This window comes from Corynebacterium sp. KPL2734 (genome assembly GCF_040225595.1).
GTDB lineage: Bacteria > Actinomycetota > Actinomycetes > Mycobacteriales > Mycobacteriaceae > Corynebacterium > Corynebacterium rhinophilum.
The window spans coordinates 114424-170963 of the sequence record NZ_JBEHFO010000004.1; the positions used below are offsets into that span (position 1 = coordinate 114424).

The following is a 56540-nucleotide window of genomic DNA, read 5'->3' on the forward strand; positions in this document are numbered from 1 at the left end:
GTGAAGCGGTAGCGGCTGCCAATCAGGTGGACCTGTTCGTTGATAACGAGCCCGCCCTTGGCCAGCTCGTCATTGACCAGCATGGTGACGTTGGACAACCCGCGCCTTAAGAGGGTGCCCATGAGGTAGGCAACAACCGCCATGCCAGTCAACGCGGCGATATCGCGGATGTAATGGGTGCCGTAGAATCCGCCCACCGTCTCGCGCATGGCATCGATGCCGTAAGTAAAGGGCAAGAAGGGATGGACGGCGCGGAAGAAGTCCGGCGTCATCTCGATGGGATACAGGCCCGATGCGCCGGGAATTTGGATGAAGGCGAGGACCACCGCGATACCACGGCCCACGTGGCCAAATGTCGAGACCAAGCCATAGGTAATGCTGAGGTAGCACAGGCTGATGAATACGGAGGTAAGGACGTAAGCGGTGGCGCTGACATGCTCCACGCCGATGACCAAGTTACCGATGGACACGATTAGCGCCTGCGCAATGGCGAAAAAGCCGAGGAGCAAGAAGCGCGCGAAATAGGCCTTATTGATGGTCAGATCCCGGCGGCCCTGCGGGTCAACCTCGGCGCGGAAAATGATCAGGAGCATAAAGGCACCGATCCACAGCGTGAGGTTGATAAACAGCGAGGACATGCCGGAGCCGTAGTGCGTGACAGGGAAGACTGCATGGCTTTCCATCTCTGCGGGCGAGGAGAGGAAGGAAGACACGTGGTCTGTATCAAGACCGTTGACGGACTTCAGCACGGTGTTGTTATTAGCTGTGTTGCTCAAGGCAATAACATCGGTGCGTGCGGAACGAAGACCTTCCTCAACGCGATCCAGATCAACCGAGAAGCGCTTTACCACTTCTTGGGCGTGGGTCAACTGCTCGTCGACGCCCCCGAGAAGCCCGTCCGTTTGCCCAACCAGAGCCTTTTGGCTGTTGAGCGAGGCAGATAGGCGCCCGGCGGTAGCGGAAACATTAGAAAGTGCGGAATTCAGCTTAGGCAGGCCGTTGGACACGTCATCGCGCAGCCCGTGGGAATCATCGCGGGCCTGGGAGGCCATGGAATTGAGCAATTCCGAGGTCTTATTCAGCGAATCAAGGGTGGCGTTGGTATCGCTATTAAGGGAATCCAGCTCTCCTAATACCGCGCGGTTTTGATTGTTGCGGTCACGCAGATCAGAAACCGACTGGTTGATCTGCTGCGATATCTCTGGGGGAAGGGCTGGCAGGGCAGCGACACCGGCTAATTGGTCGATGGCTTTATCAGCCTGACCGAGGATGCCTTGGGCGCCGTCGGTGGCGGCATCGACGCGGTTGAGTGCGCCGTTTAACCGGCCGGTGACAGAGCCGATATTGGCATTGGCGTTTGCGGTGCCATCGGCAAGCGCAGTCGTGCCTTGGATATAGGCGGCGGTGGCATCGTCGGCGAAGGAAGTAACTTCCTTTTGCACCTCGTCGGTCAAGGAGGTGACCTGATTTAATGCCTGCTGCGCGTCATCAATCGTGGTCTGCACGGAGCCTAGCGCCGTGCGCGCCTGTGCGATGGTGGGACGAGCATCATCGATAGTGGCGTTGACATCCGCCAAGGAATTGCGCGAATTAGCCACGGTACCGGCGGTCTCTGAGAAGGAATTCGCGGTATTGCCGGCGGCACTATTGATCCTATCGCTGAGGTCGCCGCCAGAGTTTCTCAACTCGGTGGAAACCGATTTCGCGACGTTTTCATTAAAGGTCGCGCTAATCGTGGTTTCGAGGGTAGAAGAACCAGTGTCAGTGACCTTGGGGGCGATGGCATTGATTTTTTCATTGACCTGATACTCCAAGGTGGGCTGAGAGTACGTGCCTTGGAACAGGCTGACAAAGTCGGAAGAAAAATCCTCCGGCACGATGATGGATGCAAAAACATCGCCGGATTTCACGGCGTGCTCGGCTTCGCCGCGGTCCATAAACTGCCAGCCGAGCTTGTCGTTGTTGTGCAGCTTTTCCATCATCTGCCCGCCGACGTCAATATCGCCGGTGAGATCTGACGAGGCACCCTTGTCCTCGTTCACCACGGCTACCTTGAGGTGTTCGGTATTGCCGTAAGGATCCCAAAAACCGGAGACGTTGACCCAAGAATATAAGGCAGGGGTAACCATCAATCCGATAAGAATTACCCAGACTTGCGGCGTCCGCCACAGGCGGACGAAGTCTTGGAGAAAAAGCTTCCAACTAGTAATCACTCGAAAGACCGTAGCACCGAAACGGTGTTAACTAATAGTCAAGCAGGCAGTTTCCGCGAAATTGACAGCTTCGTCACCCCTGGGCCATCGCGCACCACACAGGAACGTGGCTAGGGTTAATAAAAGGTTAACTCACGCCGGTCCATTGCATAGAAAAGCGCCGCGATAATCCATGCATCTTAGCGGTGGATTATCGCGGCGTTAGGGCGCTGCAGGGCGCTTACTGGCGAGGCTTAGTGCTCGTCGTAGTGGTCACCGTGAGCGGCGTGGCGGTGACCGTCGTGGATGTAGTCAACGTGGTCGCCGTGCGGGACAGCAACGTGGCCGCAACCCTCGCCGTGGGTGTGGTCGCTGTGCGTTTCGGCCTCAATGTGCTCGTTTGTCTCGCACTCGTCCCAGTGGCCTTCGTGCTCGCGGTGGATGTGGCCATCGTGCACGAAGTCGGTGTGATCCTCGTGCGGGAAAGCGACGTGGCCGCAGCCTTCGCCGTGGGTGTGCTCGTGTTCAGTGTGGGTAGCGTGAGTCATAATCATGAATCCTTTCTGTGCCTTAGGCCAAAGAGTGACCTTCTCGTTTTCACTCTGTTTTCATTAAATCATGTTTTCAGTTCGGTTTCAATAGCGCGCCGGAAATTTTCGATATTTTTTCAATAGGCCATGACGGGGTCGGGTATGCAGGGGTAAGACGCGATAAAAGCCCTGGGCCGGTCGGGGGTCCAGGGCATTGGTGGGGTGTTGGGGAAGCTAGAGCAGCTCTGAAAGGTCTTGGGCGGCGGAGGTGAGCAGGTGGGCGTATTTCTTGGCGGGCGAGGGGCGAAAGCGCTCAGCAGAACCGGAGATAGATAGCGCTGCGCGAAAAACGCCGGAAGAATCGAAGACGGGGGCGGAAATGGAGGCTAGGCCCGCTTCGCGTTCTTCGATGGATTCTGCATAGCCTTGGCGGCGCGCGGCTTCTATATCGGCGGCGCTGAATTGCGCGGCGTCGAGGGGGAAGTCTACGAAGCCGGCGATGATGCGTGCTGCAGAGCCGGAGGTTAGTGGCAGTTGTCGCCCCACCGGAACCACGTTGTGTAGGCCGGACTTGGGTTCGCGGGTGGCAATGCAGGTGCGAGTGGTTCCCGTGAATTCATAGAGCTGAATGGACTCACCGGTACGGTTGAGGAGTTGGTCCATGATGGGGCCTGCGACTTCTAAGATGTGATCGCGATTGCCGGGAAGCGCTGGACCGGCCTTCCACTTTCCTTCAGGGGTACGCACGAGGATGCGGTGTGCCTCTAACGCGGTGGCTAGCCTGTGTGTCGTTGCTCGAGGTAGTCCCGTGGTTTCACATAACTCATTAAGGGTCGATGGATGGTTTGCGGCGGCCATCATGATGGCCATTGCACGATCTAGTACCTTAATGCCGGAAACTGCGCTATACTCTCCCATATAATGAAATCTACGTCCCAAATTATGAGATTTCAAGTGTGGAGTGATGTTTATGAACCAGAAGCTGACCTTGGCAGAAAAAGTATGGCGTGACCACGTTGTCCAGCAGGGCGACGCGGGCGCACCAGACCTTATCTATATTGACTTTCAACTTTTGCACGAAGTTACGAGCCCGCAGGCCTTCGATGGGCTGCGCTTGCAAGGTCGCACAATGCGACACCCAGAATTGCACCTGGCCACCGAGGACCACAACGTGCCGACGGAGGGTATTAAATCCGGCAACCTCTTAGAGATTAAAGATGAGGTATCGCGCACCCAGGTTTCTACCCTGCGCAAGAACTGCGAAGAATTTGGCGTGCGGTTGCACTCAATGGGTGATGAGCAGCAAGGCATCGTGCACACCGTTGGCCCACAGCTGGGCATTACCCAGCCCGGCATGACTATTGTGTGCGGTGATTCGCATACCTCGACCCACGGTGCATTCGGCTCCATTGCCATGGGCATTGGTACCTCAGAAGTAGAGCACGTCATGGCCACCCAGACGCTTTCTTTGAAGCCATTTAAGACGATGGCCATCGAAGTCACCGGCGAATTGCAGGAAGGCGTCTCCGCAAAGGACCTTATTCTGGCCATCATCGCCAAGATTGGCACCGGCGGCGGCCAGGGCTACATCATCGAATATCGCGGTGAAGCTATCCGCAAGATGTCCATGGAAGCCCGCATGACCATCTGCAATATGTCCATCGAGGCCGGCGCGCGTGCCGGTATGGTCGCACCCGATGAAACGACGTTTGAGTACGTCAAGGGTCGCGAGTTCGCCCCAAAGGGCGCCGACTGGGATAAAGCGGTGGATTACTGGAAGACGCTGCCTACTGACGATGGCGCCGAATTCGATCGCTTCGTAGAAATCGACGGATCAGCCCTGACGCCATTTGTCACGTGGGGAACGAACCCGGGCCAAGGCTTGCCGCTGGGCGAAACCGTACCGGATCCGGAAGACTGCGGCGATGATAATTCCAAGGCCACGGTGAAAAAAGCCTTGGAGTACATGGACTTGCAACCAGGCACCCCACTGCGCGATATCAAGATAGATACCGTCTTCGTGGGGTCGTGCACCAATGCTCGCATCGAGGATCTGCGCGCTGCCGCTGAGGTGGTCAAGGGTCGCACCATTGACGCCAATACGCGCATGATCGTGGTTCCTTCCTCCGCGGTGGTTAAGGCCGATGCGGAAAAGGAGGGCCTTGACCAGATTTTCCAGGAATTCGGTGCAGAGTGGCGCACTGCGGGTTGTTCCATGTGCTTGGGCATGAACCCTGACCAACTGAAGCCAGGGGAGCGGTCCGCATCCACATCCAACCGTAACTTTGAAGGCCGACAGGGCCCTGGCGGGCGAACCCACCTCGTTTCCCCACAGGTTGCCGCCGCTACCGCCGTCACCGGATACCTGTCCAGCCCGGCTGACCTGAAATAAGCACGCGAGAAAGGTTGAAATAATGGAGAAATTTATCACCCATACCGGCACGGGAGTCCCGCTGCGGGCGTCCAACGTGGATACTGACCAAATCATTCCCGCGCGCTACCTCAAATCGGTCAAGCGCACAGGCTTTGCGGAAGGCCTGTTTTCCAACTGGCGCTCTGATTCCACCTTCGTACTTAACCAAGAGCAGTTCAAAGACGGCTCCGTCCTCTTTGCCGGCCGCGACTTCGGTACCGGTTCCTCCCGAGAGCACGCAGTATGGGCCTTGCGCGAATACGGCTTCAAGGCTGTCTTCTCCTCGCGTTTTGCGGATATCTTCCGCGGTAACTCGGGAAAGTCTGGTCTGCTTACTGGGCTGATGGAACAAGAAGACATCGAGCTTATTTGGAAGCAGTTGGAAGCCGGGGAAACCAAAGTCACGGTCGATCTGGAGGCACGCACCGTTCAGGTTGGTGAAAACACCTACTCATTCGACATTGATGAATACACGCGCTGGCGCCTGATGGAAGGCCTCGATGACATCGGCATCACCCTGCGCAATGAAGAGGCCATCACGAGTTTCGAGCACTCTCGCGCCAGCTTCAAGCCCGCGGTGCACGCGGAATAATCCAGCAGGTGCGCCCCACACTTTGGCGGGGGCGCACACCACCGCACCCGTGAACTGGGGTAGCGGTGGGGCAATGGACGAGTGACAAATATCAGCGGCGAAAGCGTAAAGCCGGGTTTATCCATTATGCTCTGCGGTATGACTTCGCCTTATTCTGGGTCACGCGACCATGATGGATACAATCACTACTCCCAACAGCCCTACTCAGGTGGGAAACCAGGGAATTTTAGTGAGCCATCCGCTACAGGCGGCATCGATGCCGTCAGCATTTTTGGCGATAGTTTCCGCTATTTCGGCCGCAATTGGGCGCAGTGGCTTTTTGCCCCACTCGTGCAGATGGTCGTCCTTTTTGTTGCATACCTCATCATCGCCGTAGGCTTTGCCGCCGGTGGCGGCTCCATTTCCCTCGGCGTACTGGGCCTGTTATTACTCGCCCTCGCGGTAGTAGCTTTGTTAATCGTCTGTCTGTGGGCAACTGCAATCTGGTGCCAAGCCGCTAATAAGCAGGTCAATGGCCAGGATTTGATATTCGGGGATTTCTTCACGTTCAAAGGTATGGGCGGCATCATGCTGGCTTACCTCGTCACCAGCGTGGTCATCGGTATCGGCTTCGTTCTGCTGGTAATTCCCGGACTTTTCGCCCTGTTCTTCTGGTGGTGGGTCCCAGCCGTCAAGGCAGCACGCCCTGACCTAGGCCTAGGGGCCTGCTTTAAGCTTTCCACGGAGATCGCAAAGAGGAACATCGGTACCACCTTGCTGGTCGGTATCGCGCTCATCATTCTCCAAATGGCGCTAGGCTCAACCGTGGTGGGCTTCGTCGTGCTGCCGGGGCTCATGGCCTTAGCCCCTATCCTTTTCGTGCGCCGCAATCTCGGCATGCGCGGCTAAGGGCTAAGGGCTAGGGGCTCGCGCGGCTCAAGCTATCTAGCGCACCGGCAGGGGGCTGGGAAGATAATCGGCGCCGGTTAATTCACCGTTATTGAAGGACAAGACCCACACCGAGGCCTTTTTAAACTTCAATTCGTCCTGCGGCTTCTTGAGGAATTGCGGCGCTAAATCCTCGATGATGCCGGGGATGGTTTGTCCTTGGCTGATAATGACCGGCACCCCGCCGTCTTCTACAACGCGGCGGAAAGCCTTCTTGGCGGCCGCCGGGTTCTTTTCCCACGCCTCGTCGCCAAAGTCTTTATTAATGGCAATGTCTTTACCCAGTTCATCGGCAAGCGGCGCGGCGGTTTGCTGGCACCGATGTGGGCGAGCGGAATAGATCGCGGTGGGATGGAAGGCGGCCAGCATGGGCACGAGCATTTCTGCTTGGCGGCGGCCCTTCTTATCCAAAGGCCGCAGGTTGTCATCGCCCTCCCACTTCTTTCGGTCATGGGCGTGGGCGTGGCGCACATACAATACCCGCGTTGTGGGGGCCAACTGCAAACGCTTTTGTGCCTTGGCGACGACGTCGGCGTCAACGTCATAAGACAAAAGTTGTTGTGCCTGGTCAATGGGAACCCAGCGCAGCTCATCGGTCTCATCATTGGGCGTGTACGTACCGCTGAGGTAAAACGCCGCCCAATAATAGACTACCTTGGTGCGCCCCTGCACGGGGTAGGTGACCTTGCCAATCAACTTGCCCAGGCGCACGTGAAAGCCAGTTTCTTCCTCGATCTCCCGCGCCGCGGTAGTAGGCAGCGATTCGCCCGGGTCCACCTTTCCCTTGGGCAGGGACCAATCGTCATAATGCGGGCGGTGGATGAGTGCGATTTCAGGGTTCGCGGCGTCGCCCCGCCAAACTACCGCGCCGGCGGCAAGGGTAGTGCGGGGAAATTCTTTGGCGGGATCCACCGGAATTTCTTGGTGCCGGCCGGAAATGAATTTTTCGGACTTTTTATCTTTATCGGTCTCGTGCATCTTCTTCGCGCTCGGCATAGCTTTTCGTGCCTTTCTTCGGTGAGTTAAAAATCGGCATTAACCTCATGATCATTGTTCCACGCGGGAGATCCCTGCCGCATCCTTGCCACGCCCAGAGTGATAAATGCCTTAAGGTGGAAATAATAGGAAAAACGTTTGGAGGAAGCCATGGTAAATGTAGCGGTGATGGGTGCCGGTTCCTGGGGCACCACCCTGGCCAAGGTATTCGCGGACGCAGGAAATGATGTCACCCTGTGGGCGCGACGGACCGAGCTGGCGGACGCGATCAATAAAACGCACACCAACCCGGATTATTTGCCGGATATTCACCTTCCCGCGGCGCTGCGCGCCACACACGACGAAGCAGAGGCGCTTTCCGGCGCGGATATCGTGGTCTTCGGCGTGCCATCGCAGTCTCTGCGCGCCAACGTGGAACGGTGGGCGCCCGCATTGCCTGAGGATTCCACGCTGGTTTCCATTTCCAAGGGCGTAGAGACCAGCACGCTAAAGCGCATGAGTGAAGTTATCGTGGACGCGGCAGGCGTGGATCCGCAGCGCGTGGCGGTGCTATCTGGACCCAACCTGGCTAAAGAAGTAGCGCAGGGGCAGGTTGCGGCTACGGTCATCGCCTGCACTGACGAAGAGCGCGCCAAGGCAGTACAGGCGGCCATCGCCGCACCCTACTTGCGGCCCTACACAAATACCGATGTCATCGGCGCTGAAATCGGTGGTGCTTGCAAAAACGTCATCGCCTTGGCCTGCGGCATGGCCTCAGGCAAGGGGCTGGGCAATAACACCATGGCCACGATGATCACCCGCGGCCTAGCGGAAATTACCCGCCTTGGCACGGCATTGGGCGCGGAGCCTTTCACTTTTTCCGGCTTGGCGGGTTTGGGCGATTTGGTGGCCACGTGTAACTCCACGCTCTCGCGCAATAGAGCCTTCGGTTATCGCCTCGGTCAAGGTGGTAGCCTTGAAGAAGCGAAGGCGGCCACCAATGGCCAAGTAGCAGAGGGTGTGTTTTCTTCGGATTCCATCTTCCGCCTGGCCCAGCAGGCTGGGGTAGAGATGCCCATTACGGAAGCCGTCTACGGTGTGTGCCATCAGGGTATGGCGGTAGACGATATGATTATCGCCCTTATGGGTCGCTCCAAGAAGTCGGAGTAGCAGAAAGGTAAAATCATCGCCCATGACTGAAAAGACCCGCGTGGCCGTCCTTTACGGTGGCCGCAGTACCGAGCACTCCGTGTCCTGCGTATCTGCAGGCGCAATTATGAAGCACCTCGATCCGGAAAAATTCGAGGTGGTGCCCATTGGCATTACCCGCGAGGGCACGTGGACGCCGGGCGATACCGAGGGGCTAGAAATCGTCGACGGCGTCATGCCTGAGGTCAAGCGCGGCACGGAATTGGCGCTTTCTGCGGATCCTTGGCGCAAGGGCGAAATCCGCACGATTAGTGATGGATCGCTGTATGCACACGTTGACATTATTTTTCCTATTCTCCATGGACCTTATGGCGAAGACGGCACCATGCAGGGGCTTTTTGAGCTCTCCGGCATCCCTTATGTGGGCCCTGGTGTATTGGCGTCCTCGGTGGGAATGGACAAGGAATTTACTAAGAAGATTCTATCCGCAGCGGGCCTGCCAGTGGCACCAGAGGTTATTGTCCAAGGGCGAACGGAATTAACCGCAGAGGAAAAAGACAGCCTCGGCCTGCCGGTCTTCGTCAAACCCGCCCGCGGGGGCTCTTCAATTGGAGTATCCAAGGTGAGCGACTGGGTAGATTTCCCAGAAGCTGTACGCATTGCCCTGGAAGACGATGACAAGATTTTGGTCGAGCCAGAGATCGTCGGCCGCGAGGTGGAAGTCGGCGTCCTGCAATACCCGGATGGCGAGCTGATTGCCTCAGTGCCGGCCCTGCTCAAGGGCATAGATGACTCCGATGAGGGCTTCTATGGTTTTGAGACCAAGTACCTAGATAACGTGGTCACGGCCCAGATTCCCGCGCCTTTCCCAGAAGAACTCACGGCGCAATTGCGCGAAATGGCGATTCGGGCCTTTAGGGCGCTCAACTGCGCAGGCCTGTCCCGCGTGGATTTCTTCGTCACCGAAGATGGCCTGTACATCAATGAGGTAAACACCCTGCCGGGATTTACGCCGATTTCCATGTACCCGCAGGTGTTGGCGGCCTCTGGCGTGGATTATCCCACGCTGCTTGAGGTCCTCATTGCCCGCGCCCAAGTCCGTACCGCGTAAGCCCGTACCGCGTAAGCCCGTACCGCGTAAGCCCGTACCGCGTAACGTCGCGGTACGGCAGTCACGCTGGTTTTACCTTTCTGGAATGTGCTCCGCGGTGATATCGCTGAGGGCCACCAATGCTGCCTGCGCGGAATCCTGCGGGGCGTGCAGCGCCAGGTAATTCTCGCGGCCTAGCGCAAACCAGGTTCCTGCGGTCGTGCCTTGGGCTAGGGTCGTATCTTCAAACCAGGCAATATCGTTGACCTGCTGGAGTTGCACGCCTGCCTCGTAATTTTCCGGCTGGGCGATGCCACAGCGCGCGACGATGTCCTCGTGCCCCTCAGAGCTCCACACGTAGGTGTCCTTATCGTCCACATCGCGGCGGTGGTAGCCATCCGCAATCTCATCCGGTAATGCCTTTTCTACCGCGGTACAGCGGTCATTTTTTGCCGCCTTAAGATCGCGCAAGGGCGCCGGGTGGGTCTCGGCCGTCTTGTTCTTCAGGGTGGCAACCGCCTCGTTGAGGTCCTGCGGTTTTTCATCATTAAAGGTCGTTACCGCCACGATGGGAAAGCGCTGGGTCGAATACCAGGTAGAGAGGTTAGAACCAGAGGTCGCATCCTTGACCTTGAACCACTGTTCACCGTCGACATCTTGCGTCGTGGAGTAATCGGTGTACTGGAAGGGCATGGCAACACCGCAGCGCGCCGTCACCTTTTCCTGGGAATTAGCGGCCCAGGCGGCAACGCCAGCGGGGACGGGCTCTGCAATATCGGCGCGCGGTTGGCCCATGGCTTCATCGGGAAGCGCATGCACAAAGTCCGTGCACGCCTGCGAATCGGCCTCCGGGGAATCGACCGGGGAGACCGCCACGGGGGCCTTGGCTGTGTTTGTGAATACGTATTTCGCGCCGAAAAGGACCGCTAAAACCATCACTATGGACAACCCAAGTGAAATGAAGATCGCGGTGCGGTTAAATTGGGATGTCATAGGGGCTCATTTTATCGAAAGGATGCCGGTGAACTTAAGTCAGACTCTCGCAGACGTGGGGGAGCAGGCGGTGATTCGAGAAATCACAGCGGCTGCCCCCAGCAGCTTGAATGGCGATGATGCTGCTGTGCTTTTCGCGGCACCGCCCAATTCACGCACGGTGGCTTCTACCGACCTGATGGTAGATGGCCGGCACTTCCTGCGGGAATGGTCCACCCCGCGCGAAATAGGCAAAAAGGCCATCCTGCGCAACTTCGCCGATATCGAAGCCATGGGAGCGCGCCCAGTGGCGGCCCTTCTAGCCATCGCCGCACCGGGTGATACGCCGGTGAGTTTTGTCAGGGGCGTGGCTAAGGGCATCGCCGAGCATTGCTCTTTTTACAACGCCGAGCTGGTGGGCGGAGATATTACGAAATCGGACCTGCTAGTTATCAACATCACCGCCATCGGCTTTTTGGGTGGCAGCCGGGCCGCGTTGACCCTTGATGCGGCGCGCGCGGGCCAGAAGGTCGTAGCCCACGGCGAGATTGGCCATGCGGCGGCGGGGCTGTCCCTGCTGCAGCGGTTTGGCCGCGATCTTCCCGCAGAGCATGCGGATTTGTACCCGCTTATTGATGCCCACTGCGCCCCGTGGCTCAGCCCCGGCCGCGGAGTTATCGCCCGCGCCGCCGAGGTTACGGCCATGACCGATAATTCCGATGGCCTCATCCACGACTGTGGGACCATGGCGGAGCGCTCCGGGGTGCACATCGATTTGGATGCCGATGCCATCCAGCCCGATCCGCTCTTGCACGCCGCGGCCGCCGCCCTCGATTGCGATCCGTGGCAGTGGGTCCTGGCTGGCGGCGAAGACCATACCCTGATTGGAACCACCGCAAAGCAGGCGCCTTCGGGGTTCCGGGAAATCGGCACCGTCTCGCGCGGCAGCGGCGTTACGGTGGATGGTAAACAACCCCGTTATGTAGAAGGGTGGGCAGGATTTTAGAAATGCATCCGACCTATCATCCCTCGTGGGAACCGGTTCTCGCGCCGGTGCTGGAGCGCCAGTGGCCACGGATTTCTCAGGCGCTAGACGGCCAGGATTACCTGCCGCCGGCAGAAGACGTATGCAGGGCATTGCAGATGCCGCTTGACGATGTCCGCGTGCTCATCGTTGGCCAAGACCCATATCCCACCCCAGGCCACGCGATGGGGATGGCCTTTTCCACCAAGCCGGGGGTCAAGCCCCCGAGGTCCTTGGTCAATATTTACCGCGAGCTTTATGACGATGTGGGCGTTCGCGGGCGCGAAGACGGTGATTTGAGCGCCTGGGCCGACCAGGGGGTACTGCTTCTAAACAGGGTGCTGACCGTGGCGCCAGGACAGGCGGGGTCGCACCGGCGCATTGGCTGGGAAGAGGTGACCGAGGCCGCCATTCGCGCCCTTAACCGTACCCCAATGGTCGCCATTTTATGGGGCCGCGATGCCCAAACCTGCGAGCGCTTCCTCCCCGATGTGCCCTGCATTACCTCCCCGCACCCTTCGCCGCTTTCAGCCAGCCGCGGGTTCTTTGGCTCCAGCCCATTTTCCCGGGCAAACGCCCATTTGCGCGACCAAGGTGCGCGAGAGATAGCGTGGGACTTGTAAACTATTGCGCATGTCATACCCCAGCACGCTGGACGCTCACGGATTGCGCAATTGGGCGCACCGCGCTGTAGGCGAGCTTTCCCATCGGCGCGCCGAAATTAACGCGCTCAACGTCTTCCCAGTGCCGGATTCAGATACCGGCTCGAATATGGCGCACACCATGGAAGCCGCCGTGGCCGAGGTGGAAAAGGCCGACGGCGACATTGCGGCTGCGCTAGCCATGGGGGCCGTCCGCGGGGCGCGGGGAAATTCCGGGATGGTGCTCTCGCAGGTCCTGCGCGGAGTAGCGGAGGCCACCGTGGATTCCACCATCGATGGCGCCATCTTTGCAGCTTCGCTTATGCATGCGGTAGAGCTCGTGGACCGCGCGATTGCGGAACCGGTGGAAGGAACGGTTATTACCGTACTGCGATGCGCCGCAGAAACAGCGGAAAGCACCGCGCGGCAACCCGATTCCAGTTTTCACGGCGTCGTATCGGAGACGATTTTGGCTGCCCGCACGGCGCTAGCGGAAACACCCTCGCAGCTGCCAGAGTTGCGCGCGGCTGGGGTGGTAGATGCTGGCGGTGCCGGCCTGGTCATCCTTTTAGAAACCCTCCTTGCAGAAATCGAGGGCACGACCAGCCACTCGCCCGAATCCATGCCGGAGACAGTCACCGAACTTGAGGTGGTCTTCTTTTTCAAAGGCGATAGCGCGGCGCTGAAGGAGAAGATTGCTCCCTTGGGCACGAGCTTGGTCATCGCGCAGGCAGGCGAAGATAGCGCCTCCATCCACATCCATTCCACCCAGGCCGGTGCGGTCATCGAAACCGCCTTTGCCGCTGGATCGGTCAGCAACCTGCGCCTAGAGGCCCTTCCGGAAGCCCCTGCTCAGCGAGAAAACACTGACGAAGGTCATACGCGCACCGTCTACGCTGCGGTGCCCGCCGGCCCCATGGCTGTGCTGGTGCAGTCCGCTGGGGTTAGGGTGGTCGAACCAGGAGAAAAAATCCAGGCGGCAGGCGAGGACATCGTTTTATCCAGCGGGCTAGAAGAACACGCAACTGCGGCGCATACGGTGGAGATTTCTTCCCTTGCGGCGGGGCTAGCCGCCATCTCCGTCTATGAGCCGGATAATGCGGATACCGCTGCGGTCGTAGAATCCATGCGCGATGCGGCTCACTCGATGCGGGTGGCACACTCAGCAGAAGAAACTGCGGCAGCCATCGCTAAGACGTGCCGCCAGTTGCTTGCGGCCGGCGGGGAACAGGTCACGGTCATTAGCCCGCTTGCCATCTCGCAAGAGGAGTTGGCGGCAGAGCTAGGCGTCGATGTAGTGGCCTTGCAGGTGCCCGATATTCCTACCGAGATTGGGGTGGAATAGCGATGCTTGGCTGGCAGGATGACCGCCCTTTGACCGATGTACTGGATAAAAAAGACGCCACGAAGATCACCAAAGCGCTGGGATATAAGACCTGCGGGGAACTCTTAGCGCACTATCCGCGCGATTACATTCGCCATAATCAAGACGTGGGGCTTGGCGATGCCGCCGAGGGCGATATCGTCACCGTCACCGGAACCGTAACGGGAATAACAACCCGCGATACGGGCAAGACGACCATCATCAACGTCCAACTCGATGGCCATATCATCGCCACGTTTTTTAATGCCATGTACGTCTTGCGCATGCTCCATCGCGGGCAGCGGGTGATGATGAGTGGAAAATTGAAATATTTTCGCCAGCAGCGCCAGCTACAACAACCGGATTTCGTAGAAATCGATGCCTTCGGGCACCCAGACGGGGAACTAGCCGCCTACCAAGCGCCAGCGGCGGGAAAGAAGAAGCCCCAAAAGGCAACTGGGTCCCTGCGCAACCTGTCCCAATTCGGCCGACTCGATAAATTATTGCTCGAGCGGGAATGGATCCCGGTATATCCCGCCACGGCAAAGATCACCTCGTGGTACCTCATGGGGGCCATCCACTACGTGCTCGCGCATACCCCAACCATCCGGGAACCATTAGACCAGCAGATGATTATCAGCCTGGACCAAGCGGTGCGCGAAATCCATGAGCCCGGCGCGGCTGGCCCGCAGCGCGCGATCCAGCGCCTCAAGTACAACGAGGCGCTCTCCATTGGCCTGGTCATGGCGCTGCGCCAGCGCGATGCGCACGCGCACACGGCGCCGACGATGCCCGCCATTTTGGGCGGCTTCCGCGAAGAGTTATTGACCCACCTACCCTTTGAGCTCACACGGGGCCAGCGACGGGTCATCACTGAGATCGATGATGACCTGTCTGGTTCCTTACCCATGATGCGCTTGTTGCAGGGCGAGGTGGGCTCGGGGAAAACGATGGTCGCCACCTGCGCCATGCTGCAGGCCGTCGATGCTGGGAGCCAGGCGGCGCTGCTTGCTCCCACCGAGGTTTTGGCTTCCCAGCACGCGGCCTCTATTGGTACGTCGGTGCCAGAAGGCGTCAAGGTTGTGCTCTTAACCGGCTCCATGCGGACCGCCGAGAAGCGCCAAGCCCTCCTGGATATCGTCTCGGGTGAGGCGAATATCGTCATCGGCACGCATGCCATCATTCAAGAATCGGTCGAGTTCTTCGATTTGGGGTTGGTGATCGTGGATGAGCAGCACCGCTTTGGCGTAGAGCAACGCGATAGCCTGCGCTCTAAGACGCGCGAGGGGATAAGCCCCCACGTTTTGGTCATGACGGCAACCCCCATCCCGCGCACCATCGCCATGACGATTTTCGGTGATCTCGCGGTATCGACGCTCGCCGAGCTGCCCGGCGGGAGAAAGCCGATCCAGTCCGCAGTGGTGGCGGAGTGGCGGCCCATTTGGGTGGCGCGTGCGCTCGAGCGCATTCGCGAGGAAGTAGCGCATGGCCACCAGGCCTATATCGTCTGCCCGCGCATCGAAGGCGAGGGCGGAGTGCTTGAGCTGGCGGAACAGCTTGCCGCCGGCCCGTTTAAGGGGCTGCGGGTAGATATCTTGCACGGCAAGATGCCGAATAAGGATGAGGTCATGACCTCATTTGCCCGGGGTGAGATCGATATCTTGGTATCTACCACGGTCATCGAGGTGGGCGTCGATGTTCCCAACGCCACGGTCATGCTCATCCGCGAGGCGGAGAATTTCGGCGTCTCCCAGTTGCACCAATTGCGCGGGCGCGTAGGCCGCGGCGGCAATGCGTCCATTTGCCTGTTGCATACGAAAGCGGAGGATAATTCGCCCTCGTATAGGCGCATAACCCAGATTGCCCAGACCTCGTCCGGGTTTGACCTTGCGGAATTAGACCTTCGGCAACGACACGAGGGCGATATCCTGGGTGCGGTGCAATCTGGTACGCACCGGACGCTGCGGTTGCTCAACCTTGCCGATGACCAAGATATTGTCGAGCGCACTCACGCGGATGCGTATGCCATGGTCCAGCGCAACCCCCAGTTGGCCGAAGAGCTGACGCGGAATTTGAGCCAAAGCGAGCAGGAATACTTGGAGAAAAACTAAGAGGGGATAGGCTATAGGTATGAAAATCTACGCCCCCTTCGCGGGCATCGTTCGCTGCCATGTCGATGTAGGTGAGAAAATTAGTACTGGTCAGGAGCTAGCTACCGTTGAGGCGACGAAGCTGGAATCGCCCGTCGTGTCCCCAGGCCCGGGGATGATTACTCGCATAGCGGTGGCGGATTTTAGCGATGTTATTGGCGGAGACTTAATTATGGAGATTGGAGAAGCGTAAATGACGCGGATTATTGCAGGCGAAGCGCGGGGGCGGACTATTAAAGTTCCGGCAGAGGGAACCCGCCCGACCGCTGATCGCGCGAGGGAAGGCCTCTTTTCCTCGTTGAATGCCCGCTGGGGGTTCGCAGGCTCCACGGTGCTTGATCTATTCGCTGGATCCGGCGCCTTGGGGCTGGAAGCATTAAGCCGTGGGGCAGACGAGGCGGTGCTGGTGGAGTCCAACCCTGCGGCGGTGTCCATCATCAAGCACAACATAGGCGTGGTGAAACATCCCGGTGCCCGCGTGGAGGAAAGGAAGGTATCTACGTACCTGGCCAGCGCCCCGCGCGGCTACTTTGATCTGGTTCTAGCGGATCCGCCTTATGCGTTTGACGATGTCGCCGGGCTCATCGCCGCAATAGAGCGAGTGCTTACAGATAGCGCAATGGTGGTCATTGAACGCCACGTCGAATCGCCCGAGACCGACTGGCCCGAAGGTTTTGAGCCGACGGGGCAGAAATTAAAGAAGCGTACCTTCGGCATCGCGCGCATGGATATGGCAGTCTATACCCGTCCCGGTACCGACGATGCCGACGAAACCGATGACACCTTAGATAACTAGAGAAAGCGATATTTTATGACCACAGCCGTGTGTCCCGGGTCTTTTGACCCCATCACTCTTGGCCACGTTAATATTTTTGAGCGCGCCAGCCAGATGTTTGATGAGGTTACGGTGCTCGTTACTGGCAACCCAGAAAAGCCTTCCGGGTTATTTAGCGTGCACGAACGCATGGATCTCATCCGGCAAAGCGTGGATGCGCGTATTAACGTGGACTACTGGTCCGGCCTGCTCGTGGACTATACCTCGCAGCACGGCGTCGACGTTTTGGTCAAGGGACTGCGTTCTTCCCTGGACTATGAATACGAACTGCCGATGGCCCAGATGAACCGGCGCTTGTCCGGCATCGATACGGTCTTTTTGCTTACCGATGAAAAGTACGGCTACATCAGCTCTTCGCTATGCAAGCAGGTCGCGCAATTCGGCGGCGAGGTCACCGGCATGCTTCCTGATCCGGTAGTACAAGCGGTGAAGGAAAAATACCGCCGATGATATTGGCGCTGATTATTTTTGCCGTCGTTGTCGCGGGATCCACCCTGCAACGCGTCTCTGGCATGGGGCTTGGCCTTATCGGCGGGCCCATTCTCATGCTGGTGATGGGCCCGGTAGAAGGCATCCTCGTGATCAACGTCTTGGCGGCGGTCAATGCTCTGCTTACTACGGTCACTGTCCGCCGCAATGTCAGCTGGAGAATGTTTGGGCTCATTGCGCCAGTGATGATTATCGGTTCTCTGGCGGCCGCGGCGTTGATTAGCAAGATCGATACCGCAGGGCTATTGATAGTGGTGGGTGCAGCACTGCTCATCGCCTTGGCGGTGGTGACCTACGGCGCTAGGTTCGTCCCGCCGATGGAGGGCAAGGGCCCGGCCATCTCCGCGGGCATCCTTGGCGGATTTACCAATACCTTGGCCGGAGTGGCCGGCCCGGTCATTACCGTCTACGCCCAGGCGGCCAAATGGCCCCAAGCCATGTATACGGCGACCCTGCAACCGATCTTTGTGGTGGGCGGGCTCTTTTCCGTTATCACCAAGACCGCGCTCGGCGCCGCGACATTCGATGGCCTGCCCTGGGTTATTTGGCCCGCAGGCATTGCCGGCATGTTCATCGGCATCTGGCTGGGCTCGCGCATCGCGCATATCGTGTCCAGGGATATCGCGCGCGCACTGTCGCTATCGGTAGCTAGCCTCGGCGCTCTCAGTGCGCTGATTCGCGGCGTCGTCACCTACGGAGCCTAGGGCGCGGCTGGCACCGCGCGAGGCCTACCTAAAGAAGCGAGGACAAGAACTCCTTGGTGCGCGGTTGCTGTGGATTGTCGAGCACTTCAACCGGGGTACCGGATTCGAGGACTACGCCGCCGTCCATGAAGAAAATTTTATCCGCCACCTCGCGCGCAAAGCCCATCTCGTGGGTCACCACGAGCATGGTCATGCCCTGGGCCGCGAGATCCTTCATCACGCGGAGGACCTCGCCGACGAGCTCGGGATCCAGGGCGGAAGTAGGTTCATCGAAAAGCATGAGCTTTGGATCCATCGCCACGGCGCGAGCGATGGCAACGCGCTGCTGCTGGCCACCAGAAAGCTGGACTGGGTAGTTATCGGCCTTCGCCGCCAGTCCCACCTCATCTAACAGCTCCATGGCACGCTTCCGGGCCTTATCCTCTGGCACCTTCTTGACCTGCATCGGTGCTTCAATGATGTTTTCTACCACCGTGCGGTGGGGGAAGAGGTTAAAAGACTGGAATACCATGCCAATATCGGAGCGCTGCTGCGCAGCCTGCTTTTCACTGATTTCGTAGAGGATTCCATTCTTTTCGCGGTAACCAATGAGCTCACCGTCGACATAAAGCCGGCCCGCCGTGGCTTTATCCAGGTGGTTAACGCAGCGCAGGAAGGTCGACTTACCTGAACCGGAAGGGCCTAAAAGGCAGGCTACCTCGCCGGGTTGGACCTCTAAGTCGATGCCCTTGAGCACCTCGAATTGCCCGAAGGATTTGTGCACATTCTGTGCGGAGATCATGGGAGTAGTCATTATTTTTTACCCTCCTGGATTACAGAGACGTTGCGGGGGATAGTACCTTCGGCATCGGCAAGCGCGGCAAGTTGGCGCCCAGTGAGCTCGCGGGTGGCGCCGCGCTCAAAGTGGCGCTCGAGGAAGTACTGGCCCACCATGAGCAGGGAAGTAATGACCAAGTACCACGAGGCGGCGACCATCAAGAGCGGAATGGGCTGGAAGAGGGCTGCAGAAATATCGGTGGCGCGGCCGAAGATCTCGTGGGTATAGGGGATGGCCACCACCAGTGACGAGGTCTTGAGCAGGGAAATGAACTCATTGCCTGTCGGCGGGATGATAATGCGCATCGCCTGCGGCAATACGGTGCGCCGCATGGTCATCCACCAAGACATGCCGAGGGCTTTGGAGGCTTCCTTTTGGCCTTCTGGCACCGAGGAAATGCCCGAGCGCACGATTTCGGCCATATAGGCGGCCTCATTGAGGCCCAAGCCCATGACCGCCAAGAAGAAGGCATTGGTCAACACACTTTGCAGGGAGACCTCTGCAAAGCCCAAGTTGATGGATTGATAAATCGCAGATAGCAAGCCCCAGAAAACCAGCTGGACATAAATCGGCGTGCCGCGAAAGATCCACAGGAAGATCCAGGAAATGGCGCGCAGGATGGGGTTGGGCGACATGCGCATCACGGCGAGGATGGCGCCGCCTACCACGCCAATGATCATGGACAAGATGGTGATTGCAATCGTGTGCAGGGAGGCGATGGCGATGCGCTGGTCAAAGAGATACTGGAAGTACGTATCCCACCCAAAGGCCTCATTGCGCGCGGAGGCAATGACAAACCACAGACCAAGAATGAGCAGCACGACCGCGCAGAGCCACCGCCAAGGGTGGCGCAGTGGCCGGGCTTCAATCTTGGCGGGTGCTTCCTGGTGCGCAGTCGCGCTGGCTTCCTCTTTGTGCTCGTTAACCATTGATGGGCCTTTCATTAATCATCGCCTGGTCTACTAATCCATCTTCAATTCCCCAGCGGGCCAAGATCTCCGCGTACTCACCGGTATCAATGAGGTGTTGGAGGGCAGCAGCTGAGGCTTTTGCCAAGTCCGAGTCCTTCGGTACTGCGAACCCGTAAGGGGAGGCTTGGAACATATCTCCCACCGCACGCATCTTTCCCTCGGAGCGATTGACCGCCCAGGCGGTCACCGGCGAGTCCGCGGATAGGGCATCGGCGCGGCCCATAAGGACGGCGAGCGCGGCGTTATCCCCAGTGTCATAGGACAAGACGGTGAGGTCGCCGTCGCAGGCATCTTGTTTGGGGCGCACATCGTCGGTTTCGGACACGGTGGTGCGCTGAACCGCTACGGTCAGCCCGCATGGGTTAGAGGGATCGACCTTATTCGGTCCATCGACAAGCTCAGCCCATTGAATGCCCGCATAGAGGTGATCCACGAAGTCGAACTCATCGCGGCGATCGGCCGTATCCGTAAACCCGGAGGCGCCCATGTCTATCTGGCCGGATTGGACCGCTGGCAGGATCATGGAGAAATCTTGCTCCAAGGCTTGGAACTTCAGGCCCAATACCCCGGCTACGGCACGGGCGAGGTCGAGCTCTACGCCCTGCAGATCGCCGTGTGAGTCCTTGAGCTGAAATGGGGCATAGGGCGGGTTCGTTCCCGCCGTGAGCACGCCATCATCGTCGTGGTACATCGCTGCGATTTCGGGAACAACATCAGTATCTGGCTCTTCCCAGCCTTCCGGCGTGGAATCTTCCTCGTTGACAACGCACGCGCTCAAGGGCAGTACACACGCCATGATGGCGGCCGTTAGTGGTCGATGATTAATCGCCCAGGGCATTAATATTCCGCCGTCCTTTCATCGATGGCTTGTGCGTTCCTGCGGTCTACGTAGATGAAGATGGACACGATGATGGCACCGAGGATGAAGTATCCGATGATGGCGCCCGAAGAGGCGTCCTGGTCCGCACCCCAGGGCCACAGGGCGCGCAGGGATCCCAGCATGAAGCCCGCCATGGCGGCCAGGGTGGGAGCGCGGTGGGTACTCAGCAAATAGTTGAGCAATTTGATGAAGGCGGCGAGCCCGCACAGGGCACCAAGTGCAAAGACGCCCATGGTGCCCAACTCGCGGTCCGATACCGCGCCGATGATCGGCTGGTACAGCCCCATGGTCAGCAAGATGAGCGAGCCGGAAATACCCGGCAGAATTAGCGCGCATACAGCAATCGCTGCGGCAAAGAAGACCACGATAAGGCTCGGGTCATCCTGCGGCTCGGAGGTAAAGCCCGTGACGATAAAAATCACGACGGCAGCAGCGATAAACGCGATGATGGAGGAGGGGGCGGTGCGCTCCGCCTTAGACAACATGGAAAGCGGAACGATGATGGAGATGACCACCATGCCTAAAAAGAGCGCGCTGGAGGCAGAGACGTTGTTGTCGACGAAGTTGGACAGGAGCGTGGAAAAGCCGAAAACGGCGATGAGCATGCCGACGGCGACGGAGCCCAGAAAGGACCACTCGACCTTTTTAAAGTTGCCGGAGATGAGGTCATTGGCATTGCGGACGGCGCGCTCATAAATCCCCACGATGAGGGCGACAGTTCCGCCGGAGATGCCGGGAACCAGCTCGGCCATACCGATGAGGGCGCCACGAACGGCGTTCAAAATATAGTGCATAAATTAGAAATCTACCTGGGTATAAGACATGACTGCGGTTGACGGGCCACTCGGGATGCCAAAAAGCTCGTTGCTCAAGACCGTACGGCGAGGTGTAGCACCGCCCGTGGTGGCTTAAGCCTGCATATCTTTCATTACTTTAACGGTTATCTACCTTATATGAGATGGGCTTGTGCTTAAAGTCTCGAGGTAAGAAGGTATTAATTTGCAGAGATAACGCTTCTTAGCCGTTGTGTAAATATGCAATTCGCGGAAGGATATACGCTGAATCGAGGCCGTGGTAAGAGAAAGAAAGTGGCATGACGAAACCCCGCTTCCTTCGTGGATATTTTTCCGGAAGGAAGCGGGGTTGTACCGTGCCCCTGGTGAGACTCGAACTCACGCGGCCTGCCGTAATTTAATGGTCTGACCAGGGGATAATTTACGATGACCCGGTTTGTGACAACGAATTGACAACTATGATGAGAGTGTCTGATGGTTTGTGTGTGGGTACCTAACCCGCATGAGGAGATGAACCAGAATGACTACTATGGCGAGACGAGATCCGGCTGATAAGGCCAAGATTGATGCGATTGAAAAGAAGCTGCTTGCTAACCCTGAGATCGCGAAGCTGATTGATGACCTAGGCAGGTCGACAATGGATGCCAATGACTTGGTTCGCGGCATGTTGTAGGCCTCGATTACCAGGGGACTCAACGCGGAAATGGATGCCCATTTGGGCTACGAGTTTGGCGACAGGAGCGCTAAAGCTGCTGCTGGGACAGACAATTACCGCAACGGGTCGTATCCAAAGACCGTGGATTCTAACTATGGGCCATTAACCGTTGATGTCCCGAGGGATCGGGCTGGTACATTCTTGCCGACTATGGTTCCTAAAGGTTCTAGGCGTTTGACTGATGTCGATGACATGATCGTCAGCTTGTATGCCGGTGGGATGACAATTAGGGATATCCAGCACCATATGGCTACTGCGATGCGGGTTGATATTTCCCATGAGACGATTTCTGCGGTTACAGACGCAGTCTTGGATGAGGTCATGGTGTGGCAAAACCGCCAGTTAGATGAGTTCTACCCCGTGGTTTTTCTGGATGCGTTGCGCATTAAAGTCCGGGATGGTGGCCGGGTGGTCAATAAGTCCGCGTACATGGCTATCGGCGTGGATCTCGACGGTATCAAGCATATTTTGGGGTTGTGGATTGCCAAAGAAGAAGGCGCTTCATTTTGGGCGCAGGTATGCGCCAATCTTTCTAACCGTGGGGTCAAAGATGTCTTTATCGTCTGCTGTGACGGGCTTAAAGGCCTGCCTGAAGCAGTTGAGGCAACTTGGCCGAACTCTATGGTGCAAACCTGTATCGTGCACCTGATTCGCGCCGCTAACCGGTGGGTAGCCTATGGGGATCGCTGGGGCGTATCGGCCGCGTTGAAAAAGATTTACACCGCCGCGGATGAAACAACAGCTCAGGCTGCCTTAGACGATTTTGAAGCCTCTGAATTGGGAGAAAAGTATCCACGCTCAGTCAAGGTCTGGCGAGATGCTTGGCAGCGTTTCGTACCGTTTCTCCAGTTCCCACCAGCGGCCAGAAAGGTTATCTATACGACGAATTCGATTGAATCATTCAACAATGAACTGCGTAAAGCTACCCGCAACAGGGTGCAGTTCACCAACGATGATTCAGCGCTCAAAACGCTATGGCTGATGATCTGCAATATCGAAGACAAACGAGCTGCCAAGAGGGCGAAGCAGGGAAAACGAGTCTCAGCGACAGCCGGCAGACTCATGGAAGGAGCCCGAGTTTCCGGCTGGAAACAAGCCATCAACCAAATGGCCGTGGCCTACCCCGACCGCTTCGACAATTACCTATAAACCTAGCCCCACACACAAACAACTTGACACGCTCCCTTGACGGGGCGTAGATGGTGTTGGAGCAGTCTCGGTCGTGGTACCTAGGCAACGCCACCAATCAAGACCGGTTTAACCACCGCCCCGACGTGGTGTGGCACTAGCCTCATTTCATTGAGCTGGCTACGCCTGAGCTGTCCGAGAGGTGCAATACGCACGAGGAGCTGGATAAATACTGCGGCGCTGGGGATTCCGGACGGCCTATTTTGGGGTGTAGCGTAGGCCTTACGCAGCCATCCAGAGGAATGCTGGCCGGTTGTTCCATTGCGTTTGGTATCGGCGCCGCAGTGGCAGCGTGGTCGACTCTTTGGCATTGGGGCACCACACCACCGCCGACTACCACAGGCAGTCAGCCACAACGTGGATTTACGTCCCCAAGGCCAGATATACGCTCCCAAAGCGTATATCTGACGCTAACCTAAAGGTCAGGGCGTAAAAATCCCCGATCCCAGACACACTTTCTGACCCTTAACCTGAAATACTTCAGTGACACGTACTGGCTGCCCCGATCGCTATGGTGAATTAACTGGTTTCCATGAATTCGCCCTGCAGTCGTTAACGCATGCTCCAAAGCCTCCATCGGCAGCGCGTCGGTGCGCATTGTCGATCGTGTAACGACACCAACAATTTTTCGGCTGAATACATCCACGACAAATGCGGTGTAGGCGAATCCTGACAGGGTGCGAACGTAGGTAATGTCGGCAACCCACAACCTGCCTGGCGCCTGCGCACGGAAGTCTCGCTGTACAAGGTCTGGGCGATGATCCGGTGCCTTCGGGCTAATCGTTGTCACAGGGGTTCGTCCACGTCGGCGGCCGGAAACACCTGCGAGTTTCATCAGACGTGCGGTCTTGTCGCGGCCGATATGATAACCTTCACGGTTCATAGTGTGCCACATTTTGCGGATGCCGTAGACCGAGAAATTCTGCGCATGCACACGCTGTATTTCTGGGATGAGAAGGCTATCGCTTAAGGTTCTTGCACTGGGAACGCGTGTGGTGGCTTTGCGGTAACCGCGTGAGGTGATGAATCCACGATCTGCTTGTTTAAGGACTCGGCAGATGTCCCCGGGCCCCAAACTGATCCTTATACGCGTCGATGTAGGAGATCATTTGGTCTTAGGGTCGGTTGAGTTCCGCTGCGAGAAAAGCCGAAGCAGTCTTAAGAATCCCGTTTGCTCGTTTCAGTTCGCGGTTTTCTCGGCGCAGACGCCCCAAGCTCTTCTTCCATCGTTTCGCCGCATGAAGCGTCAGAGTCATCACGTACTGAAGCGCTGTCACGGTACCAAGCCCGCAACGTAGGGTGAGATACCCCTAGCAGCTCACCGACCTCTGTGTAGGCACGTTGCAGTGCGCAGGACTCCAGGCGGACCATTTCGATGATCTGATGGATCGCCTTCTCCTTGAACTCGACGGAATACTTTCTAGGCATAGTTCAATCCTTCCTTAGCTGAGGTAGGAACTAAACCGAGGACGCTTCACTCGCACGCATCGAAAGAATCTTGGGTGACCTTGAAGTCTTTGAGAGGCGCTCCGCGTTCAGGCTCCTCCCGTCGACAGGAAATGAACGATGGCCGTTGGTGCTTCGCCTTTGTCAACGAATTCGCCGACTTCGGTGTCGGCGACTCTGGCGTTCGGGTCGCAGCTTTCTTCGGCCAAGGATACGGGCCAGTTGCGTGTCGATGCCGCCCTGCTCGACGTAGCTGGGCTGGTGCTGCTGCGAGTCGCGCGTGAGGAAGTGCTCGAGGTCGCTGTTGGGTTGGAGGCAGACTCGGTCGCCGTGGTCGAGTCAGGTGCCACTGCGGATTCCGACGGGGCTGCCTCGCGCCGGGTGTCGGGGAGGGAGCAGGACGCAACGAGCGCGGCTGCTGATGCCACCGCTACTGCGGCACGCGCGGTGCGTTGGGGCAGGAGGACAGGGAGAGTGGTCATGGTGTATGTCCTTCGTCCGAGGGGGCGAACTCGTGGCCGAGACTAACGAAGCGCGAAGCCGAGTTCTATCACCAGCTGGAAATTGTTAGGAGATCGAAATGATTTACGGGGAGAGCTCAGTAATGGGCTGGACAGACAAGATGTCGACCTCGCCCGCGCAGCCCTGCAGGCCCGGTACTGCGACATAGAGGCTGTCGGTGTTTTCGGGCGGATAGATCCGCAGGCCATCGGCGTCCTGAGGTTGGCAGGCCGCCGCGTCGAGCAATCCCACATTGGTGATCTTGAGCCCCGCGCGGGCCTGGGCCCCTGGCGCCAGCGTCACGGTGGCAGCTTCGGTGCCGGTCTCACGCAGCGCGGCGGGGCCTAGTTGAGTGCCGTCGTTGCCGGTGACGGCGGAGACGCCGGGGAAGCCCGTGAGGGTGCACTCCTCGCCAGAGGTATTGGTCAGCACGATGTCGACGAGTCGGGAGCCAGCGGCTCCCTGCTCGTTGGTGATCTCGGCGGAGAGCTGGGAGGTGGCGCAGGCGCCCTCGGGCAAGGGCGGGATAGTGGAGGATGCTGGGGCTGGTGCGGTGCCGGACGCGCCGGGAGCGGCCCCGGAAGCAACGTTGTCGGCCGTGGCGGTATCGGCGGCGTCCGCACCGCCAGCACCGACAGTGCCGTCGGCGGCATCGTCACCCGCAGGGGCGTCGGCCGAGTGAACGACGGTGGTCGTGACTGCCGACGGTGCCGCAGTGTCCTCCTCGCCGGCGGAACACGCGGCGAGTGGTAGCAGCAGGCTGAGGGACAGGAGTACGCGCAGATTCTTCATGCCCACAGGATAGTTTCACAGCACGACGGGGACTAGAGATTACTGGTCACGAGTCTGTTAAGTCTTTGCTAGCAATGAGCAACGATTCGCAGAATGTGTCACACAGTGTGCAGTAGCCGTCCTGTGACTGAAAGCGTGAACATGATGAACTCCCGCCGCCTTTCCCATGATCGAAAAACGCAGGGAACGACGGGGCTTATGGGCGCTCCGGCACGATGAGCGGCCCGCCGGTGACGGGGTCCTCGATGACGCGGGAGTCCAGGCCGAAAACGTCGCGCAGGGCCTGCGGCGTGATGGTGGACTCGGGCGAGCCCAGGGCCGTGACGGAGCCGTCTTTCATAAGGACGAGGTTGTCCGAGTAGCGGGCGGCCAAGTTGAGATCGTGGAGCACCATGACGATGGTCTTGCCCTGTTCCTTATTGAGCGTGGAGACGAGCTCGAGGACGTCTGTGGAGTGCGCCAGGTCCAGATAGGTGGTGGGCTCGTCGAGGAAGACGATGTCGGTGTCCTGAGCCAGGACCATGGCTATCCATACGCGCTGGCGCTGGCCGCCGGACAGGGAGTCCACGGGGCGGTCGCGCAGCTGAAAGACGTTGGTGAGCGCCATGGCCTCGTCCACGGCGGCGGAGTGGGAGGCGGACCACTGCTGCAGCCAGGACTGGTGCGGGTGCCTGCCGCGGGCCACGAGGTCTGCGACGGTGACGCCGGCAGGGGTGATGGGGGACTGGGGGAGCAGCGACAAGCGCGTGGCTAGCTCCCGGGAGGAGTAGTCACCCAGCTTCTTCCCGTCGAGGGTGACGGAGCCCTCCGACAGTGGGAGCAAGCGGGACAGGCCGCGCAGGAGGGTCGACTTGCCGCAGCCGTTGGCGCCGATGAGCGTGGTGACCTGGCCGTCGGGGATGTCGAGCGTGACGTCGCGGCTGATGACGGTATCGCCATAACCGACGGAGACGGAGTGCGCGGAAAGTCGAGCGTTCATTACTTGATGTTGTCCTTCAGACCCTGGAGGATGATGGTGGCCGAGAGCAGGGACGCGTTCATGTACCAGGACTCGTAGTCCACGGACACGGCCTGGTTGGCCTGCACTGCCTTGAGAGATTGCCACGTGGCGGCCTGCGAGGGGTCGGCAGCGCCGGCGTTGACGCCGTAGAAGATCCAGTCGGCGTCGGCCTCGGAGAGCTGCTCGGCGGAGATGTCCTGGCCAGCCTTCTTAATCTGCTTTTGGTTGGCGGGGCGGGGCAGGCCGGCATCGGCGGCCACGGAGCCCGCCATGGAGTTGACCCCGTAGAGCTGGAACTGGTCGTCCTTGGAACGCAGGAAGGAGACGGTGGGCTTGGAGGATAAGCCCTCGCCCCAGGCTTTGGCGTTGGACTCGTACTCGGCCAGGAGGGTCTCGGCGGAGTCCTTCTTGCCCACGGCCTCGGCGATGGTGAGGAGGTCCTGCTTCCAGTTCTCGCCGCCGCCCTCACCGGTGACGACGGGCGCGATGGCCTTGAGCTGCTCCAGGATGGCCTCGTCCGTACGCAAGTTAGCGCAGATGAGGGTGGGCTTCAGGGAGGCGATGGTCTCCAGATCCGGGTTAGCACGTAGGCCGCAGTCCGCGATGGAGTCCAGATCGAAGTCGGAGCCGAAGCGGTTGCGGATGTAGTCCGGGACGACGCCCAGGTTCTTGGCCTTAGCCGCGCCCACCGGGAGAATGCGCAGCATGAGGAGGTTGTCCAGCTGGCCGGTGTTGAGCGCGATCACGCGCTGGTGCTGCTCGGCGGCGCTGGATGATGCCGCGGAGGTGGCCGCCTGCTCGCTCGGCGCAGTCTCCTGTTTGGAGCAGGCCGCAGCGAAGGCGGCGACGCCGAGGCCGGCGGTGATCTTGAGGAAGTTACGTCGTTGCATGGTTGTCTACTTTCGTGTTCGAGTTTGCTGCCAGAGCAGCCGGATGAGGAAAGGTCCGCCGATGACCGAGGTAATGATGCCCACCGGGATCTCCCAGCCGAAGGCACAGCGGGCGATGAGGTCGGACACGCACACGATGAGCGCGCCCATGGCCGCCGATGCCCCCAGGGGCGGCGCCCCGACCCGCGCCAGGCGCGCGGCGATCTGCGGGGAGACGAAGGCCACGAAGCCCACCGGGCCCACGGCGGAGACGGTCACCGCGGCCAGTAGAACTGAGACGATGAGCAGTGCCGCGTTGATCTTCTTCAAGGGGGCGCCGAGGGCTTGGGCGGAATCCTCGCCGAGCTCCAGCGCGGGCAGATCGATGGCGATGCGGGCTAGCACTAGGCCACACACCACGAGCATGCCCAGGGTGGGCCATAGGTGCTCGAAGGTGCGGCCGTTGAGCGAGCCGACCATCCACACCTTGGCCGCGGCCGCGGTGTTGAGATCTGTGGCGGCTAACATGTACGTGACCAAGGCGTGAAGGAAGGCGTTGCCGCCGATGCCCACGAGGACGAGGCGGAACATATCCACCCCGCCGCGCCGGGACAGCATCCAGATGGCCGCGCCGGTGGCGAGACCGCCGGCCATGGCGGCGAGCGGGATGCCGACGTAGGCACCGAACGCGCCGCCGGCCCCGGCAGATCCTCCGAAGACCATGATGGCCACGGCCGCCACGGTGGCGCCCTGGTTGATGCCCAGGATGTCCGGGCTGGCCAGGCCGTTGCGGGCGATGCGCTGCGTGATGGCGCCGGAGAGCCCCAGCGCGGCGCCGACGGCTAGACCCACGAGCGAGCGGGCCAGGCGCCAGTCGATGACGACGGTGCGCTCGAGCTTGTTTCCGCCGCCCGCCAGAACGCCGATGACCTCGACGGGGTTAAGGGGGAACTCGCCGATGCCGAGGCTGATGACCCACACGAGCGCGCTCGCGACCACGATGGCCGCGGTCCAGGCTTGCGTGCGCGGGTGGTAGAGGAAGCTGAACTTTCCGAGGCTGAGGTACTTCATTACAGGCTCACCACCGTTCGGTGCCGGACGAGCCAGATAAACGCCGGCCCGCCGAGCAACGCGATGACGATGCCCGCCTGGAGCTCGCCGGGGCGCATGATGAGGCGGCCCACGATGTCGGCGCCGAGCAACAGGCAGGCGCCCGCCAGCGCGGAGTAGGGGGTGACCCACTTGTAGTCCGGGCCGGTGATGCCGCGGGCGACGTGGGGCACCACGAGACCGATGAAGCTGATGGGGCCCGCGGCTGTCGTGGCCGCGCCGGCCAGCAGGGTGATGGCCACGAGGCCCAGGATATTGGCGCGGGCAACGTTGGTGCCCAGCGCCTGCGCGGCCTCCGCGCCCAGATTGAGGATGTTGAGCGTCGGGCCCAGCGCCAGCGCTAGTACCGCGCCGATGGCGAGCGGCACGAGCGCAGGGGTGATGATGTCGAAGCCGCGTCCGGTGACGGACCCCGCTTGCCAGAAGCGGAGGGTGTCGAGCGCGTTGGGATCGATGTAGACGATGGCCGACGTGGCCGCCGCGAGGACGGCGGACAGGGCGGAACCCGCGAGGACGAGGCCCAGGGTGTCGCCGCGACCGATGCCGCCGGCGGAGAGCCCGAAGACGAGCAGCGCCGCCAGGCCCGCGCCGAGGAAGGCGAGGAAAAGGTGCGACTGCATGGACGTCAGCCCGAAGAGGAAGATGCCCGCCGCGACGAAGAGTGCGGCGCCCGCATTGACGCCGAGTAGTCCAGGGTCCGCGAGCGGGTTGCGGGTCAGGCCTTGAACGAGTGTGCCGGCTAGTCCGAGCGCAGCTCCGACGACGATGGCGAGCACGGTGCGCGGGATGCGCATTGTGGCAAGGATTCCGGCGATCTCGGCGACGCTGCTGCCCACGGTGCCGGCGGCCTGGGCAGTGTCGGTGTGCCCGCGCAGGATCTCCCAGGCGGTGGGCCAGGCCTGGGTGAGCTCTGAGATGGAAGTCGCCTTGGCGCCCAGTGCCAGGCTGGCGAAGACAAGGGCGGCGAGTGCGGCCACGAGGAGGGCTAGGCCGAGGAGTCGTCTGCTGTGGCCCGCGGCGCGCGGGGTGCCCGCGGCCGGTGTCGGCAGAGTCGTCGATGTCATGTAGGTAAGGTTACCCTAATTGCTCCGATATACGTGAATTGTCTTTCCTTGCTGGAGGTTCGTCGGCTTGAGATAGGTTCACCTAATGTTGGTTAGGCTAACTTTTCTCAATTCGACAGTCTTTTGTGTCTCTGCGGACTTCCCGCACTCGTCGCTCGGCCGCGGTATTCCTGTCGCTCGCCCATGTCGGCTGGGGTGTGGCCGCATGCTCGTCGGACCCCGATTCCGGTGCGGCCGACAACTCGGTGGCGGCATCGTCGGCATCGTTGGCGCAGTCGGCATCGGCTGACGGCGACGCCGCGGCCTATCCGGTCACAGTGGCCACCAAGTTCGGTGACTTTACCGTCGAGGAGGCCCCGCGGCGCGTGGTGAACTGGCCCCCGAAAGTTGGACTGGTTTAATTCTAGGCGGTGAGGGGTTCAAGGGTCTGATTCCGATATTGCATCGGGGTCAGGCCCTTGAGTCGTTGTTGGATGCGTTCGGTGTTGTACCACTGGATGTAGTCTTCGATGGCTTGGTTAAAGTCCTCGACTGTGTCGAAGACTTCCCCGTGGTACATCTCGGTCTTTACGTGCCCGAAGAAGTTCTCCATTACTGCATTGTCGTAGCAGTTGGCTTTACGCGACATCGACTGAACACTACCGTTGTCACCGATCAGGTTACGCTAGGAGGAATGCTGGTACTGGAATCCTTGATCGGTGTGCATCATCCACCCAGGCTTCGGTGCACAGGCTGCGATCGTCTTGGACAAAGAATCGGCGGTAAACGCTGCCGTCGGCGATGTGGCCACGGTGTAAGCGACGATTGAGCGGTCGAACAAGTCCATCACCGGTGACAAATACACTTTTCGGCCTGCGACCCTGAACTCGGTGACGTCGCTGACAAAGACGGTGTTTGGCGTGTCTGGGGTGAATTTGCGGTCGAGTTTGTTGTCAGCGATGTGGCTTATAGTTCCTGCGTAGGAAATATACGGCCTGCGTTGGCGAATCTTGGCTCGAAGACCCATCTGGCGCATGAGTTTGTAGACGAGTTTGTGGTTGACCACCCAGCCCTTGTTGCGCAGGTCCAGCAACACTCGCCGGTAGCCGTAGCGATGCTTGTTAGCCTCGAAGCTTTCTAGGATTGAAGTGCCCCTTTTGTTCCTAGGCATTTGCCTTGATTTCTATTATTCCCTGTTGCGGGTTCTTCTTCCAAAATTCGGTTTCCACCTCGGCCGGGGTTCGATATCCCAGGCTTTGGTGGAGCCTTACCTCGTTCCACCATGACACCCACTCAAACGTCGCGATTTCCACTTCGACAACGTCATTCCACCTGCGGGTATGGATCAGCTCGTTCTTGTAGGAGCCGTTAACGTTTTCAGCTAGAGCATTGTCATTTCAGTCACCGACAGTCCCAGTGGAAGCGACAATCCCGTGCTGGGCGAGACGCTCGTTGTAGACAACGCTGACGTACTATAAGCCGTGATCCGAATGGTGAATAAGGCCTGTTGTTTCCCTCGCACTTACAATCGCTTGGTTGAGTGCTTGCAGTGGCAATGCCTCGGTGCGCATGGAATCTGATAACGCCCACCCAACGATCCGCCGGGAGTAAACGTCGGTGACAAACGCGGTGTACACAAAGCCTTTCTTCGTACGCACATACGTAATGTCGGCCACCCACAGCCTGTTTAAGGCCTTGGGCTTTGAACTCACGCTCGACCAAATCCGGGCGCAGATCTGGCACGTTAGGGTTGCGGGTTGTGATAGGTGATCCGCCTTTGCCTTTGCCAGAAACACCGGCCAGGCGCATCAGCCGGGCGGTTTGCTCACGACCGATGTCGATTCCGTCACGGTGAAGTGCATGCCACATTTTCCGCACGCTTAAGACACCGTAATTATCCCGATGAACAGCACCAATGCGTTCAACTAGAACAGCCGTCACGAAGGCGACGAGCACTTAGCCCACGGGCTTTGGACTGGCGATAACCACGCGAGGTGATGAACCCACCAGCCCGGTTATTCTTTTAACGCCAGTGCAGATGAACTCGGCAGAGAAATGATTCCTGTATTTATCGATGAACCGGATCATTTCTTAACGTTTTGGGCCTGGTTCCGACGCGAAAAAGCTGACGCGGCCTTCAGTAACTCGTTGGTATCTCGAAGCTGGTGATTTTCGCGGCGTAGCCTGGCATTTTCGGCAGCCAAATCTTCAGGCACTGGTTCTGGGGTGCTTCCTGCACGGCGAGCAGGCTTAAGTCCATTGACGAGCTGTGTGCCATGAAACCCTCAACTTTGGAGCTACTGCCTGGCACGCGGCCTGCATCGACATGTTTTCCGCCAAGATGCGGTCTTCCACGAGACGGACCACGCGGTCCTTTGCATCCTGGTCAAATTTTCTTGGCATGTTCCAGATTTTCCCATCTACTCAACCGGAACAAAACCTGGGACACTTCATCCAGTTTGTCTATGGCCACCGAACCGAGTACTCGGTCAAGCGGATGTGTCACGTGTTAAAGCTCAATCGCTCCTCGTTCTATAAATGGCTCAATACCCGCGAAAAGCGCAGGTTAAAGATGTGTGCTGATGCTCTTATTGGCGCAAGAATCAAGACCATCTTCGATGATGAGCATGGGCTTTATGGTGCTAAACGCATCGCTGCAAGCCTCAACAACGATTCGGGCATTCGCCCAATCAATCACAAGAAGGTCGCACGCATCATGAAATCCATGGGGCTTAAAGGCTTTTCAAAACAGCGTCGATGCATCACCACTCGGCGTAAGCCTGGCGACCGAGCCATGCCAGATTTAGTAGGCCGCAAATTCACTGCGGACAGGCCCAACCACGTGTACGTAGGCGACATTACGTACCTGCCGTGTAAGGGCGGCAAGAATATGTACCTGGCCACAGTCATCGACGCCTACTTGCGCAAGCTCGTTGGCCATGCACTCGCGGATCGCATGCGGGTATCGCTGGTTATCGAAGCTTTGTCTCATGCTAGAAAGGTCCGCGGAAGCCTTACAGGGGCAATTTTCCATTCCGATTACGGCAGTGTTTACACATCGCAGGCATTTAGGGACCACTGCGCCCAGCTTGGTGTGTGCCAATCCATGGGAGCGGTGGGTACAAGTGCCGATAACGCCCTAGCAGAATCGTTTAACGCCGCTTTCAAGCGTGAAGTCCTGCGTGATCGGAAAGTCTTCGAAAGTCCAATCAGCTGCCGCCAGGAAGTCTTCCAGTGGTGCATACGCTACAACACGCGCAGACGACACTCCTGGTGCAACTTTCAAGCCCCCGATGACTTCGAAGCACTTAATTCAGCTACATTGAGCCAAGTAGCATAGCTACCCTCCGACGTGTCTACTTTCCGGGGGCAGGCCCCCGGAGAGCGTAATGACATCACTCATATGATCAGCATTAATGGCCTACCTAATAACGAAGCTGATGTCACTGCTGTGGCGGTCGATCCAAACAATCCAAACAACCTCTACTTCAGTGTTGAAGGTGACGAGGGACTCTACAAGCTCGATCTTTCGCCTATCAAGGATGATTCCAAGGACGCTGATGAGTTCAGCAATATCATGCGAAAGCTTCCTAATGGGTTCAATCAAGACTTGAAGTAAGAATCCTTACGTATTTAGCCCCGCTGTATCACTGCAGCGGGGTTGTTTCGTTTTTTGAATTGAAACTAGAGCTTTCGTGGTCTGCGTTTGCTTGACATGTTCGCCAAGGTAGTTCGGGATGGTGGAAGGTGAACAGATATATAAGATCACATAAAGGTACCGTAACAATAATGATTATCGGTTGTATTAGAGCTTTGGGTGTGGTGCACTAGCCGAGTCCATCAAGATTCGAGAAAGGCTTAAATATGAAGGCTATGAAGGCTTTGGGTGTAGTAGCACTACTATCGATTGGCGTCACGGCGAATGGTTTGGCAGCATCGCCAGCACATGCCACACCAGCAGAAACTGACTCTTACGAGCGCATCGCTCAGACGACGATTGAACTGCGTGAGAAAGAGCACATTGATCCGAAGGCTGAGACTCCAGACCATATCGTACAGCAAGTTTTAAATGAATCCGGCTCTGCAGGGGATAAAACAGGCCTTCGAGACTCCGGGGACAATTATGGAACCAACATCGGTAGGTATGAAGCGGCAGCCTGCGCGACCAATCCTTATGATTGTAAGCGCGCGAAATCAGCAATCAGGGACGCGGAACGTATTTCCTCGCAAACGTTTCCAAACAAAGTAACGAACGATAACATTCAGGACGCTGATAGGCATTGTGTATGGCAGGCGCTGACAACGATCCGGGCTAACGCAGATTTTGCACGAAAAATTGGCGATGCCCACGAAACAGACCATCCTGGTTCTCCTGAAGCTGGGCACATGGATCAAACAAACAATGCCATTGGTCGAGACATTGGATTGCGACACGAAGGAGATGAAGCGGGCGCCATCAATGAATGTCATGCGCAGGCTAAAAACGGTGGTCTGATCAAGATAAACTGATTGGTAAGGAATTTGTTGTGAAAGAAAGAACGATCATTCCGGGAATACTTTTTGGAATTGTCGTAGGCGTCGCAACCCTTTACGGCGGAGTGGTCCTGTCCACATGGCTTCCAATACCTTTCGTCTTCTATGGGCTACCTCTTCCTTCATTGGTGGTGTTGGGTGTATTAGCCATGTCTGTCTACATGTTGAAAAAGGGTCGGCTTAGCGACCGATCATGGCGTGCTTTTGCCTTCACATTCGCTGCGGCTTTCGTCGTATCAGCGTTCTTATGGGTGAGCACCATTTCTGGCTATGGAAACTTCGCATAGCCTATAGATATGGAACCACTGTAACCGCAGAAGAACCTATTTCCACTTAAGTTTCTGCGTATTTTGGAACTGCTAAGGACTCTCTATCGCTTTCCATTCGTTCCAGAGCCATTGCCAGAGTAACCATTAAACTGGACCGAATACCGCGACCATGCTCACGCCGAGGCTAAGCTAGAGCAAGCTGATGTACCAAGTAGACGCATCGACGACGTGTTGCCAAATGAAGTGTCCCAGGATCTGTTCCGTTTAAGTAGAAGAGAAAACCTTGGAAACCTCACCGCGCCAACATTAAATGTTGTCTAGTTCGCGAACCCCACAACTCAACAAATTCGGATATGCGGGCAAAACCCCGCTTCCTCCGTGGATATTTATCCGGAAGGAAGCGGGGTTGCAATGTGCCCCTGGTGAGACTCGAACTCACACTGGACGGGTTTTGAATCCGTTGCCTCTGCCAATTGGGCTACAGGGGCAATCAAAAGCGAGTGCCTTGACTGTTGGAAATACTAGCGCAGGGGTTGGCGCAATTCCTAATTGGGGTCCCTTTCCGGTGAAAAGTCCTGCTCAAGACGGTGGGCTTGGGCGGGGTATCGCCGTGTCCATTGTGTTGCCTAGTATGGGGCAGGTGACTTCAAATAAGACCCGCCTTTTGCTCATTGACGGCCATTCCATGGCATTTCGTGCCTTTTATGCCCTGCCGGTGGAAAACTTTTCTACCTCCGGCGGCCAGCACACCAACGCCGTGTATGGCTTTTTATCCATGCTGTCCAATATCGTCTCTGAGGAAAGGCCGGATGCTATCGCGGTTGCTTTTGACGTTGGCCGAAAGACTTTCCGCACGGAGATGTTCCCGGATTATAAGGCGCAGCGCGAGGCCGCACCGGAGGAATTTAAGGGCCAAGTAGATATCATTCGCGATACCTTAGAGACCTTGGGAATTACGACGCTCTCGCGTGAAAATTACGAGGCCGACGATATTTTGGCCACCCTAGCAACCCAGGCGCAAGACTACGAGACGCTGATTGTCACCGGTGACCGGGATTATCTGCAGCTGGTTACGGATTCGACCACGGTGCTCTATCCCATGAAGGGCGTATCCACGCTGCACCGGTTTACCCCAGAAGCCGTCGAGGATAAATACGGGCTTACCCCCGCGCAGTATCCCGACTTTGCTGCTCTGCGCGGCGACCCTTCCGATAACCTCCCCGGCATTCCCAAGGTGGGAGAAAAGACCGCCACCAAGTGGATAGTCAAGTACGGAGACTTGGCTTCCTTGGTAGAGCACGCCGAAGAAATCAACGGCGTGGTGGGAAATAACTTCCGCGAACGCATCGAGCAGGTGCAGATGAACCGGAAGCTCACCCAGATGATTACAGACATGGACTTAGATGTTGGTCCTGATGATCTGGCCTTTAGTGAAGCCAAGGTTGCCGATGTCGCCGCGAAGTTCGATGAGCTGGAGTTTGGTACCAACCTGCGCGACCGTGTCTTATCCGCCATCCCCAACGATGGTGCAGAGGCTGCTGAGCAAGCTGCGGACACCCCAGACGTAGAGCTCACTATCGATGACGCCTCCTTGAGCGAGTGGCTACCTGGCCGCGAGCACGTAGCCGTGTATGTGCAAGGCGAGGGCACCCCGGGCCAAGGCGATGCCTCTGCCATCGCATTTGTGGACCGCAACCACCACGGCTTGCAGGTAGAACTCGGGGAGCTTTCCGCCGATGAGGAAAAGGCCTTGGTCCAGTGGCTAGAATCGCCGGCCCCTAAGTATTTCCACGCCGCGAAGGCCGCGTTCCACATGCTGGCAGGGCGCGGGATTGAGCTCAACGGGCTTGCGCACGATACGGCCTTGGCGGCGTATATCCTGCGCCCAGGCCAGCGCACCTACGAGCTTTCCGATGTCTACCAGCGCCACCTTCAAAAATCCCTCGGCGCCGCCTCGGAGCAGATGTCGCTGCTCGATAGCTCCTCCCTGGTAGATCAGGCGGCGGCAATCATGGAGCTGGCGGAAAAACTCACCGCGGAACTGCAGGACATCGACTCTTTCGAGCTCTATACCGACCTGGAATTGCCGCTGGTGACCATCCTGGCACGCATGGAGGCTACGGGCATCGCGGTCGATGTCGATATTTTGGAAACCCAAAAGGATGCCTTCGTGGAGCAGGTGGCTGAACAAGAACGCTCCGCGCGCGAGCTTGCTGGCGATGACAAGCTCAATTTGAATTCGCCCAAGCAGCTGCAAAAGGTACTTTTTGAGACCTTCGATATGCCCAAGACGAAAAAGACAAAGACGGGCTATTCCACGGCCGCGAAGGAAATCGAGCAGCTGGCAATCAAGCACCCGCACCCGTTTTTGGATCACCTCCTGGCCCACCGCGAGTACCAAAAGATGAAGACCACGTTGGAGGGCCTTATTAAGACCGTCCAACCGGATGGGCGCATTCACACAACTTTTAACCAGACGGTGACCTCGACGGGACGTTTGTCCTCGACGGAGCCCAACCTGCAAAACATCCCGGTGCGCACGGAGGCCGGCCGACAAATTCGCTCGGCGTTTATCGTAGGCGAGGGATTTGAACAGCTAATGACCGCGGACTATTCGCAGATTGAAATGCGCGTTATGGCGCACCTTTCTGCAGATCCCGGGCTGATTGAGGCCTACAAGGCTGGCGAAGACCTGCACAATTTCGTCGGTTCTAGGGTCTTCGATGTGCCGGTCGATCAGGTGACTCCTGAGCTGCGCCGCCGCGTAAAGGCCATGTCTTATGGCTTGGTCTATGGCCTATCCGCATTTGGACTATCGCAGCAGCTGGGAATCCCTGCTGGTGAAGCCAAGTCCATTATGGAAAGCTACTTCGAGCGCTTTGGCGGCGTGAAGAAATACCTGGATGATGTCGTGGAGCAAGCCCGCAAGGATGGTTATACGGCCACGCTCTTTGGTCGCCGCCGCTACCTGCCAGAGCTCAACTCCGATAACCGGCTGGCCCGCGAAAACGCGGAACGCGCTGCGCTCAATGCCCCAATCCAGGGAACGGCCGCGGATATCATTAAGGTCGCGATGATTCGCGTGGACCGTGCGTTGCGCGATATGAAATCCCGTGTACTGCTCCAGGTGCACGATGAATTGGTGGTGGAGGTCGCCCCCGGCGAGGCGGATCAGGTGCGCGAGATTCTCGAGCGCGAGATGGATTCCGCCATCGAGTTGAACGTACCACTCGAAGTCTCAGCCGGCGCCGGCACGGATTGGGACGCCGCGGCCCACTAGTTCGATGATGATGCTTAACCGGCGTGAGCGCGCCCGCATGCGCTTGGCTGCCCAGGGGCTAACGGCCCAGCGCTGGCACACCGCCGCGGAAGCTGTCCAGGCCTTTGGCGTCATGCAGGGCCAGGACCTGCACTCGGTGCACCGGTCCTTGGCGCTGCGGGCACCGGATGAATCGGATAAGTCCGAGATCGTGCGCAGCTATGCCATGCGCAATACGTTGTTCGCCGCCTCAGTCAAGGATATGGGCTGGATAACCGAGCTGTGTGCGAAACCCCGGAAGGGCGATGACACGGTGCGAGAAGCCGTGCTGCAGCTTATCGATGCCCCAATAACGCGCGCAGAATTAAGAGTCCGCGCCGCTGAAGCCTTGCCCGAGTTGCCTTTCTGGCACGTAGTACGTATCGGCATGGAAAGCGGGCATGCGTGTTATGCGGGCGAAGAACAGCTCATTACTCCGGTCGAGCTAGACGGCATGGAGGCCCTTTTTAATGGCGACTCGGTGGCCGCCACGACGGAATTGATGACGCGCTATTTTCGCACCCATGGGCCGGCGACTGTGCAGGACTTTGCATGGTGGTCCAAGCTGCCCCGAAAGCTCATTCGTCCCGCAGCCGAGAATTTGCCGGATGACCTCATCCGGATAGGTAGGGAAGGCGAGGAGCTGGTCTCTGCAGAGGTCCTAGAGCTACCAGAGGTAAGAAGAAAGAAATCGGTGCTGCTTTTAGGAGCCTTTGATGAATATATCTTGGGCTACCAGGATCGGCTTTTTGCCATGTCAGCGGATATGCACCACGCGCTCGTTCCCGGAAACCAAGGAATTTTCCGCCGCGCCATCGTTATCGACGGCCAAGTGCGCGGCATGTGGAATAAGCAGGGGATTGAGGACTGGGGTATTCCCGCTTACGCGGCACGCCGCGTGGATCGCCAGTGGAAAGAGTGCTGAGAAGTGCGTGAAGCAGAATAGGATTTTAAAGTAATTTCATGGAGTTTCTCGGAAAACGTATTAGGTGGAAGTCTCGCCCCTTCGTCTTGCGCTTTTTTGAGACTACGTGGGCAGTCATGGTCGCATACCCGGCGGGACAAATTGCTGAGAGCGGCTTAAAAGAAGCAGTAAGCAGCGATAAATCTTACTTCATTTTCTATGCGGTTATAACTTTTGGGTTTTTCCTTTCTGCTGGCAACGCCGCCAGAGAAGGCGAGAACCCGTGGCGCTACCGAATTCAGGCGGCCGGTGTAATGATCGCGGTTACTGTCATTGCCGTGGCCTTCCCGTATTCGTGGGTATTTGCGCTCATTACTATTGCTGCCGTGGTGTACTACCTCTGGCCGCGCATCGCTGTGGAATCCTCCTGAGGTCGCTTTTCCACTAGGCAGCCGACCAAGAGGTCAAAGGGTGTTTGGCCGATGGCTAAAACAGAAAGGCCTAGAATCGCAAGGATAATGCCGTCGATGTTCCAGCCGGTAAGCGTCAGGGGCGTGAGCAGCAGCCATGAATTGCGCAGGCATGCGGTGGCAAACGGCGAGCGGGCCGGGATGATTTCGAGCTGCATCGACCATTTGCCCAGGGACGTATACTTTTTCGTTTCCACCCACACGCGGTAGATATAAAAGATCACGGCGAGGGCGACCGCCTCGTATATTTCTTCGGAGCGGCCGGATAAGGGGGTACCGGCAATAGCATTAATCACCCACCGCACCACGGTGACGATGGCGGCCACGAGAAAGGCGTCGATCCACCAAGCCACGGCGCGGCGCAGGAAAATTCCCAGTCTTTCGGCAATCATGTTCTCCACGTTAGCTGTAGGCGCGGCAGATGAAAATCATGCTGCCAGGGAAAATTTCCCCGCGCTGCCTAGACCACTGACCCCAGGTGGTATCTAAGCCTTCGGGCCATTCCGGTTCGATGATGTCCTCGATGAGGAATGGTCCGCGACCTTGGAGCGCGCGGAACCAATCGCTGATGGTGCGGTGAAATTCGGCGTAGGTGAGCGTCCCAGCGGAATCGTGTTCCAGATAAGCGCGGTCGAAGTAACTTATCTCAGCGGTGAGGCTAGTGGGATCATCGGGGAAGATCCAGCGCATTGGGTGGGTCACGGAAAATACGAAGCGCCCACCTGGGCGCACAACGCGGGCAACTTCCGCGAGCGCGGCATCGAGATCAGCGAGGAAGGGGAATGCGCCGAATGCAGAGAATGCCACGTCAAAGGAGTCGGTGGCGTAGGGCAGTGCCAGCGCATCGGCTTGGATGAGCGCCAACCCGGGATCTGCGTGGGCGAGCATTCCGCGGGAAATATTGCAGCCGGTGGCAAAGCGGGCGCGGGTGCTGAGCCACTGGGTGCAGGCGGCAGAACCGCAGCCGATTTCGAGGACGGCGGCAGAGGAGACATCGCCAAGCAGCTGCGCATCGGCCTCGTGCAGCATCTCTGGGCACCAATAAAAAGAGGAAAGGTACTCGGGGTGCTCGGCATGGTAGTTGGCCGCATCACCGTCCCAGTGGGATTGATTGGCGTGAGAAGGCGAAGTCACTGGGGTGGGTTACCTTTCTGGTTGGCGTGCAATATTTGCCGTATAAGCTGGACAGATGTAGGCTCTTACAAGCATGTCTATGCCACGGGTTGTTGCAGGCTATTGTAGGAAAGCTTGGGGCAATCACGCGGCGGGATCGAATGTGGCCTCTATCTCCTGTATTTGTGCAGCGCAGATGGGCTTTTAATTCGAGAGACACGCAGTTGTCCACGAACGATTTCCTACATTTATTCGGAGCATTTTTACAATATGCCATCTTCTACTACCCCTCAGGTTGCGATCAACGATATCGGAACCGCAGAGGACTTCCTCGCAGCTGTAGACGCCACCATCAAGTACTTCAACGATGGTGACATTGTCGGGGGTACCGTCGTCAAGGTTGACCACGACGAGGTACTGCTGGACATCGGATACAAGACCGAAGGCGTTATCCCTTCCCGCGAGCTGTCCATCAAGCACGACGTCAACCCCGACGAAGTTGTCGAGGTCGGCGATGAGGTTGACGCGCTTGTCCTGACCAAGGAGGACAAGGAAGGCCGCCTGATCCTGTCCAAGAAGCGCGCACAGTACGAGCGTGCTTGGGGCGCCATCGAGGAGCTGCAGGCCAAGGAAGAGCCGGTTACCGGTACCGTCATCGAGGTTGTCAAGGGTGGTCTCATCCTGGACATCGGCCTGCGCGGCTTCCTGCCTGCTTCCCTCGTTGAGATGCGTCGCGTCCGCGACCTGGAGCCCTACATTGGCCAGGAGCTGGAAGCTAAGATCATCGAGCTGGACAAGCAGCGCAACAACGTTGTCCTGTCCCGCCGTGCATACCTGGAGCAGACCCAGTCTGAGGTCCGTTCCGAGTTCCTGCACCAGCTGCAGAAGGGTCAGGTCCGCAAGGGCGTTGTCTCTTCCATCGTCAACTTCGGCGCCTTCGTCGATCTTGGCGGCGTCGACGGCCTGGTTCACGTGTCTGAGCTGTCCTGGAAGCACATCGACCACCCATCTGAGGTTGTCACCGTTGGTGACGAGGTAACCGTTGAGGTTCTGGACGTTGATCTGGACCGCGAGCGCGTTTCCCTGTCCCTGAAGGCAACCCAGGAAGACCCATGGCGCGTCTTCGCCCGCACCCACGCTGTGGGCCAGATCGTTCCGGGCAAGGTCACCAAGCTCGTTCCGTTCGGTGCGTTCGTTCGCGTCGAGGAAGGCATCGAGGGCCTGGTTCACATCTCCGAGCTGGCTCAGCGCCACGTCGAGGTTCCGGACCAGGTTGTCACCGTTGGCCAGGAAGTTATGGTCAAGGTTATCGACATCGACCTCGAGCGTCGTCGTATCTCCTTGTCCGTCAAGCAGGCTGACGAGGACTACTCCGAAGAGTTCGATCCGTCCAAGTACGGCATGGCTGACTCCTACGACGAGCAGGGCAACTACGTGTTCCCAGAAGGCTTCGACCCGGACACCAACGAGTGGAAGGAAGGCTTCGACGAGCAGCGTCAGGCTTGGGAGGCACGCTACGCAGAATCCGAGCGCCGCTTCAACCTGCACACCGCTCAGATCGAGCGCAACCGCGCTGCAGCCGCAGAGGCTGCAGAGTCCGCTGAAGCATCCTCCAACTACTCTTCTGACTCCTCCGATGCAGCTCCGGCATCGGAGACTCAGGCAGAGTCCGGCGGATCCTTGGCTTCTGACGAGCAGCTCGCCGCACTGCGAGACAAGCTCGCCGGCAACTAAGACGCCTTTGGAGCTTAGGGTGAGATAGTCCCTAACTCCACGCAGCTGCACTAGCCGCGTCCTTCTCCTTTAGGGAGACAGGACGCGGCTTTGTGAGTTTTATGACAGTATATGCAAACGATTGCCCGGTATTTTTCGTTTGCGGGTTCTTGACCTGCGGCAAAGCAAAGGCGCCTGCAAAAAAGACAACTATCCCCACTTAAGACCACTAAATTGGGCTTTTGTTTGTGTTGCCTCTCACTTATAATCCAAGTGTGACGTAATAGCCAGTTGAGTACTGACTATTGTTTTGTCTTTATGCAAGGAGTTTGAAGTGGCATCTGTGAAGGACACTTCCACACACATCATCGATAGCTTGGGCGGCGCCGATAACATCACGTCGCTGACGCACTGTGCGACGCGCCTGCGTTTTCAACTCGCTGATGTGGGGAAAGTAGATCAGGAAAAGCTGGAAAGCGATACGGCCGTTCTCGGTTCCGTCACGCAGGGTACGCATGGCTACCAAGTAGTCATGGGTGGCGGCGTGGCCAACTACTACGGCGAAATCATCAAGGACCCTGGGGTAAACCCGCCGGATGAGGAGGGCTCCTCATCCAAGAAGAACTACGACGGCGTGCGCGGTAAGTACGACTGGATCGACTACTGCTTCGAGTTCCTCTCTGATACCTTCCGCCCGATTCTGTGGGCGCTGCTTGGTGCCTCCCTCATCATCACGCTGCTGGTGCTGGCGGATACCATTGGCATCCAAGACTTCCGCGCGCCGTTGGAAGAACAGCCTGAGGGCTACCGCTTGGCCCACGCGATGTTCCAGTCGGTCTTCTACTTCTTGCCGGTGATGGTGGGTGCTACCGCCGCGCAGAAGCTGGGTGCGAATATGTGGGTCTCGGCCGCCATCCCGGCCGCTTTGCTCACGCCGGAATTCATGTCCCTGGGTGAACAGGGCGATACCGTCAACGTCTTCGGCCTGCCGCTGGTGATTAACTCTTACGGCTCCCAGGTATTCCCACCGATCTTGGCGGCCATCGGCCTGTTCTGGGTGGAAAAGGGCTTGAAGAAGATCATCCCGAGCGCCGTACACATGGTCTTCGTGCCGTTCTTCTCGCTGCTCATCATGATTCCGGCTACGGCCTTCCTGCTCGGCCCATTCGGCATCGGCGTGGGCAATGGCATCTCTTGGGTACTGTTCCAGATCAATGACTTCTCGCCGTTCATCTTGGCCATTGTCATTCCGCTGCTGTACCCATTCCTGGTGCCCATGGGCCTGCACTGGCCGCTCAACGTGATCATGATTCAAAACATCACCACCTACGGCTACGACTTCATCCAAGGCCCCATGGGTGCGTGGAACTTTGCCTGCTTCGGCGTCACCGGCGCCGTGATGGTCATCTCCATGAAGGAGAAGAACAACTCCATGCGCCAGGTTTCCGTCGGTGCATTCGCGGCCGGCATGCTCGGCGGTATTTCGGAGCCGTCCCTCTACGGCATCTTGCTCCGCTTCCGCCGCACCTACTACCGCCTGCTGCCGGGTTGTGCCATTGGTGGTGCGGTCATGGGGCTTTTCGATGTCCGCGCTAACGCCTTCGTCTTTACCTCCATCTTGACCACCTCAGCCATGACCCCGCCGGTGGGCTACATCATCGGCATCGCCGTGGCATTCTTCACCTCCTTCTCCCTCACGCTGCTGTTTGGCTACCGCACCGCAGAGGAAAAGCAAGCCGATCTTGAGCGCATCGCCCGCGAAAATAACGAGACTGTGGAAGAGGTTGCTAGCCGCTCCGAGTCCCGCATCATCGGCGGATCCGATGATGAGTCCGACGGTTCCGAGAATGCACAGGCTGCAGGGGTTGCTGCTGCCACCGGAATCGCCACCAAGGAAGCAGAACAGGCAATCATCAAGCTGGACTCTCCTCTGGAGGGCGAGGCCGTGGACCTGTCTGAGGTACCGGATCCCATCTTTGCCGGCGCCAAGCTTGGGCCGGGCGCTGCCGTGAAGCCAACCGGCAATACCGTCTACGCGCCTGCCGATGGTACCGTGCTCACCGTCCAAAAGTCCGGCCACGCGATCGGTCTGAACCTGGATAACGGCGTACAGCTGCTCATCCATGTTGGCCTAGACACCGTGGAACTGGGCGGCGAGGGATTTGATGTCCACGTGGAAAAGAAGCAGCGCGTTTCCGCTGGCGATAAGCTCATCAGCTTTGACGCAGACTTCATCAAGTCCAAGGACTACAACCTGATTACCCCGGTCGTTGTTACTAACGCCAAGAAATTTGGTTCCGTGAGCGGCGCTACCGGCGCTGTCACCCCAAGCGATGAACTCTTGCAGGTTCATCCAAAGCCGGAAGAAGAACTCGAGTCCTAAAGGCACTCTTAAATTCCGCAGCAAGGAGCCCAGGCAGTCGTGCCGGGCTCCTTTTCGCGTACCCTGGTGTCTTATGAAGCTAATCGGATTAACCGGGGGAATCGGCAGCGGGAAATCTACGGTAGCGAAGCTGTGCGCCCAGCGCGGCTGGCGGGTGGTGGATGCAGATTGTATTGCCCGGGACATCGTCAAGCCTGGCCAACCGGCCTTGGCCGAGCTAGCGGAGAAATTCGGCGAGGACATCCTGCAGGAAGACGGCAGCCTCGACCGCAAGGAACTTGCCCGCCGCGCGTTCGTGGACAAGGAGCACACCGAGCTTCTCAATTCGATTACCCACCCGCGCATCCAAGAAGAGACCCAGCGGCGATTCGCCGCCGCGCGCGAAGAAGGCGTTGATTTTACGGTCTATGACATGCCGTTGCTGGTTGATAATGGGCTTGACGGGGATATGGATTTTGTCATCGTCGTTGACGTGGATCCAGAAGAGAGGGTGCGTCGCCTCGTGGAGTTCCGCGGACTCGATGAGGCAGACGCGCGCAAAAGGATTAACGCCCAGATTTCTGATGACAAGCGCCTTGCAGCAGCAAGCCATGTCATTGACAATAACGGCACGCAGGAACAATTGGCAGAGCGCGCGGCTGAGGTCTGCGATGAGATCGAAGCGGCGTCTTCTTAACCTTAACCTTTTTGGTAAGTAGCGTTAACGCATTTTCCTATTAACGTTTACTTTTGGCCCCTACACTATTTGAGCGTGGGAACTTGGGGCACTGGACCATTCGATAATCACGCGGCGCGAGACGTACTCGATAGCCTGCGGGATGGTTCTTTTGATCTCCGGCACTTTCAGCGCTCGTGCGGCACTGGAGTCCTCGATTCCGATGAAGCCGAAGCGGTTATCGCATTAGGTGCGCTGACGAAGCTGCCTGCCGATGGCCTGCCAGACGGCGTAGCCCCTCGGGATTTGGCGTACCTATATACCCCGCAATCTAAGGCGTGGCTGCGCCGACGCATCAACCAAGCGATGCGCTCTGATTCCTCGTCGGTCTACGCGCTATGGGAACCGACAGGGGAGCTCGACCAGTGGTTGCACACCGCCCAGGCTGCGCTGCCGTGAAATGGCTAGCAGGAGCGTCCAAGCAGTAGAATAGCGGGCATGGCTTTTGCTGCTGAACACCCCCTTATTCCAAATTCTGAACACCGCGTCGTCGGCGAGGTAGAACGCACCCCCGGCAAGTTTCAAGTCGTTTCTGAATATGAACCCGCAGGTGACCAGCCTGCGGCCATCAAGGAACTTGATGAGCGCCTCAACCGCGACGAGCGCGACGTTGTGCTCATGGGCGCAACCGGTACTGGTAAATCCGCGACGGCCGCGTGGCTGATTGAAAAGCAGCAGCGACCCACGCTCGTCATGGCGCCCAATAAAACCTTGGCCGCACAGCTGGCCAATGAGCTGCGCCAATTATTGCCCAATAACGCGGTGGAATACTTCGTCTCCTATTACGATTACTATCAGCCAGAAGCCTATATCGCGCAGACCGATACCTATATCGAAAAAGACTCCTCCATTAATGAGGACGTCGAGCGCCTGCGCCACTCGGCCACCTCTGGGCTGCTCTCGCGGCGCGATGTTGTGGTGGTCTCCTCGGTCTCGTGTATCTACGGCTTGGGTACCCCGCAATCCTATTTGGATCGCTCGGTGATTATCGCCGTCGACGAGGAGCTCGATAGGGACCGTTTCTTAAGGCTGTTAGTAGATATCCAATATGAGCGCAACGATGTGGGTTTTACCCGCGGTACCTTCCGCGTCAAGGGCGATACGGTCGATATCATTCCGGCGTACGAGGAGCGCGCGGTGCGCATTGAGTTTTTCGGCGATGATATCGACTCGCTGTACTATATCCACCCGGTAACCGGTGACGTTATCGAACAGGTCGATGAAGTGCGCATTTTCCCCGCCACGCACTACGTGGCCGGCCCAGAGCGCATGGAAAAGGCCGTGGCCGATATCAAGGAAGAATTGGCTGAGCGCCTCGAGGATCTAGAAAACCGCGGCAAGCTCCTAGAAGCGCAGCGGCTGCGCATGCGCACGGAATATGACCTAGAGATGATCGAGCAGGTGGGGTTCTGCTCCGGCATTGAGAACTACTCCCGCCACGTGGATGGCCGCCCGGCGGGGTCCGCGCCAGCCACGCTCTTGGACTATTTCCCAGAGGACTTTCTTACCATCATCGATGAGTCCCACGTGACCGTGCCACAGATCGGCGGCATGTACGAAGGAGATATGTCGCGCAAGCGAAACCTGGTGGAATTTGGCTTCCGCCTGCCCTCCGCGGTGGACAACCGGCCACTGACCTTCGATGAGTTTGAAGAGCGCGTTGGTCAAACCGTCTATATGTCCGCCACCCCTGGCGATTTCGAAATGACCTCCTCCGGCGGCGAGTTTGTCGAGCAGGTCATTCGCCCGACCGGCCTGGTCGATCCCAAGGTCACGGTGAAACCGACCAAGGGCCAGATTGATGACCTCATTGATGAAGTCCGCGGCCGCATCGCCTCTCAGGAGCGCGTATTGGTGACCACCTTGACCAAGCGCATGGCAGAAGACCTAACGGATTACCTCTTGGAGCAGGGGATTAAGGTCCGCTACCTGCACTCGGATATCGATACGCTGCAGCGCGTGGAGCTGCTGCGCCAATTGCGGCAGGGCGAATTCGACGTGCTCGTGGGCATCAACCTCTTGCGCGAGGGCTTGGACTTGCCCGAGGTCTCGCTCGTAGCCATCCTCGATGCGGATAAGGAAGGCTTCTTGCGCTCGACGACGTCGCTCATCCAGACCATCGGCCGCGCCGCGCGTAACGTATCGGGCGAGGTCATCATGTACGCGGATAAAATCACCGACTCGATGCAAGAAGCCATCGATGAAACGGAGCGCCGCCGCGAGAAGCAGATTGCCTATAACAAGGAACACGGTGTGGATCCGCAGCCGCTGCGCAAGAAGATCGCGGATATCTTGGACCAGGTCTATGAGAACAATGGGGAGGAGGCCGCCGAGTCGGATCCTTCAGCGGTGGTGGAAAAGCGCGACGTGTCCAGCATGGCCACCGATGAGGTTGAGGCGCTCATCAATGACCTGCAGGCACAGATGGGCACTGCCGCGCGCGAACTGAAATTCGAGTTGGCCGGCCGGCTGCGCGATGAGATTGCGGATTTGAAGAAAGAACTGCGCGGGCTGAAGGAAGCCGGAATCTAGCGGCGTGCGCGCCGTCCTGGTAACGCTCTCCCCCTAAAAGTGCGCACTACTGCAACGATCGGCTTATTGGTCCGGCGCCCTGACTATACTGGGGGCGACTAAAAGCCGGTTCATTGTGCCGACCTAGTACTTCACCAGCAAGGAGAATCATGCTTACGTATCACACCATCGCCGTCGGTACTGATGGCTCCGAAACTTCCCTGCGCGCCGTGCGCTCGGCGGCATCCATGGCGCGGGCATACGATGCCAAGCTCATCATCGTCTCCGCAGCCTATAACCATTCTGGCTCCATGCTCGGCGCCCCCAGCGGTGAGGGCTCCAGGCTACCGGTGGTCAGCGAAGAAATGGCCGATACCTACCTCACGAACGCGCAGCGGATTGCTGAGTCCGAAGGGGCAGAAAACATTGAGGTGGTCACCACCCCCGGTGACCCCGTCAACGCCTTAATCGAGGTCACGGAGAAATCCGACGTTGAGCTCTTGGTCGTGGGCAATCGCGGCGTTAATTCCGTGCGCGGGCGCGTTTTTGGCTCGGTGCCAACTGAACTTACCCATAAATCCAAGGTGGATGTCGTGGTGGTTAACACGAGTGAAAAACGTTAATCACTTTTCATTGTTAGACTTGCAGTAACGCCAAGTTGGCACACTAGAATAGTTAGGGTACACACCCACAAAGAAAGGTCATCATGAGCGACTACAGCACGATTGTTGTCGGTACTGACGGTTCCAAGTCCTCCCTCCTCGCCGTGGAGCGAGCAGCCAAGATTGCCGCTGCATTCGATGCCACGCTGATCATCGGTTGTGCTTACTACGAGAATCAAGAGCAGGCTTCGAAGACCTTGCGTCAGGATTCCGTCACTATTCTTGGTGATGAGAAAGCCGAAGCCAACCTGCAGGCAGGCAAGGAAGAAGCGGAAAAGCACGGGGTTTCCAAGGTAGAAACCGCCGTCCGCCCTGGCACGCCGGTGCAAGCCCTGATGTCCATTGTCAATGACAATGATGCAGATCTGCTCATCGTTGGTAACCGCGGCATTAATTCCCTGACCGGTCGTCTGCTCGGCTCGGTGCCAGCGGATGTGGCGCGTCAGTCCGATTGTGACGTCATGATTGTTCACACCGTCAATTAATCTAGGCTTTCGCCTGACCGGCTTTCGCCTTACCCACCGCGGCGAGTCCACCTCTGGATTCGCGCGGTGGGTTTGTGATCCCAGCGGGCTAAAGCACGCCGGCAGTATCTCCTACAAGGGTCAGCGTTTGCGTGGCCCGGGTGATGCAGACGTACAGATTCTGCAGCCCCTGCGGGGAGGCATCGACAATCTCGCGCGGGTGAAGCACGATAACGTGGTCGAACTCGAGGCCCTTGACTGCTTCGGCGTTCGTGGAATCAATGACCGCGGTCAGGCGGCCATCGTCCTCGGTGGTAATGCCGGGGGTGAAGTCGGCATCGGCAAGCCAGCGCACCGGCTCGCCATCGCGAATGGCAATGGCCGGGGTGGCATCCGGATCGATGGAGGCCAATAGGCCATTAGCAAGCTCGGTAATGGGCTCAGGTGTGCGGTAGTTGACGGTAAGGAGGTGGTGGCGGAAGCGCTGGGCGATGAACGGCTCCAAGGCCTCGCCCCAGTCATCCACGCCGGCCGGGGAACCGGTCTGCGAGGTATCGCCCACCAGCGTCATCCAGCGCGACGGGCAGCGGCGGAAGAGCATCCGCCATTCCATCGGGGTAAGTTCCTGCGCTTCGTCCACGATGATGTGGCCAAAGGCCCACGTGTGATCCTCCCGGGCACGCTGCGCGGTGGTGCGCGTATCCCGCACCTCCTGGCGCTGCGCCAGGGTTTCCGCGTCGATCACGTCGTGCGCCGAGAGGATTTCCGCCTCAAACATGTCATCGTCGTTATCGGTGGATTCAGAAGATGACAGGATATCCAACGCATCTTCTGCATCCGCGATCTGCTCGCGCCACTCGGCGTCTTTGGCCGCCTTCTTCTCCTCAGGACTGGGCAGCCCGATGAGGACGGCCAACTCATCCAATAGGGCAGCATCGGAATCGGTCCAACCGTAGCCATCTGCGCGGTACAAGGCGGCTTGGGTCTCCTCATCGTATCCACGGGCAGCCGAGGTAATGCGTTCGCGGGACGACAATAATGCGGCGAGGACCTCAGAGGGATCAAGCTGGGGCCAAAAATCATCGATGCAGCTGACCACGGACTCATCAATGGCAAGATCGTCGTGGAATTGGTCCACATCCGCGCGGCTTAAGAGGTTTTCCCCGCCCAGCGGATCGGTGCCAACCTTGGTGGCCATCTCCTGTGCCAGGTCCTCCACGAAGTGCTCGATGAATGCCTCGCGCGCCTGGTTATGCGGCTTGCGTGAGCGGCGGGCGCGGGTGCGCGCCTTCTTCACCATGGATGGAGTGATGGTCAGGGTCAGGCCATCCACGGTGATGTCCCGAGCCTCATTCGGCACCTGCTGATAATCCTTGACTGCAGCGCTCAGGATTTCCGCCATGGCCTCGCTGCCTTTAATTTCGCGGCCCACAAGACCCTCGGTATGGGTGGGTGTAATGCCGGGGAATAGCCCACCGATGGTGGAGAGCACGACGCCGGTTTCACCGAGTTCTGGCAGGACGCGGGAAATATAGTCCAAAAAATTAGTATTGGGTCCAACGATGAGTACACCGGTGGAAGATAGCAGTTCGCGGTGGGTATAGAGCAGGTAGGCAACGCGGTGCAGCGCGACGGCAGTCTTGCCGGTGCCGGGACCGCCTTCTACCACCATCACGCCGCGGGCATTATCCCGGATGATTTCGTCCTGCTCGCGCTGAATGGTTTCCACGATGGACGTCATGTGTCCCGTGCGGGCGCGTTGCATGGCAAAGTACAGGGCAGACTCGCTCGCCACGCCCGCTTCCTCCTCGCGCACGCCTGGGCCGTTTAATGCCTCGTCATTGACATCAGTGACCGTGCGGCCGGACATACGGATCTGGCGGCGCGTGTGTACACCTTCAGGCTGTGCGGTAGTGGCGAGATAAAAGGGGCGGGCCATGGGGGCGCGCCAGTCCAGAAGGAGGGTGCGATAGTTTTCTTCGCGCGCATCCAAACCCATGCGGCCGATATAGCGGCGGTCCAGTCCCTCATCAGTTGGGTTATCGCCGGGAGCATCGATATCGATACGGCCAAAGACGAGCCCCATCTGTGCGACGTTGAGGCGGTCTAACTTGGCTTGGAGGCCGTGGTATTCCGTTTCGCGGCGCACTAGGGCATCGGCATCGGGGGTTGCAGGGTCGACCTCGGCCTGGACTTCGTTCAAGCGTGCATTAGCCGCGGCCACCTCATCATCGAGGCGGTCAAAAAGGCCATCGACGTAGTTCTGCTCGGCTTCGATGCCGGAAATTCCAGCGTTATCCGCGCGGCGGGATGAAGATGCGTTAGCGGGAGAATGAGTGGCTGGAGAATTCTTCGGTGCAGAGTTCACAAGACTCCTCAGAATGAAACACGAAAATATGGGGTGGACACGCATCCGCGTGCCGCGTAGGGGAGGTTCGAGTTTAGACCTTGCCGTGACAAAGAACAACGGCCCAGCGTAAGGGCTGGGCCGTGTGCGAGGGATAAGGCGAATTACTTAACGCGCTTTTCAATCTTCTTGATAGCGGCTTCGATCTTCTTATTAGCCTTCTTTTGCAGCTTATCTGCCTGCTTGGAAGCCTTCTTAGCAGCGCGCTTGGAGTCTGCCTTGTCGAGCTTCGATGCAGCATCATCGGCGCGCTTCTGTGCCTTGTTCGCGGCCTTGACGGCACCCTTGCGGGCGGTCTTAGCGTTGGACTCAGCGGACTTCAGCCAGTCCTTCTTGTTGTCATCAACGTAGGACTTGGCGCTATCTACGGAGTCCTCGATGAAGGACTTCGCGTTGTCCAAGAAGTCGCGGCCGGAATCCTGCCAGTCGTCCTTGTTGTCATCGACGTAGTCCTTGGCGTCATCGACATAGGACTTGGCGGTATCGAGAAGGCCGCGACCGGTGGACTGCCAGTCATCCTTGTTGTCATCCACATAGGCCTGCGCCTTCTGAGAGGTTTCATTGAACCAGTCGCCGGCCTTGTTGGACAGCTCGTTGGCGCGAGCGGAAAGCTCCTCGCGCTTTTCCTGGGACTCAGACTTGGTGGGCAGCGCCTGCTGAATCTTCTTATTCGTGCGCTCACCGGCCTTCTGCGCGCGCCAGCGCAGGGATGGCTTGCCCTCGGTGTCCTGGGTGGTGATAAAGAGTGCGCCGAGCAGGGCGGTGTTGGTAATGAAGCCGTTGCGACGGTCTTCCTTGTCCTTCTTATTATCCGCGGCCCAGAAGTTATTCTTGCCCACCAAGTTGGGCAGGGTAGCGGCGGCCAGCACGGCTGCGGAGGTGCGCGGTGCCTTGCCCAGAGCCAAGGTGGTACCTGCACCGATCTTTGCGCCGCCGAGGGCGCGGGTAGCTAGTTCCGGATCGTTGGGAATCAGGTTCTTGTAACCGGAGGGGACGAACTTGCGCAGGGTCTTGAGGAAGCCTTCGGTTTCCTTGGTGTGCTCCGAGGCATTGCGCAGGTCGTCTACACCTTCCCATACAAATACCGATGCCAGCATGGGGCGGGCAAACTTGCGAATCATAGTCCTTTAAGCTCCTTAGCTCGTTGTTTTAGACCAATCGTGTGATTGACCATTATACGCTGAAATAGCCGCCTAGATCACCAACGGCGCTCCCACCAATCACCCAACTTGGGGCGTTCTTCCCCCAAGGTGGTGGGCTTGCCATGCCCCGGGCGGATGATGGCGTTATCTGGGAACTCCTCGAAGAGGCGCTTGGTGACGTCCTTATATAGCCGCACGAAGTCGCCTTCAGAGGTCGTTCGACCCAATCCACCGGGGAATACGGAATCTCCCACAAACAGGTTGGTGACACCGTCAACGGTGGCCACTAGCGCGACGCCGCCGGGGGTATGGCCGCGCAGGATGATGATCGGCAATTTCATGCCGGCAAACTCGATGGAATCGCCCTCGCGCAGCTCAACGTCCACGTCTTCCGGAATGGCGGGCGAATCAATAAAGGAGGCGTAGTGTTTTGCGTTGGTGGCCTCCAAAACCTCGCCGAGCGCACGCACGTGATCCCAGTGGCGGTGCGTGGTGAGAACAGCGGTGATGTCAACGCCTGCCTCGCGCGCCATGTTGAGGATGGCGGGGGCGTCATCGGCGGCATCGACAAGCAAGCCTTGATCGCCGGCGGTGAGCAGGTAGCAGTTATTATCCATCTCCGAAACGGAGATTTGGTGAAGATGTAGCTCGTTAGTCATACGTTCCAGCTTACGGGTACATTCAAGGGGAGATTAAAATCTATGATGTGGAGGCTGGAGCGCAGTGGCAGAACGATTGATTGTGCGAGGCGCACGGGAACACAATCTCAAGGGCGTGGATATCGATATTCCGCGCGATAAAATGGTGGTTTTTACTGGGCTTTCGGGCTCCGGTAAGTCCTCGCTGGCCTTCGATACCATCTTCGCGGAGGGCCAACGCCGCTACGTGGAATCGTTGAGCTCTTATGCCCGGATGTTTTTGGGCCAGATGGATAAACCCAACGTGGAATACATCGGTGGCCTATCGCCGGCAGTGTCCATCGATCAGAAATCCACGAACCACAACCCGCGCTCTACCGTGGGCACGATTACGGAAATTTACGATTACCTCCGCCTGCTCTTCTCACGCGCTGGCACTCCGCACTGCCCCAAGTGCGATGCCGTCATCGAGCGCCAGACGCCGCAGCAGATCGTCGATGCAGTACTGGAGCAGGAAGAAAAGCTGAAGTTCCAGGTGCTCGCCCCGGTAGCGCGCAAGCGCAAGGGCGAGTTTGTTGACCTTTTCCAAGACCTTTCGGCGCAGGGCTACTCCCGCGTGCGCGTGGATGGTGAGACCCACCAATTAAGCGATCCGCCGAAGTTGAAGAAGCAGGTTAAGCACACCATTGAGGTGGTGGTGGACCGGTTGCAGGTCAAGGCGTCGCAGAAGCAGCGGTTGACCGATTCCGTGGAAACGGCTTTGCGGCTTGCCGATGGCCTCGTCACCATCGAGTTCGTTGATAAAGAGGAACTCACGCATACCTATTCCGAAAAGGCGGCCTGCCCCAATGGCCATGCGTTGACCATCGAGGAGTACGAGCCGCGCGCGTTTTCCTTTAACGCACCCTTTGGCTCCTGCCCGGTTTGCGATGGCTTGGGCACCAAGCTCGAAGTGGATGTGGACCTGCTCATTCCGGATCCGGATGCCCCAGCCGTCGATGCCGTGCAGCCGTGGCATTCCAGCCCGAACTCCCGGTACTTCGTGAAACTCGTGGAGGGTTTGGGCAAAGCCATGGGCTTTGATCCGCAGATCCCTGTCAGCGAGCTGACGGGGGAGCAGCGCGATGCGTTGATTTACGGTACCGAAACCGAGGTGCGGGTGCGCTATAAGAACCGTTATGGCCGCCAGCGCAATTGGACCGCGCCCTTCGAGGGCGCAGTAGGCTTCCTGCACCGCAAATTGGATACCACGGATTCGCAGTCCCAAAAGGATCGCCTGCTGCAATACACCCGCCGGGTGCCGTGTAGCACGTGCAAGGGAACGCGCCTGAAGCCGGAAATCCTCGCCGTGCGCTTGGCGTCGACCTCGCATGGTGAACAGTCCATCGCGGGGCTAAGCGCCCTGTCCATTGAGGATGCCTCAGAGTTTTTGGATTCGCTCGTCTTGGGGCACCGCGAGGAAATTATCGCGGGCGCGGTGCTGAAGGAAACCCAGGCCCGCTTGCGTTTCTTATTGGACGTGGGGCTTAATTACCTCACCCTGGACCGCGGTGCTTCGACCCTGTCCGGCGGCGAAGCCCAGCGCATTCGCCTGGCCACGCAGATTGGATCCGGGCTGGCAGGCGTTTTGTACGTCTTGGACGAGCCATCGATTGGTTTGCACCAGCGCGATAACCACCGCCTGATCTCAACTCTGCAGCGCCTGCGCGATATTGGCAATACGCTTATCGTGGTCGAACACGATGAAGACACCATCCGCTCGTCCGATTGGCTGGTGGATGTGGGCCCGCGCGCCGGCGAATACGGCGGCGAAGTGGTCTACCAAGGCGAGCCCGCCGGCGTGGAGAAGGTAGAGGAGTCCTTGACGGGGCAGTACCTGTCTGGTTCCAAGGTGCTGGCTGTTCCGGATCACCGCCGCGAAATCGATAAAGATCGCACCCTGAAGGTAGTCGGCGCACGGGAAAATAACCTGAAGGGGATTAATGTCGAGATTCCGCTCGGCGTGCTGGTGTGCATTACCGGTGTATCCGGGTCCGGCAAATCCACCGTGGTCAATGAGATCTTGGCCAAGACGCTGGCTAATAACTTGAACCGCGCCCGGCAGGTTCCTGGGCGTGCCAAGCGTGTGGAGGGCATCGAGCACCTAGATAAGTTGGTGCAGGTGGATCAAAGCCCGATTGGCCGCACACCGCGTTCCAACCCGGCTACCTATACCGGCGTCTTTGATAAGATTCGCAATCTTTTTGCGGAGACCCAAGAGGCAAAGGTTCGCGGTTACAAGGCCGGGCGCTTTTCCTTTAACGTTAAAGGTGGCCGCTGCGAGGCATGCCAGGGCGATGGCACCATCAAGATCGAGATGAACTTCCTGCCGGATGTCTATGTCCCGTGTGAGGTCTGCGAGGGCGCGCGCTATAACCGCGAAACCCTGGAGGTCCACTACAAGGGCAAAAACATCGCGGAAGTGCTGGATATGCCCATCTCAGAGGCAGCGGACTTCTTCGAGCCCATTACCTCTATCCACCGCTACTTGGCCACGCTTGTCGATGTCGGCTTGGGCTACGTCCGCCTCGGCCAAGCCGCCACCACGTTGTCCGGCGGTGAGGCCCAGCGCGTGAAGCTTGCCTCGGAGCTACAAAAGCGCACCAATGGCCGCACCATCTATATCCTGGATGAGCCGACAACCGGTCTGCACTTTGAGGATATTCGCCGGTTAATGCTGGTGATTCAAGGCTTGGTAGATAAGGGTAATTCCGTGCTTATCATTGAGCACAACCTCGATGTCATCAAGGCTGCAGACTGGATTGTGGATATGGGCCCAGAAGGTGGTGCCGGTGGCGGCACCGTGGTCGCGCAGGGTACTCCGGAAAAAGTCGCACAGGTAGAAGGTTCCTATACTGGCGGCTACCTCAAGGAAATGTTGCCCTAAAAACTAAGGAGATAGTTTCTGCGAAAAATTGTCCCCTTTCTAAAACATGGGCTAGTCTGTGAGGAATGAATCTACGGCGGAGAATGGGAGCGATACTCGCGACGGTATCGCTTGCTGCCGTGGCGGCGTGCTCGTCCCCCGAGCAGGCGGCGGATACGGCGGGGGAAGGGGCATCGGCAAGCGTGAGCGCTAAAGCCGATGCGGCGCTCACCAAAGATCT

At 58.3% G+C, this 56540-nt stretch carries 52 protein-coding genes, 1 tRNA gene and 4 pseudogenes (2 of these 57 only partly in view); 32 read left to right on the forward strand and 25 right to left on the reverse strand.

Going from position 1 to position 56540, the window contains the following annotated elements; genetic code table 11:
* The 3 genes from ABRP88_RS04140 to ABRP88_RS04150 all read right to left on the reverse strand — a co-directional run.
* Positions 1-2213 carry the 5' portion of a YhgE/Pip domain-containing protein gene (locus ABRP88_RS04140; RefSeq protein WP_349836296.1) on the reverse strand. It extends 460 nt beyond the left edge of the window, so only the first 2213 of its 2673 coding nucleotides appear in the window; its start codon is at positions 2211-2213; its stop codon lies beyond the left edge, outside the window.
* A 233-nt stretch (positions 2214-2446) separates the two neighbouring features.
* Positions 2447-2740 (reverse strand): hypothetical protein, encoded by a 294-nt coding sequence (locus tag ABRP88_RS04145; RefSeq protein WP_284770527.1) that lies wholly within the window; start codon positions 2738-2740, stop codon positions 2447-2449.
* A gap of 216 nt (positions 2741-2956) precedes the next feature.
* The gene (locus ABRP88_RS04150) at positions 2957-3640 is read right to left on the reverse strand and encodes an IclR family transcriptional regulator (RefSeq protein WP_349836297.1); all 684 of its coding nucleotides are present in this window, start codon (positions 3638-3640) and stop codon (positions 2957-2959) included.
* 52 nt (positions 3641-3692) lie between these two features.
* Between ABRP88_RS04150 and leuC the strand changes: the two genes are divergently transcribed.
* From leuC to ABRP88_RS04165, 3 genes are all read left to right on the forward strand, one after another.
* Complete coding sequence (gene leuC / locus ABRP88_RS04155) at positions 3693-5114, forward strand: 3-isopropylmalate dehydratase large subunit (RefSeq protein ID WP_349836299.1); 1422 nt, start codon at positions 3693-3695, stop codon at positions 5112-5114.
* A 22-nt stretch (positions 5115-5136) separates the two neighbouring features.
* Positions 5137-5727 (forward strand): 3-isopropylmalate dehydratase small subunit, encoded by a 591-nt coding sequence (gene leuD / locus ABRP88_RS04160; RefSeq protein WP_349836300.1) that lies wholly within the window; start codon positions 5137-5139, stop codon positions 5725-5727.
* A gap of 138 nt (positions 5728-5865) precedes the next feature.
* A complete protein-coding gene (locus ABRP88_RS04165; protein ID WP_349836302.1) occupies positions 5866-6615 on the forward strand; it encodes a hypothetical protein in 750 nt (249 codons plus the stop codon).
* A gap of 36 nt (positions 6616-6651) precedes the next feature.
* On the opposite strand, the gene ABRP88_RS04170 is transcribed toward ABRP88_RS04165, so the two are convergent.
* Positions 6652-7650 carry an NUDIX hydrolase gene (locus tag ABRP88_RS04170; RefSeq protein ID WP_284770522.1) on the reverse strand — a complete coding sequence of 333 codons (999 nt, stop codon included), beginning with the start codon at positions 7648-7650 and terminating at the stop codon, positions 6652-6654.
* 150 nt (positions 7651-7800) lie between these two features.
* Between ABRP88_RS04170 and ABRP88_RS04175 the strand changes: the two genes are divergently transcribed.
* Positions 7801-8799: an NAD(P)H-dependent glycerol-3-phosphate dehydrogenase gene (locus ABRP88_RS04175; RefSeq protein WP_349836303.1), complete on the forward strand. Its 999-nt coding sequence runs from the start codon at positions 7801-7803 to the stop codon at positions 8797-8799.
* A gap of 22 nt (positions 8800-8821) precedes the next feature.
* Positions 8822-9889: a D-alanine--D-alanine ligase family protein gene (locus tag ABRP88_RS04180; RefSeq protein WP_349836305.1), complete on the forward strand. Its 1068-nt coding sequence runs from the start codon at positions 8822-8824 to the stop codon at positions 9887-9889.
* A gap of 72 nt (positions 9890-9961) precedes the next feature.
* On the opposite strand, the gene ABRP88_RS04185 is transcribed toward ABRP88_RS04180, so the two are convergent.
* Positions 9962-10861 (reverse strand): DUF3515 domain-containing protein, encoded by a 900-nt coding sequence (locus tag ABRP88_RS04185; protein ID WP_349836306.1) that lies wholly within the window; start codon positions 10859-10861, stop codon positions 9962-9964.
* Here ABRP88_RS04185 and ABRP88_RS04190 point away from each other — a divergent pair.
* From ABRP88_RS04190 to ABRP88_RS04225, 8 genes are read left to right on the forward strand one after another with little or no spacing between them, the layout of a single operon-like run.
* A complete protein-coding gene (locus tag ABRP88_RS04190; protein ID WP_349836308.1) occupies positions 10809-11846 on the forward strand; it encodes a thiamine-phosphate kinase in 1038 nt (345 codons plus the stop codon). The two genes, ABRP88_RS04185 and ABRP88_RS04190, sit on opposite strands and share 53 nt — an antisense overlap.
* Before the next feature lie 2 nt (positions 11847-11848).
* Positions 11849-12487, forward strand: a complete 639-nt coding sequence (locus ABRP88_RS04195; protein WP_349836310.1) for a uracil-DNA glycosylase — start codon at positions 11849-11851, stop codon at positions 12485-12487.
* Between the two features lie 10 nt (positions 12488-12497).
* Positions 12498-13850 (forward strand): DAK2 domain-containing protein, encoded by a 1353-nt coding sequence (locus tag ABRP88_RS04200; protein WP_349836311.1) that lies wholly within the window; start codon positions 12498-12500, stop codon positions 13848-13850.
* 2 nt (positions 13851-13852) lie between these two features.
* Positions 13853-15979: an ATP-dependent DNA helicase RecG gene (locus ABRP88_RS04205; protein ID WP_349836312.1), complete on the forward strand. Its 2127-nt coding sequence runs from the start codon at positions 13853-13855 to the stop codon at positions 15977-15979.
* A gap of 19 nt (positions 15980-15998) precedes the next feature.
* The gene (locus ABRP88_RS04210; protein ID WP_005280298.1) at positions 15999-16211 is read left to right on the forward strand and encodes a biotin/lipoyl-containing protein; all 213 of its coding nucleotides are present in this window, start codon (positions 15999-16001) and stop codon (positions 16209-16211) included.
* Complete coding sequence (rsmD, locus tag ABRP88_RS04215; RefSeq protein ID WP_126318919.1) at positions 16212-16814, forward strand: 16S rRNA (guanine(966)-N(2))-methyltransferase RsmD; 603 nt, start codon at positions 16212-16214, stop codon at positions 16812-16814.
* 15 nt (positions 16815-16829) lie between these two features.
* A complete protein-coding gene (coaD, locus tag ABRP88_RS04220; protein ID WP_126318921.1) occupies positions 16830-17303 on the forward strand; it encodes a pantetheine-phosphate adenylyltransferase in 474 nt (157 codons plus the stop codon).
* Positions 17300-18046 carry a sulfite exporter TauE/SafE family protein gene (locus ABRP88_RS04225; RefSeq protein ID WP_005280302.1) on the forward strand — a complete coding sequence of 249 codons (747 nt, stop codon included), beginning with the start codon at positions 17300-17302 and terminating at the stop codon, positions 18044-18046. Before coaD ends, ABRP88_RS04225 begins: the two co-directional genes overlap by 4 nt.
* Before the next feature lie 28 nt (positions 18047-18074).
* Here the strand turns inward: ABRP88_RS04225 and ABRP88_RS04230 are convergent, their stop codons facing one another.
* Genes ABRP88_RS04230 through ABRP88_RS04245 form a run of 4 tightly spaced genes read right to left on the reverse strand, consistent with a single transcriptional unit; the run spans position 18075 to position 21508 of the window.
* The gene (locus ABRP88_RS04230; protein WP_005280303.1) at positions 18075-18839 is read right to left on the reverse strand and encodes an amino acid ABC transporter ATP-binding protein; all 765 of its coding nucleotides are present in this window, start codon (positions 18837-18839) and stop codon (positions 18075-18077) included.
* Positions 18839-19792 (reverse strand): amino acid ABC transporter permease, encoded by a 954-nt coding sequence (locus tag ABRP88_RS04235; RefSeq protein WP_005280304.1) that lies wholly within the window; start codon positions 19790-19792, stop codon positions 18839-18841. The genes ABRP88_RS04230 and ABRP88_RS04235 overlap by 1 nt, the downstream gene beginning before the upstream one ends.
* Positions 19785-20672: an ABC transporter substrate-binding protein gene (locus tag ABRP88_RS04240; RefSeq protein ID WP_023017851.1), complete on the reverse strand. Its 888-nt coding sequence runs from the start codon at positions 20670-20672 to the stop codon at positions 19785-19787. The genes ABRP88_RS04235 and ABRP88_RS04240 overlap by 8 nt, the downstream gene beginning before the upstream one ends.
* On the reverse strand, positions 20672-21508 hold the full coding sequence (locus ABRP88_RS04245; RefSeq protein WP_023017852.1) for a DUF368 domain-containing protein: 837 nt from the start codon (positions 21506-21508) through the stop codon (positions 20672-20674). The genes ABRP88_RS04240 and ABRP88_RS04245 overlap by 1 nt, the downstream gene beginning before the upstream one ends.
* A 529-nt stretch (positions 21509-22037) precedes the next feature.
* On the opposite strand from ABRP88_RS04245, the gene ABRP88_RS11445 reads away from it, so the two are divergent.
* On the forward strand, positions 22038-22181 hold the full coding sequence (locus ABRP88_RS11445; protein WP_284902041.1) for a hypothetical protein: 144 nt from the start codon (positions 22038-22040) through the stop codon (positions 22179-22181).
* A pseudogene (locus tag ABRP88_RS04250) lies at positions 22182-23372 on the forward strand (IS256 family transposase); the annotation flags it as partial. It abuts the gene before it with no gap.
* Positions 23373-23886: 514 nt separating this feature from the next.
* Here the strand turns inward: ABRP88_RS04250 and ABRP88_RS04255 are convergent.
* The 6 genes and pseudogenes from ABRP88_RS04255 to ABRP88_RS04280 all read right to left on the reverse strand — a co-directional run.
* Positions 23887-24839 (reverse strand): annotated as a pseudogene (locus ABRP88_RS04255) (IS3 family transposase); the annotation flags it as partial.
* Between the two features lie 603 nt (positions 24840-25442).
* Positions 25443-26150, reverse strand: a complete 708-nt coding sequence (locus ABRP88_RS04260) for a DUF4232 domain-containing protein (protein ID WP_023017858.1) — start codon at positions 26148-26150, stop codon at positions 25443-25445.
* 196 nt (positions 26151-26346) lie between these two features.
* Positions 26347-27129, reverse strand: a complete 783-nt coding sequence (locus tag ABRP88_RS04265) for an ABC transporter ATP-binding protein (RefSeq protein ID WP_023017859.1) — start codon at positions 27127-27129, stop codon at positions 26347-26349.
* Positions 27129-28040: an ABC transporter substrate-binding protein gene (locus ABRP88_RS04270; protein ID WP_023017860.1), complete on the reverse strand. Its 912-nt coding sequence runs from the start codon at positions 28038-28040 to the stop codon at positions 27129-27131. Before ABRP88_RS04270 ends, ABRP88_RS04265 begins: the two co-directional genes overlap by 1 nt.
* A gap of 6 nt (positions 28041-28046) precedes the next feature.
* The gene (locus ABRP88_RS04275) at positions 28047-29090 is read right to left on the reverse strand and encodes a FecCD family ABC transporter permease (protein ID WP_023017861.1); all 1044 of its coding nucleotides are present in this window, start codon (positions 29088-29090) and stop codon (positions 28047-28049) included.
* Positions 29090-30193 carry a FecCD family ABC transporter permease gene (locus ABRP88_RS04280; protein ID WP_349836315.1) on the reverse strand — a complete coding sequence of 368 codons (1104 nt, stop codon included), beginning with the start codon at positions 30191-30193 and terminating at the stop codon, positions 29090-29092. The genes ABRP88_RS04275 and ABRP88_RS04280 overlap by 1 nt, the downstream gene beginning before the upstream one ends.
* A gap of 125 nt (positions 30194-30318) precedes the next feature.
* On the opposite strand from ABRP88_RS04280, the gene ABRP88_RS04285 reads away from it, so the two are divergent.
* Positions 30319-30594 (forward strand): hypothetical protein, encoded by a 276-nt coding sequence (locus ABRP88_RS04285; protein WP_023028744.1) that lies wholly within the window; start codon positions 30319-30321, stop codon positions 30592-30594.
* A gap of 2 nt (positions 30595-30596) precedes the next feature.
* Here the strand turns inward: ABRP88_RS04285 and ABRP88_RS04290 are convergent.
* The 4 genes and pseudogenes from ABRP88_RS04290 to ABRP88_RS04305 all read right to left on the reverse strand — a co-directional run.
* Positions 30597-31319 (reverse strand): annotated as a pseudogene (locus ABRP88_RS04290) (IS3 family transposase); the annotation flags it as partial.
* Between the two features lie 16 nt (positions 31320-31335).
* The gene (locus ABRP88_RS04295) at positions 31336-31521 is read right to left on the reverse strand and encodes an integrase core domain-containing protein (protein ID WP_084519575.1); all 186 of its coding nucleotides are present in this window, start codon (positions 31519-31521) and stop codon (positions 31336-31338) included.
* A 123-nt stretch (positions 31522-31644) separates the two neighbouring features.
* Positions 31645-31968, reverse strand: coding sequence for a DDE-type integrase/transposase/recombinase (locus tag ABRP88_RS04300; protein ID WP_349836316.1), 324 nt, complete (start codon positions 31966-31968; stop codon positions 31645-31647).
* A gap of 454 nt (positions 31969-32422) precedes the next feature.
* Positions 32423-32621: pseudogene (locus ABRP88_RS04305) on the reverse strand (hypothetical protein).
* On the opposite strand from ABRP88_RS04305, the gene ABRP88_RS04310 reads away from it, so the two are divergent.
* The 4 genes from ABRP88_RS04310 (at position 32574) to ABRP88_RS04325 (ending at position 34992) form a co-directional block, all read left to right on the forward strand.
* Entirely contained in the window at positions 32574-33512 is a 939-nt protein-coding gene (locus ABRP88_RS04310) for an IS3 family transposase (RefSeq protein WP_502879853.1), read from the forward strand. The pseudogene ABRP88_RS04305 and the gene ABRP88_RS04310 overlap by 48 nt on opposite strands.
* Positions 33513-33524: 12 nt before the next feature.
* On the forward strand, positions 33525-33791 hold the full coding sequence (locus tag ABRP88_RS04315; RefSeq protein WP_023017869.1) for a hypothetical protein: 267 nt from the start codon (positions 33525-33527) through the stop codon (positions 33789-33791).
* 245 nt (positions 33792-34036) lie between these two features.
* Positions 34037-34681, forward strand: coding sequence for a DUF6973 domain-containing protein (locus ABRP88_RS04320; protein WP_349836318.1), 645 nt, complete (start codon positions 34037-34039; stop codon positions 34679-34681).
* A 17-nt stretch (positions 34682-34698) separates the two neighbouring features.
* The gene (locus ABRP88_RS04325; protein WP_023017871.1) at positions 34699-34992 is read left to right on the forward strand and encodes a hypothetical protein; all 294 of its coding nucleotides are present in this window, start codon (positions 34699-34701) and stop codon (positions 34990-34992) included.
* A gap of 396 nt (positions 34993-35388) precedes the next feature.
* Here the strand turns inward: ABRP88_RS04325 and ABRP88_RS04330 are convergent.
* A tRNA-Leu gene (locus tag ABRP88_RS04330) sits at positions 35389-35462 on the reverse strand.
* A 143-nt stretch (positions 35463-35605) separates the two neighbouring features.
* Here ABRP88_RS04330 and polA point away from each other — a divergent pair.
* The 3 genes from polA to ABRP88_RS04345 are packed head-to-tail and all read left to right on the forward strand — an operon-like array spanning position 35606 to position 39607.
* Positions 35606-38254, forward strand: coding sequence for a DNA polymerase I (polA, locus tag ABRP88_RS04335; protein WP_284853748.1), 2649 nt, complete (start codon positions 35606-35608; stop codon positions 38252-38254).
* 4 nt (positions 38255-38258) lie between these two features.
* Positions 38259-39197 (forward strand): DNA glycosylase AlkZ-like family protein, encoded by a 939-nt coding sequence (locus ABRP88_RS04340; protein WP_349836320.1) that lies wholly within the window; start codon positions 38259-38261, stop codon positions 39195-39197.
* Between the two features lie 38 nt (positions 39198-39235).
* Entirely contained in the window at positions 39236-39607 is a 372-nt protein-coding gene (locus ABRP88_RS04345; protein WP_284853746.1) for a hypothetical protein, read from the forward strand.
* Here the strand turns inward: ABRP88_RS04345 and ABRP88_RS04350 are convergent.
* Both ABRP88_RS04350 and ABRP88_RS04355 read right to left on the reverse strand, forming a co-directional pair.
* Entirely contained in the window at positions 39571-40038 is a 468-nt protein-coding gene (locus ABRP88_RS04350) for an RDD family protein (protein WP_284853745.1), read from the reverse strand. The genes ABRP88_RS04345 and ABRP88_RS04350 overlap by 37 nt on opposite strands.
* A gap of 10 nt (positions 40039-40048) precedes the next feature.
* Entirely contained in the window at positions 40049-40780 is a 732-nt protein-coding gene (locus tag ABRP88_RS04355; protein WP_349836322.1) for a class I SAM-dependent methyltransferase, read from the reverse strand.
* A 249-nt stretch (positions 40781-41029) separates the two neighbouring features.
* Between ABRP88_RS04355 and rpsA the strand changes: the two genes are divergently transcribed.
* The 7 genes from rpsA (at position 41030) to ABRP88_RS04390 (ending at position 49228) form a co-directional block, all read left to right on the forward strand.
* Positions 41030-42493: a 30S ribosomal protein S1 gene (gene rpsA / locus ABRP88_RS04360; RefSeq protein ID WP_239269876.1), complete on the forward strand. Its 1464-nt coding sequence runs from the start codon at positions 41030-41032 to the stop codon at positions 42491-42493.
* A gap of 313 nt (positions 42494-42806) precedes the next feature.
* Positions 42807-44855, forward strand: coding sequence for a glucose PTS transporter subunit IIA (locus ABRP88_RS04365; protein WP_296088574.1), 2049 nt, complete (start codon positions 42807-42809; stop codon positions 44853-44855).
* A 73-nt stretch (positions 44856-44928) separates the two neighbouring features.
* Positions 44929-45531: a dephospho-CoA kinase gene (coaE, locus tag ABRP88_RS04370; protein ID WP_284851541.1), complete on the forward strand. Its 603-nt coding sequence runs from the start codon at positions 44929-44931 to the stop codon at positions 45529-45531.
* A gap of 75 nt (positions 45532-45606) precedes the next feature.
* Positions 45607-45969, forward strand: coding sequence for a DUF4259 domain-containing protein (locus ABRP88_RS04375; RefSeq protein ID WP_349836325.1), 363 nt, complete (start codon positions 45607-45609; stop codon positions 45967-45969).
* Positions 45970-46008: 39 nt separating this feature from the next.
* The gene (gene uvrB / locus ABRP88_RS04380) at positions 46009-48102 is read left to right on the forward strand and encodes an excinuclease ABC subunit UvrB (RefSeq protein ID WP_349836327.1); all 2094 of its coding nucleotides are present in this window, start codon (positions 46009-46011) and stop codon (positions 48100-48102) included.
* A gap of 149 nt (positions 48103-48251) precedes the next feature.
* Positions 48252-48704, forward strand: a complete 453-nt coding sequence (locus ABRP88_RS04385) for a universal stress protein (RefSeq protein WP_349836328.1) — start codon at positions 48252-48254, stop codon at positions 48702-48704.
* Positions 48705-48787: 83 nt separating this feature from the next.
* Positions 48788-49228 (forward strand): universal stress protein, encoded by a 441-nt coding sequence (locus ABRP88_RS04390; protein ID WP_005282685.1) that lies wholly within the window; start codon positions 48788-48790, stop codon positions 49226-49228.
* Between the two features lie 88 nt (positions 49229-49316).
* Here the strand turns inward: ABRP88_RS04390 and ABRP88_RS04395 are convergent, their stop codons facing one another.
* The 3 genes from ABRP88_RS04395 to ABRP88_RS04405 all read right to left on the reverse strand — a co-directional run bounded on the left by ABRP88_RS04395 (position 49317) and on the right by ABRP88_RS04405 (position 53415).
* Positions 49317-51575: a HelD family protein gene (locus ABRP88_RS04395; RefSeq protein WP_349836329.1), complete on the reverse strand. Its 2259-nt coding sequence runs from the start codon at positions 51573-51575 to the stop codon at positions 49317-49319.
* Positions 51576-51718: 143 nt separating this feature from the next.
* On the reverse strand, positions 51719-52735 hold the full coding sequence (locus ABRP88_RS04400) for a DoxX family protein (protein WP_349836331.1): 1017 nt from the start codon (positions 52733-52735) through the stop codon (positions 51719-51721).
* A 77-nt stretch (positions 52736-52812) separates the two neighbouring features.
* On the reverse strand, positions 52813-53415 hold the full coding sequence (locus ABRP88_RS04405) for an MBL fold metallo-hydrolase (RefSeq protein ID WP_349836333.1): 603 nt from the start codon (positions 53413-53415) through the stop codon (positions 52813-52815).
* A gap of 64 nt (positions 53416-53479) precedes the next feature.
* On the opposite strand from ABRP88_RS04405, the gene uvrA reads away from it, so the two are divergent.
* Both uvrA and ABRP88_RS04415 read left to right on the forward strand, forming a co-directional pair.
* Positions 53480-56320: an excinuclease ABC subunit UvrA gene (gene uvrA, locus ABRP88_RS04410; protein ID WP_349836335.1), complete on the forward strand. Its 2841-nt coding sequence runs from the start codon at positions 53480-53482 to the stop codon at positions 56318-56320.
* Positions 56321-56403: 83 nt separating this feature from the next.
* A protein-coding gene (locus ABRP88_RS04415) for a serine hydrolase (protein ID WP_349836337.1) crosses the window boundary here: on the forward strand, positions 56404-56540 show its beginning. Its footprint extends 550 nt past the window's final position; 137 of the gene's 687 nt are visible here — the first part of the coding sequence; its start codon is at positions 56404-56406; the stop codon falls past the right edge of the window.

Bases quoted from the DNA above. Each gene is read 5' to 3' on its own strand.
- ABRP88_RS04145 (WP_284770527.1), bottom strand. From the start codon at position 2,740: ATGACTCACGCTACCCACACTGAACACGAGCACACCCACGGCGAAGGC.
- ABRP88_RS04150 (WP_349836297.1), bottom strand. From the start codon at position 3,640: ATGGGAGAGTATAGCGCAGTTTCCGGCATTAAGGTACTAGATCGTGCA.
- leuC (WP_349836299.1), top strand. From the start codon at position 3,693: ATGAACCAGAAGCTGACCTTGGCAGAAAAAGTATGGCGTGACCACGTT.
- leuD (WP_349836300.1), top strand. From the start codon at position 5,137: ATGGAGAAATTTATCACCCATACCGGCACGGGAGTCCCGCTGCGGGCG.
- ABRP88_RS04165 (WP_349836302.1), top strand. From the start codon at position 5,866: ATGACTTCGCCTTATTCTGGGTCACGCGACCATGATGGATACAATCAC.
- ABRP88_RS04170 (WP_284770522.1), bottom strand. From the start codon at position 7,650: ATGCCGAGCGCGAAGAAGATGCACGAGACCGATAAAGATAAAAAGTCC.
- ABRP88_RS04175 (WP_349836303.1), top strand. From the start codon at position 7,801: ATGGTAAATGTAGCGGTGATGGGTGCCGGTTCCTGGGGCACCACCCTG.
- ABRP88_RS04180 (WP_349836305.1), top strand. From the start codon at position 8,822: ATGACTGAAAAGACCCGCGTGGCCGTCCTTTACGGTGGCCGCAGTACC.
- ABRP88_RS04190 (WP_349836308.1), top strand. From the start codon at position 10,809: ATGGACAACCCAAGTGAAATGAAGATCGCGGTGCGGTTAAATTGGGAT.
- ABRP88_RS04185 (WP_349836306.1), bottom strand. From the start codon at position 10,861: ATGACATCCCAATTTAACCGCACCGCGATCTTCATTTCACTTGGGTTG.
- ABRP88_RS04195 (WP_349836310.1), top strand. From the start codon at position 11,849: ATGCATCCGACCTATCATCCCTCGTGGGAACCGGTTCTCGCGCCGGTG.
- ABRP88_RS04200 (WP_349836311.1), top strand. From the start codon at position 12,498: ATGTCATACCCCAGCACGCTGGACGCTCACGGATTGCGCAATTGGGCG.
- ABRP88_RS04205 (WP_349836312.1), top strand. From the start codon at position 13,853: ATGCTTGGCTGGCAGGATGACCGCCCTTTGACCGATGTACTGGATAAA.
- ABRP88_RS04210 (WP_005280298.1), top strand. From the start codon at position 15,999: ATGAAAATCTACGCCCCCTTCGCGGGCATCGTTCGCTGCCATGTCGAT.
- rsmD (WP_126318919.1), top strand. From the start codon at position 16,212: ATGACGCGGATTATTGCAGGCGAAGCGCGGGGGCGGACTATTAAAGTT.
- coaD (WP_126318921.1), top strand. From the start codon at position 16,830: ATGACCACAGCCGTGTGTCCCGGGTCTTTTGACCCCATCACTCTTGGC.
- ABRP88_RS04225 (WP_005280302.1), top strand. From the start codon at position 17,300: ATGATATTGGCGCTGATTATTTTTGCCGTCGTTGTCGCGGGATCCACC.
- ABRP88_RS04230 (WP_005280303.1), bottom strand. From the start codon at position 18,839: ATGACTACTCCCATGATCTCCGCACAGAATGTGCACAAATCCTTCGGG.
- ABRP88_RS04235 (WP_005280304.1), bottom strand. From the start codon at position 19,792: ATGGTTAACGAGCACAAAGAGGAAGCCAGCGCGACTGCGCACCAGGAA.
- ABRP88_RS04240 (WP_023017851.1), bottom strand. From the start codon at position 20,672: ATGCCCTGGGCGATTAATCATCGACCACTAACGGCCGCCATCATGGCG.
- ABRP88_RS04245 (WP_023017852.1), bottom strand. From the start codon at position 21,508: ATGCACTATATTTTGAACGCCGTTCGTGGCGCCCTCATCGGTATGGCC.
- ABRP88_RS11445 (WP_284902041.1), top strand. From the start codon at position 22,038: ATGGCGAGACGAGATCCGGCTGATAAGGCCAAGATTGATGCGATTGAA.
- ABRP88_RS04260 (WP_023017858.1), bottom strand. From the start codon at position 26,150: ATGAAGAATCTGCGCGTACTCCTGTCCCTCAGCCTGCTGCTACCACTC.
- ABRP88_RS04265 (WP_023017859.1), bottom strand. From the start codon at position 27,129: ATGAACGCTCGACTTTCCGCGCACTCCGTCTCCGTCGGTTATGGCGAT.
- ABRP88_RS04270 (WP_023017860.1), bottom strand. From the start codon at position 28,040: ATGCAACGACGTAACTTCCTCAAGATCACCGCCGGCCTCGGCGTCGCC.
- ABRP88_RS04275 (WP_023017861.1), bottom strand. From the start codon at position 29,090: ATGAAGTACCTCAGCCTCGGAAAGTTCAGCTTCCTCTACCACCCGCGC.
- ABRP88_RS04280 (WP_349836315.1), bottom strand. From the start codon at position 30,193: ATGACATCGACGACTCTGCCGACACCGGCCGCGGGCACCCCGCGCGCC.
- ABRP88_RS04310 (WP_502879853.1), top strand. From the start codon at position 32,574: ATGTTCCAGATTTTCCCATCTACTCAACCGGAACAAAACCTGGGACAC.
- ABRP88_RS04320 (WP_349836318.1), top strand. From the start codon at position 34,037: ATGAAGGCTATGAAGGCTTTGGGTGTAGTAGCACTACTATCGATTGGC.
- polA (WP_284853748.1), top strand. From the start codon at position 35,606: ATGGGGCAGGTGACTTCAAATAAGACCCGCCTTTTGCTCATTGACGGC.
- ABRP88_RS04340 (WP_349836320.1), top strand. From the start codon at position 38,259: ATGATGATGCTTAACCGGCGTGAGCGCGCCCGCATGCGCTTGGCTGCC.
- ABRP88_RS04345 (WP_284853746.1), top strand. From the start codon at position 39,236: ATGGAGTTTCTCGGAAAACGTATTAGGTGGAAGTCTCGCCCCTTCGTC.
- ABRP88_RS04350 (WP_284853745.1), bottom strand. From the start codon at position 40,038: ATGATTGCCGAAAGACTGGGAATTTTCCTGCGCCGCGCCGTGGCTTGG.
- rpsA (WP_239269876.1), top strand. From the start codon at position 41,030: ATGCCATCTTCTACTACCCCTCAGGTTGCGATCAACGATATCGGAACC.
- coaE (WP_284851541.1), top strand. From the start codon at position 44,929: ATGAAGCTAATCGGATTAACCGGGGGAATCGGCAGCGGGAAATCTACG.
- uvrB (WP_349836327.1), top strand. From the start codon at position 46,009: ATGGCTTTTGCTGCTGAACACCCCCTTATTCCAAATTCTGAACACCGC.
- ABRP88_RS04385 (WP_349836328.1), top strand. From the start codon at position 48,252: ATGCTTACGTATCACACCATCGCCGTCGGTACTGATGGCTCCGAAACT.
- ABRP88_RS04390 (WP_005282685.1), top strand. From the start codon at position 48,788: ATGAGCGACTACAGCACGATTGTTGTCGGTACTGACGGTTCCAAGTCC.
- ABRP88_RS04400 (WP_349836331.1), bottom strand. From the start codon at position 52,735: ATGATTCGCAAGTTTGCCCGCCCCATGCTGGCATCGGTATTTGTATGG.
- ABRP88_RS04405 (WP_349836333.1), bottom strand. From the start codon at position 53,415: ATGACTAACGAGCTACATCTTCACCAAATCTCCGTTTCGGAGATGGAT.